59 protein-coding genes, 1 pseudogene and 2 other annotated features (1 of these 62 cut by a window edge) are annotated in these 56,452 nt (G+C 47.0%); of the genes and pseudogenes, 49 read left to right on the top strand and 11 right to left on the bottom strand.

From position 1 onward, the window contains the following. The 3 genes in view from RBB45_RS20160 to RBB45_RS20150 are tightly spaced (at most 13 nt apart) and all read left to right on the top strand, a layout consistent with a single transcriptional unit that may run on beyond the window. Positions 1-663, top strand: the 3' portion of a protein-coding gene (locus RBB45_RS20160) for a DeoR/GlpR family DNA-binding transcription regulator (protein ID WP_009795561.1). The gene continues 90 nt to the left of window position 1, outside the view; only the last 663 of its 753 coding nucleotides appear in the window; the start codon falls outside the window, past its left edge; its stop codon occupies positions 661-663. Next, positions 660-1,571 (top strand): 1-phosphofructokinase, encoded by a 912-nt coding sequence (pfkB, locus tag RBB45_RS20155; RefSeq protein WP_306010253.1) that lies wholly within the window; start codon positions 660-662, stop codon positions 1,569-1,571. The genes RBB45_RS20160 and pfkB overlap by 4 nt, the downstream gene beginning before the upstream one ends. A gap of 13 nt (positions 1,572-1,584) precedes the next feature. Beyond that, positions 1,585-3,459 carry a PTS fructose transporter subunit IIABC gene (locus RBB45_RS20150; RefSeq protein WP_306010252.1) on the top strand — a complete coding sequence of 625 codons (1,875 nt, stop codon included), beginning with the start codon at positions 1,585-1,587 and terminating at the stop codon, positions 3,457-3,459. A gap of 53 nt (positions 3,460-3,512) precedes the next feature. Here RBB45_RS20150 and RBB45_RS20145 read toward each other — a convergent pair whose 3' ends face one another. Further along, positions 3,513-4,046 carry a DJ-1/PfpI family protein gene (locus tag RBB45_RS20145; protein ID WP_094768956.1) on the bottom strand — a complete coding sequence of 178 codons (534 nt, stop codon included), beginning with the start codon at positions 4,044-4,046 and terminating at the stop codon, positions 3,513-3,515. 157 nt (positions 4,047-4,203) lie between these two features. On the opposite strand from RBB45_RS20145, the gene RBB45_RS20140 reads away from it, so the two are divergent. The 6 genes and pseudogenes from RBB45_RS20140 to RBB45_RS26435 form a co-directional block, all read left to right on the top strand. Beyond that, positions 4,204-5,001 (top strand): DUF2935 domain-containing protein, encoded by a 798-nt coding sequence (locus tag RBB45_RS20140; protein ID WP_306010251.1) that lies wholly within the window; start codon positions 4,204-4,206, stop codon positions 4,999-5,001. A gap of 91 nt (positions 5,002-5,092) precedes the next feature. Beyond that, complete coding sequence (locus RBB45_RS20135) at positions 5,093-5,443, top strand: hypothetical protein (protein ID WP_009795566.1); 351 nt, start codon at positions 5,093-5,095, stop codon at positions 5,441-5,443. A 102-nt stretch (positions 5,444-5,545) separates the two neighbouring features. Further along, positions 5,546-5,782 carry a hypothetical protein gene (locus tag RBB45_RS20130; protein WP_009795567.1) on the top strand — a complete coding sequence of 79 codons (237 nt, stop codon included), beginning with the start codon at positions 5,546-5,548 and terminating at the stop codon, positions 5,780-5,782. Positions 5,783-5,928: 146 nt separating this feature from the next. After that, positions 5,929-6,051: a hypothetical protein gene (locus tag RBB45_RS20125; RefSeq protein ID WP_009795568.1), complete on the top strand. Its 123-nt coding sequence runs from the start codon at positions 5,929-5,931 to the stop codon at positions 6,049-6,051. Between the two features lie 2 nt (positions 6,052-6,053). Continuing rightward, a complete protein-coding gene (locus RBB45_RS20120) occupies positions 6,054-6,818 on the top strand; it encodes an alpha/beta fold hydrolase (RefSeq protein ID WP_306010250.1) in 765 nt (254 codons plus the stop codon). A 1,016-nt stretch (positions 6,819-7,834) separates the two neighbouring features. After that, positions 7,835-8,389, top strand: a pseudogene (locus tag RBB45_RS26435) (methyl-accepting chemotaxis protein); the annotation flags it as partial. A gap of 75 nt (positions 8,390-8,464) precedes the next feature. On the opposite strand, the gene bcbE reads toward RBB45_RS26435, so the two are convergent. Next, complete coding sequence (gene bcbE, locus RBB45_RS20110; protein ID WP_148949231.1) at positions 8,465-9,736, bottom strand: bacillibactin exporter BcbE; 1,272 nt, start codon at positions 9,734-9,736, stop codon at positions 8,465-8,467. A gap of 168 nt (positions 9,737-9,904) precedes the next feature. Between bcbE and RBB45_RS20105 the strand changes: the two genes are divergently transcribed. The 12 genes from RBB45_RS20105 (at position 9,905) to RBB45_RS20050 (ending at position 21,638) form a co-directional block, all read left to right on the top strand. Then, the gene (locus RBB45_RS20105; RefSeq protein WP_253617323.1) at positions 9,905-10,549 is read left to right on the top strand and encodes an MOSC domain-containing protein; all 645 of its coding nucleotides are present in this window, start codon (positions 9,905-9,907) and stop codon (positions 10,547-10,549) included. Between the two features lie 61 nt (positions 10,550-10,610). Continuing rightward, positions 10,611-10,858, top strand: a binding site (T-box leader). A gap of 42 nt (positions 10,859-10,900) precedes the next feature. After that, positions 10,901-11,148, top strand: a binding site (T-box leader). A gap of 73 nt (positions 11,149-11,221) precedes the next feature. Next, complete coding sequence (gene trpE, locus RBB45_RS20100; protein WP_094768951.1) at positions 11,222-12,625, top strand: anthranilate synthase component I; 1,404 nt, start codon at positions 11,222-11,224, stop codon at positions 12,623-12,625. Further along, a complete protein-coding gene (locus RBB45_RS20095) occupies positions 12,609-13,220 on the top strand; it encodes an anthranilate synthase component II (protein ID WP_009795575.1) in 612 nt (203 codons plus the stop codon). The genes trpE and RBB45_RS20095 overlap by 17 nt, the downstream gene beginning before the upstream one ends. Continuing rightward, positions 13,192-14,217, top strand: a complete 1,026-nt coding sequence (gene trpD, locus RBB45_RS20090) for an anthranilate phosphoribosyltransferase (protein WP_253617322.1) — start codon at positions 13,192-13,194, stop codon at positions 14,215-14,217. Before RBB45_RS20095 ends, trpD begins: the two co-directional genes overlap by 29 nt. A gap of 1 nt (position 14,218) precedes the next feature. Then, positions 14,219-15,007 (top strand): indole-3-glycerol phosphate synthase TrpC, encoded by a 789-nt coding sequence (gene trpC, locus RBB45_RS20085; protein ID WP_101548354.1) that lies wholly within the window; start codon positions 14,219-14,221, stop codon positions 15,005-15,007. Further along, positions 15,004-15,633: a phosphoribosylanthranilate isomerase gene (locus RBB45_RS20080; RefSeq protein ID WP_224950787.1), complete on the top strand. Its 630-nt coding sequence runs from the start codon at positions 15,004-15,006 to the stop codon at positions 15,631-15,633. Before trpC ends, RBB45_RS20080 begins: the two co-directional genes overlap by 4 nt. After that, positions 15,630-16,838 (top strand): tryptophan synthase subunit beta, encoded by a 1,209-nt coding sequence (gene trpB / locus RBB45_RS20075; RefSeq protein WP_009795579.1) that lies wholly within the window; start codon positions 15,630-15,632, stop codon positions 16,836-16,838. Before RBB45_RS20080 ends, trpB begins: the two co-directional genes overlap by 4 nt. After that, positions 16,831-17,619 carry a tryptophan synthase subunit alpha gene (trpA, locus tag RBB45_RS20070; RefSeq protein ID WP_148949233.1) on the top strand — a complete coding sequence of 263 codons (789 nt, stop codon included), beginning with the start codon at positions 16,831-16,833 and terminating at the stop codon, positions 17,617-17,619. The genes trpB and trpA overlap by 8 nt, the downstream gene beginning before the upstream one ends. Before the next feature lie 203 nt (positions 17,620-17,822). Then, the gene (locus RBB45_RS20065) at positions 17,823-18,611 is read left to right on the top strand and encodes an ABC transporter ATP-binding protein (protein ID WP_009795581.1); all 789 of its coding nucleotides are present in this window, start codon (positions 17,823-17,825) and stop codon (positions 18,609-18,611) included. Continuing rightward, on the top strand, positions 18,595-19,356 hold the full coding sequence (locus RBB45_RS20060) for an ABC transporter permease (protein ID WP_094768947.1): 762 nt from the start codon (positions 18,595-18,597) through the stop codon (positions 19,354-19,356). The genes RBB45_RS20065 and RBB45_RS20060 overlap by 17 nt, the downstream gene beginning before the upstream one ends. Before the next feature lie 11 nt (positions 19,357-19,367). Continuing rightward, the gene (locus RBB45_RS20055) at positions 19,368-20,363 is read left to right on the top strand and encodes an aliphatic sulfonate ABC transporter substrate-binding protein (protein ID WP_009795583.1); all 996 of its coding nucleotides are present in this window, start codon (positions 19,368-19,370) and stop codon (positions 20,361-20,363) included. Between the two features lie 267 nt (positions 20,364-20,630). After that, the gene (locus RBB45_RS20050; protein WP_035403395.1) at positions 20,631-21,638 is read left to right on the top strand and encodes a YeiH family protein; all 1,008 of its coding nucleotides are present in this window, start codon (positions 20,631-20,633) and stop codon (positions 21,636-21,638) included. Positions 21,639-21,738: 100 nt separating this feature from the next. On the opposite strand, the gene RBB45_RS20045 is transcribed toward RBB45_RS20050, so the two are convergent. Continuing rightward, complete coding sequence (locus RBB45_RS20045; protein ID WP_009795585.1) at positions 21,739-22,347, bottom strand: methyltransferase domain-containing protein; 609 nt, start codon at positions 22,345-22,347, stop codon at positions 21,739-21,741. Positions 22,348-22,470: 123 nt separating this feature from the next. Here RBB45_RS20045 and RBB45_RS20040 point away from each other — a divergent pair, with 123 nt between their 5' ends. The 8 genes from RBB45_RS20040 to RBB45_RS20005 all read left to right on the top strand — a co-directional run bounded on the left by RBB45_RS20040 (position 22,471) and on the right by RBB45_RS20005 (position 30,396). Further along, positions 22,471-23,280 (top strand): MBL fold metallo-hydrolase, encoded by an 810-nt coding sequence (locus RBB45_RS20040; RefSeq protein ID WP_253617320.1) that lies wholly within the window; start codon positions 22,471-22,473, stop codon positions 23,278-23,280. Between the two features lie 18 nt (positions 23,281-23,298). Continuing rightward, the gene (cdaS, locus tag RBB45_RS20035; RefSeq protein WP_009795587.1) at positions 23,299-23,907 is read left to right on the top strand and encodes a sporulation-specific diadenylate cyclase CdaS; all 609 of its coding nucleotides are present in this window, start codon (positions 23,299-23,301) and stop codon (positions 23,905-23,907) included. A gap of 150 nt (positions 23,908-24,057) precedes the next feature. Further along, entirely contained in the window at positions 24,058-24,921 is an 864-nt protein-coding gene (locus RBB45_RS20030) for a manganese catalase (RefSeq protein ID WP_009795588.1), read from the top strand. A 457-nt stretch (positions 24,922-25,378) separates the two neighbouring features. Next, positions 25,379-26,047 carry an SOS response-associated peptidase gene (locus RBB45_RS20025; protein WP_094768970.1) on the top strand — a complete coding sequence of 223 codons (669 nt, stop codon included), beginning with the start codon at positions 25,379-25,381 and terminating at the stop codon, positions 26,045-26,047. 42 nt (positions 26,048-26,089) lie between these two features. Next, complete coding sequence (locus RBB45_RS20020) at positions 26,090-26,554, top strand: STAS domain-containing protein (protein WP_094768944.1); 465 nt, start codon at positions 26,090-26,092, stop codon at positions 26,552-26,554. Positions 26,555-26,574: 20 nt separating this feature from the next. Further along, complete coding sequence (locus tag RBB45_RS20015; protein ID WP_009795592.1) at positions 26,575-26,913, top strand: nuclear transport factor 2 family protein; 339 nt, start codon at positions 26,575-26,577, stop codon at positions 26,911-26,913. 156 nt (positions 26,914-27,069) lie between these two features. Beyond that, positions 27,070-28,593 (top strand): gluzincin family metallopeptidase, encoded by a 1,524-nt coding sequence (locus tag RBB45_RS20010; RefSeq protein ID WP_022544053.1) that lies wholly within the window; start codon positions 27,070-27,072, stop codon positions 28,591-28,593. An 87-nt stretch (positions 28,594-28,680) separates the two neighbouring features. After that, entirely contained in the window at positions 28,681-30,396 is a 1,716-nt protein-coding gene (locus RBB45_RS20005) for an ABC transporter ATP-binding protein (RefSeq protein WP_009795596.1), read from the top strand. A 59-nt stretch (positions 30,397-30,455) separates the two neighbouring features. On the opposite strand, the gene RBB45_RS20000 is transcribed toward RBB45_RS20005, so the two are convergent. Further along, positions 30,456-32,837: a putative bifunctional diguanylate cyclase/phosphodiesterase gene (locus RBB45_RS20000; protein ID WP_253617317.1), complete on the bottom strand. Its 2,382-nt coding sequence runs from the start codon at positions 32,835-32,837 to the stop codon at positions 30,456-30,458. A gap of 267 nt (positions 32,838-33,104) precedes the next feature. On the opposite strand from RBB45_RS20000, the gene RBB45_RS19995 reads away from it, so the two are divergent. The 3 genes from RBB45_RS19995 to RBB45_RS19985 are packed head-to-tail and all read left to right on the top strand — an operon-like array spanning position 33,105 to position 35,354. After that, positions 33,105-33,980 (top strand): carbon-nitrogen hydrolase family protein, encoded by an 876-nt coding sequence (locus RBB45_RS19995; protein ID WP_253617315.1) that lies wholly within the window; start codon positions 33,105-33,107, stop codon positions 33,978-33,980. A gap of 4 nt (positions 33,981-33,984) precedes the next feature. Continuing rightward, entirely contained in the window at positions 33,985-34,662 is a 678-nt protein-coding gene (locus RBB45_RS19990) for a GNAT family N-acetyltransferase (RefSeq protein WP_224950777.1), read from the top strand. A 20-nt stretch (positions 34,663-34,682) separates the two neighbouring features. After that, positions 34,683-35,354 (top strand): GNAT family N-acetyltransferase, encoded by a 672-nt coding sequence (locus RBB45_RS19985; RefSeq protein ID WP_224950775.1) that lies wholly within the window; start codon positions 34,683-34,685, stop codon positions 35,352-35,354. Positions 35,355-35,501: 147 nt separating this feature from the next. Here the strand turns inward: RBB45_RS19985 and RBB45_RS19980 are convergent, their stop codons facing one another. Together RBB45_RS19980 and RBB45_RS19975 are read right to left on the bottom strand one after the other, a co-directional pair. After that, complete coding sequence (locus RBB45_RS19980; protein WP_022544052.1) at positions 35,502-35,636, bottom strand: hypothetical protein; 135 nt, start codon at positions 35,634-35,636, stop codon at positions 35,502-35,504. 16 nt (positions 35,637-35,652) lie between these two features. Then, positions 35,653-35,814: a hypothetical protein gene (locus tag RBB45_RS19975; RefSeq protein ID WP_022544051.1), complete on the bottom strand. Its 162-nt coding sequence runs from the start codon at positions 35,812-35,814 to the stop codon at positions 35,653-35,655. 190 nt (positions 35,815-36,004) lie between these two features. Between RBB45_RS19975 and RBB45_RS19970 the strand changes: the two genes are divergently transcribed. Next, complete coding sequence (locus tag RBB45_RS19970) at positions 36,005-36,328, top strand: MerR family transcriptional regulator (protein ID WP_009795602.1); 324 nt, start codon at positions 36,005-36,007, stop codon at positions 36,326-36,328. 294 nt (positions 36,329-36,622) lie between these two features. Here RBB45_RS19970 and RBB45_RS19965 read toward each other — a convergent pair whose 3' ends face one another. Beyond that, positions 36,623-36,928 (bottom strand): antibiotic biosynthesis monooxygenase family protein, encoded by a 306-nt coding sequence (locus tag RBB45_RS19965; protein ID WP_009795603.1) that lies wholly within the window; start codon positions 36,926-36,928, stop codon positions 36,623-36,625. Positions 36,929-37,089: 161 nt separating this feature from the next. Here RBB45_RS19965 and RBB45_RS19960 point away from each other — a divergent pair, with 161 nt between their 5' ends. The 3 genes from RBB45_RS19960 (at position 37,090) to RBB45_RS19950 (ending at position 39,941) form a co-directional block, all read left to right on the top strand. Continuing rightward, positions 37,090-37,968 (top strand): MurR/RpiR family transcriptional regulator, encoded by an 879-nt coding sequence (locus tag RBB45_RS19960; protein WP_094768940.1) that lies wholly within the window; start codon positions 37,090-37,092, stop codon positions 37,966-37,968. Positions 37,969-38,093: 125 nt separating this feature from the next. Beyond that, positions 38,094-39,029: an MBL fold metallo-hydrolase gene (locus tag RBB45_RS19955; RefSeq protein ID WP_129612568.1), complete on the top strand. Its 936-nt coding sequence runs from the start codon at positions 38,094-38,096 to the stop codon at positions 39,027-39,029. 147 nt (positions 39,030-39,176) lie between these two features. Continuing rightward, positions 39,177-39,941 carry a Cof-type HAD-IIB family hydrolase gene (locus tag RBB45_RS19950; protein WP_101548343.1) on the top strand — a complete coding sequence of 255 codons (765 nt, stop codon included), beginning with the start codon at positions 39,177-39,179 and terminating at the stop codon, positions 39,939-39,941. A gap of 102 nt (positions 39,942-40,043) precedes the next feature. Here the strand turns inward: RBB45_RS19950 and RBB45_RS19945 are convergent, their stop codons facing one another. From RBB45_RS19945 to fdhD, 3 genes are read right to left on the bottom strand one after another with little or no spacing between them, the layout of a single operon-like run. Further along, a complete protein-coding gene (locus RBB45_RS19945; RefSeq protein ID WP_009795609.1) occupies positions 40,044-40,493 on the bottom strand; it encodes an OsmC family protein in 450 nt (149 codons plus the stop codon). Between the two features lie 32 nt (positions 40,494-40,525). Further along, positions 40,526-41,539: a GTP 3',8-cyclase MoaA gene (moaA, locus tag RBB45_RS19940; protein ID WP_129612569.1), complete on the bottom strand. Its 1,014-nt coding sequence runs from the start codon at positions 41,537-41,539 to the stop codon at positions 40,526-40,528. A 19-nt stretch (positions 41,540-41,558) separates the two neighbouring features. Continuing rightward, entirely contained in the window at positions 41,559-42,344 is a 786-nt protein-coding gene (gene fdhD / locus RBB45_RS19935) for a formate dehydrogenase accessory sulfurtransferase FdhD (protein WP_009795611.1), read from the bottom strand. A gap of 237 nt (positions 42,345-42,581) precedes the next feature. On the opposite strand from fdhD, the gene RBB45_RS19930 reads away from it, so the two are divergent. Then, on the top strand, positions 42,582-43,841 hold the full coding sequence (locus RBB45_RS19930) for an L-lactate MFS transporter (protein WP_101548342.1): 1,260 nt from the start codon (positions 42,582-42,584) through the stop codon (positions 43,839-43,841). Between the two features lie 341 nt (positions 43,842-44,182). On the opposite strand, the gene RBB45_RS19925 is transcribed toward RBB45_RS19930, so the two are convergent. Next, entirely contained in the window at positions 44,183-45,313 is a 1,131-nt protein-coding gene (locus RBB45_RS19925; protein ID WP_009795614.1) for an amidohydrolase, read from the bottom strand. A gap of 183 nt (positions 45,314-45,496) precedes the next feature. On the opposite strand from RBB45_RS19925, the gene RBB45_RS19920 reads away from it, so the two are divergent. The 12 genes from RBB45_RS19920 (at position 45,497) to RBB45_RS19870 (ending at position 55,887) form a co-directional block, all read left to right on the top strand. Further along, positions 45,497-45,943, top strand: coding sequence for an Lrp/AsnC family transcriptional regulator (locus tag RBB45_RS19920; RefSeq protein WP_009795615.1), 447 nt, complete (start codon positions 45,497-45,499; stop codon positions 45,941-45,943). A gap of 26 nt (positions 45,944-45,969) precedes the next feature. Next, positions 45,970-47,031 carry a M42 family metallopeptidase gene (locus tag RBB45_RS19915; protein WP_009795616.1) on the top strand — a complete coding sequence of 354 codons (1,062 nt, stop codon included), beginning with the start codon at positions 45,970-45,972 and terminating at the stop codon, positions 47,029-47,031. A gap of 86 nt (positions 47,032-47,117) precedes the next feature. Continuing rightward, positions 47,118-47,966 (top strand): M55 family metallopeptidase, encoded by an 849-nt coding sequence (locus RBB45_RS19910; RefSeq protein WP_022544047.1) that lies wholly within the window; start codon positions 47,118-47,120, stop codon positions 47,964-47,966. Positions 47,967-48,014: 48 nt separating this feature from the next. Beyond that, complete coding sequence (locus RBB45_RS19905) at positions 48,015-48,941, top strand: ABC transporter permease (RefSeq protein ID WP_022544046.1); 927 nt, start codon at positions 48,015-48,017, stop codon at positions 48,939-48,941. Positions 48,942-48,943: 2 nt separating this feature from the next. Beyond that, entirely contained in the window at positions 48,944-49,888 is a 945-nt protein-coding gene (locus RBB45_RS19900; protein WP_009795619.1) for an ABC transporter permease, read from the top strand. A 12-nt stretch (positions 49,889-49,900) separates the two neighbouring features. Beyond that, positions 49,901-50,914, top strand: a complete 1,014-nt coding sequence (locus tag RBB45_RS19895; protein WP_009795620.1) for an ABC transporter ATP-binding protein — start codon at positions 49,901-49,903, stop codon at positions 50,912-50,914. A 2-nt stretch (positions 50,915-50,916) separates the two neighbouring features. After that, on the top strand, positions 50,917-51,873 hold the full coding sequence (locus tag RBB45_RS19890) for an ABC transporter ATP-binding protein (protein WP_129612573.1): 957 nt from the start codon (positions 50,917-50,919) through the stop codon (positions 51,871-51,873). A 65-nt stretch (positions 51,874-51,938) separates the two neighbouring features. Then, the gene (locus tag RBB45_RS19885; RefSeq protein WP_148949240.1) at positions 51,939-53,558 is read left to right on the top strand and encodes a peptide ABC transporter substrate-binding protein; all 1,620 of its coding nucleotides are present in this window, start codon (positions 51,939-51,941) and stop codon (positions 53,556-53,558) included. 74 nt (positions 53,559-53,632) lie between these two features. Further along, positions 53,633-54,001, top strand: coding sequence for a DUF3899 domain-containing protein (locus tag RBB45_RS19880; RefSeq protein WP_157638556.1), 369 nt, complete (start codon positions 53,633-53,635; stop codon positions 53,999-54,001). A 99-nt stretch (positions 54,002-54,100) separates the two neighbouring features. Beyond that, positions 54,101-54,694: a sulfite exporter TauE/SafE family protein gene (locus RBB45_RS19875; RefSeq protein WP_371931633.1), complete on the top strand. Its 594-nt coding sequence runs from the start codon at positions 54,101-54,103 to the stop codon at positions 54,692-54,694. After that, the gene (locus tag RBB45_RS26390) at positions 54,642-54,857 is read left to right on the top strand and encodes a TSUP family transporter (RefSeq protein WP_371931632.1); all 216 of its coding nucleotides are present in this window, start codon (positions 54,642-54,644) and stop codon (positions 54,855-54,857) included. Before RBB45_RS19875 ends, RBB45_RS26390 begins: the two co-directional genes overlap by 53 nt. 76 nt (positions 54,858-54,933) lie before the next feature. Then, the gene (locus tag RBB45_RS19870) at positions 54,934-55,887 is read left to right on the top strand and encodes a nuclease-related domain-containing protein (RefSeq protein ID WP_306010248.1); all 954 of its coding nucleotides are present in this window, start codon (positions 54,934-54,936) and stop codon (positions 55,885-55,887) included. Positions 55,888-56,452 lie beyond the last annotated feature (565 nt).

The following is a 56,452-nucleotide window of genomic DNA, read 5'->3' as shown; positions in this document are numbered from 1 at the left end:
TCCTCAGAATCAACCATCAGACGGGATTTATCACAGCTTGAAAATGATAAATTTTTAAAAAGGGTGCACGGAGGCGCTGCCAGGCTGCAGGGAAAGCTTCAAGAGCCGAGCATGGTTGAGAAATCATCCATAAACCGTCATGAGAAGAAGGATATTGCCAAGTATGCAGCAGGCCTTGTAGAAGAAGGAGATTGCCTATATCTGGATGCAGGGTCAACCGTTCAGGAAATGATTCCCTTTCTGCCTCTGAAAGACATTGTTGTCGTGACAAATGGCCTTATGCATATTCAAAGCCTTATGGAAAGAGGGATTAAGACCTTCCTTGTGGGCGGGTATGCAAAGCCGCACACAAATGCCATCATAGGCAGGGGGGCCTTAGCGAGCCTTGGGCAATACAGGTTTGATAAATGCTTTATGGGTGTTAATGGAATTCATCCGCAGTTCGGCTATACCACACCGGACCAGGAGGAAGCAATGATCAAGCAGACAGCTATTTCACTGTCGAGGGAAGCATATGTACTTTCGGATAGTTCGAAGTTTTCTGAAATCGCTTTCGCAAAAATTGCTGAGCTCCATGAAGCCTCCATTATCACAAATGAACTTGATGCAGACAGCAGGGAACAATTTATAAGTAAAACAAAAATTAAGGTTGTGACAGCATGATTTATACATTGACACTTAATCCTTCAGTTGATTATATTGTCGAGCTTGACAATGTCGAGATAGGCAGTTTGAACAGGACAAAAAATGAATCTAAATTTCCAGGAGGAAAAGGCATCAATGTTTCCCGGGTCCTGAAAAGGATGGGAGTTGACAGCGAAGCAATCGGTTTTGCCGGCGGATTCACCGGCAGATATATCACAGACTCTCTCCAGGAAGAGAATATTAGAACCCGTTTTGTCCAGGTAAAGGATGACACGAGAATCAATATCAAATTGAAAAGCGGTCAGGAAACTGAAATCAATGCCAGGGGGCCTGAAATCAGCAAGGAAGACTTGGATGCATTGACTTTTGAAATCAGCCGGCTGGGACAGGGAGATATGCTTGTGCTTGCAGGAAGCATCCCTTCCACAATGCCGGACAACACGTATGAAGCATTCGCGAAGATGTGCCATGAAGCAGGTGCAGGATTTGCAGCAGACGCAGAGGGCGAGCTGCTTAAAAAGGTTCTTCCGTACCGTCCTTTCCTGATCAAGCCGAATCACCATGAACTTGGAGAATTATTTGGCACAGAGATCCACACGTGCGAAGAAGTGCTTCCATACGCTAAGAAGCTTATCGAAATGGGTGCGCAAAACGTCATTATTTCACTGGCAGGGGAAGGTGCTGTATTCGTGAATGAAGATATGGCCATCGCGGCGACTGTTCCAAAGGGCATCTTGAGAAGCTCGGTGGGAGCAGGCGACTCTATGGTTGCCGGATTTCTTGCCGAATTCAGCCGAAGCGGCAGCTATGAGGCAGCATTTAAATACAGTGTAGCTTCCGGCAGTGCAACAGCCTTTTCTATTGGCCTGTGCACGATTGAAAAAGTAGAAGAGCTGCTGCCTCAGGTAGCGGTCAGAACAATATAAAGGGGAGAGCTTTATGAAAATTACAGAGCTGTTGACAAAAGATACAATCCTGCTCTCTATTAATGGCAGGGATAAGCGCGGAGCGATTGACCAGCTGGCAGAGACACTGGATAGAGCTGGAAAGCTTAATGATATTTCCGCTTTCAAAGAGGCCATTCTTAAAAGAGAAGAACAGAGCACTACGGGGATCGGGGACAGCATTGCGATTCCCCATGCGAAAACCGCGGCGGTTTCCAATGCTGCAATTGCGTTCGGCAAGTCAGCTGAAGGGGTGGATTATGATTCACTGGACGGACAGCCGTCACATCTATTCTTCATGATTGCTGCCCCTGAAGGTGCGAACAATACCCACCTTGAGGCACTTTCCCGCCTTTCTTCCATCCTTATGAGAGAAGAAGTGCGCAGGGAGCTTATGGAAGCGGATTCTGCGGAAACCGTTTTGAATATCATTAATGCACATGATGAAGAAGGCGAAGAAGAAGAGCAGAGCATGGAAAACAAAAAAGATTTCATCGTCGCCGTCACAGCCTGCCCTACAGGAATTGCACATACCTACATGGCAGCAGATTCCCTGAAAGCAAAAGCGGCTGAGCTGGGCATTGATATTAAGGTAGAGACCAATGGTTCCGGCGGAGCTAAAAATGTCCTCACCCGGGAAGAAATTGAAAACGCAGCTGCTGTTATTGTGGCAGCAGACACAAAAGTGGAAATGGAACGCTTCAAAGGGAAGCATGTCATTCAGACCGCTGTAGCAGACGGCATCCGAAAGCCTAAGGAGCTTATTGACAGGGCTGTTAAAAAAGATGCGCCGGTCTATCAGGGATCAGGCAATGCTTCATCTGAAGACAGCGGAAATAAGGAGAAAAAGGGCGGCATCTACAAGCATTTGATGAACGGTGTTTCCAATATGCTTCCGTTTGTTGTCGGCGGCGGAATCCTGATTGCGATTTCCTTTATGTTCGGCTATAACTCTGCGGATCCGAACGATCCTTCTTACAATGAATTTGCAGCGGCACTTATGACAATCGGCGGCGGCAATGCCTTTGGCCTGCTGGTTCCTGTGCTTGCCGGCTTCATTGCAATGAGCATCGCGGACCGTCCGGGCTTTGCACCTGGTATGGTCGGTGGTTTCATGGCAGCGAGCGGCGGGGCTGGATTCCTTGGCGGCTTGATCGCCGGATTCCTTGCCGGTTACATTGTTGTACTGCTTAAGAAGCTCCTATCCGGGCTTCCGGCTGCTCTTGAAGGAATAAAGACGATTCTGCTTTACCCGCTTCTTGGAATATTACTGACTGGCCTTGCCATGCTGTATGCAGTGAATGAGCCAGTCGGTGCACTGAATAATGCGATTACAGACTGGCTTGCCGGTCTCGGCACCGCCAATGCTGTACTGCTGGGTATTGTACTGGGCCTTATGATGGCCTTTGATATGGGAGGCCCTGTCAACAAGTCAGCATATGTATTTGGAACAGGCCTCCTGGCAAACGGCGTCTATGAGCCGATGGCTGCCATCATGGCGGCAGGTATGGTTCCGCCGCTTGCCATCGCTCTGGCTACTACTTTCTTTAAGAATAAATTCACGAAACAGGAAAGAGATGCAGGCACTGTCAACTATATCATGGGTGTATCTTTCATCACGGAAGGTGCCATCCCATTTGCGGCAGCAGATCCAATCAGGGTCATCCCATCTATCATGGCGGGTGCTGCCACAACCGGCGCTCTGTCCATGCTCTTTAACATCGGCCTCCGGGCACCTCACGGCGGAGTGTTTGTTTCCTTCCTAGTAGAAGGAAATGCGCTGCTGTATCTTTTGGCTATCCTGATTGGCTCGGTTGTATCTGCCGTCCTGTTGGGAATCTTTAAAAAACCTGCAGCACAAGTGAAGTAAAAATGACCGGAAAGCCTCTGTGCTTTCCGGTTTTTTCTTTTCTCAATAGTATCTCACCGATACCAGCCAGGGTTAAAATCAAGCTCCAGCACCTGGCCGAATTTAATGGCAAAGTCCACAAAGGCATTGCCCTTCGCTGTCAATATTCCCCTGTCAAACACATAAGGGGCGTCTACATATCTTTCTTCATTGAAAACCCCTAAGAACTCCCTGGACTGTTTGGAAATACCCGCTGTGTAAGAACGGTCATCCAGGATGCCGGATTTCGCCATAAGATAAGGCGCACTGGAAATTGCGGCAATGACGGCATCTTGTTTATATCCGCTCCGGATAAAGCTGAACAAGTCATCTTCCGCCAGCAGGTGCTTGAAATCATCAACACCTGGAAGTATCAGACTCTGGTATTGGGAAATCTCTGCCTCATTAAGAGAAATATCGGGATTGCACGAAAGCCCTGCTTCTCCTATTACAGGTTCATCATCAAGGCCGATGAAGACCTTTGGATGATTTGCCTGCGTCAATACAGAAATGACGGCTGATAATTCGTACTCGCTGAATCCGGGATACAGAATAATGGCTGTAGTCATCTTTCATACCTCCAATTCAAGGGAATTTACAATACTATTCGCCGCTCCTGCAGTAAACCCTTTTCAGTCCGTGCTTAATCCTGCTTCTTGGGCCAGGCATATTCTCAGTCAAGTTTAATATGAATGAGAGAAGAAGTTTTAACAGGGAGGGAAACATATGGCCAAAACATTCGAAGAAGCAGCAAAGGAAGAAAACGGATTCTGGCTGCAGATCCTCGGGGATCATGCGCGGTTCATCCATGATGCCCTGGCGCCGTCTGAAAAGGAAAATATCCGGACAGCGGAATATTTTATAACGGTCTTCGATGAATTGCTCGCACAGTCAGGAAGCGCAGATCCTATACAATTAGGCATACTGGCAGAAGGAGAGGCTGAAAAGCTGCGAGGCTTTAAGCTGAAGCTGATTGAAGAGCATCTGACCGGCAAAATCAAAATACATCTTGGCCCGACCTTCATCAACCATATGGTGAACGAGCTTGAGGAATACCTGCTTGTGCTTAGTTACTTAAAAAAAGGTGAAGCTCCGCCAGTATTTCATGAGCTTCATCATCATCTGATCTGGCTGCTTGATGCTGCGGGTCATGCTGGTGCGATATCAGACAATATGGACCGGATCGAGAAGATGATTAAAGAAAAAAGCGATGATTATACAAATCATTTTGAGGGCTTTTACTTAAAGGCTGTAGAGCTTACCGGATTTTTGAGGACGAATATCCAAAGCTTTCCGGCACTGGACCGGTTTAACAAAAACGTCAAGCTCGAGATGAAGTTATTTATGAATTTCCTGGATGAAATTGAAGAGCTTGAACTCTCAAACCAGGCCCTCGGAACGTTTGCTCCCCTGATGGCCGACCATATGTTCAGGGAAGAATGCTATTATTTGTCTAAGCTAGCCGAGGCACAGTCAGAAGGGAGGCCGGACTGTGATCCAGCGAAACCCCGGCTTCAGTATTAGCAAGCATTTCCCGGGCTGATAATATTACGCATTTTAACCTTCTCTAATGTGAACATACTAAAAAAGATCACATTTTGAGGAGGAATTCTTAGTGAAAAAAAGAGCAGCATCCATTCTGGCGATATTGTCCATTGTCCTGCCTTTGTCAGCCTGCGGGACAAACAACAATCAAATGAATGAGCCGGAAGAGATGAATTATACACCAATGCGCAATAATGGCGATGGTTTTGATAACGACCAGGTCAATCAGCCTAATAATGACAGCAACAGAGTTATTCCTTCCCGCTATGTTGATCCGGCTGACATGAGGCAGCTTGATGAACAAATTGAAGAGCAAAATGAAAGCAGCGAAGACTGGAGCGACCGGGGAATGCGAAACGACGAGACGCCGAAGACTGAAGACAAACCGGATCTTGGCGGAAATTTGTCTGGTGAAAGATAAAAGGAAAAAGCACAGCCGCAGAAATGCGGCTTTTTCTGTTTATGTGATAATCCCCATGGATTAGGGTAAAGGGTAAAAAACTAATCAGATTGCAGGGATTGTATGGACATTTTAAAATGGGGCTATATGCGGAGGGGGCAAAGAAAAGCAGTCTTTGATAAGTACCCGAATACCACTGTTATTTTCCGCCGGGTCAGGGGGTATTTCCTTGTTTACAGCATCGGATGGAATGAGAAAGACGGCGTTGTGGATCGAAGTGATATAGAACAGATGGAAATCCTTCTGAATAATGAGCTGGGACTGCTGGGAAATTACAAGGAAAGAGGCGGCAGGATCTAGCCAGCCGGTAAATCAAGGCAATCCGTTTCAGGTGCATGGCAGTTCTCTAATGCGAGCCATACTATTAAGGCAGCCAGGGATATGGCTGGAGACATTACGCAGCAGTAATGGCTGTCCAATCATGCTTCAGAAGGAGACTAAATTTCATGACTAAGCGCAATAGAAAAACGAAATCCGGCCTGCAAAGCGCCAAGAGCATAAACGATATGGAGTTTTCAAAGGATATGACAGCTTCAGAAAAGAAAGCTGAGAAACAGAGGCCTCACTGACTTTGGCCAGTTTTGAATATCGGTGCGGGAGGATTTTTTATGAAGAGATGGGGAGCGGGATTCCGTTAGTCTTCATTCACCCGCCTGGTATGGGAAGCGCGGTTTTTGAATGCCAAAAGCCCCTTTCTGGATGGTTCAGGGTTATTCTTCCAGATCTCAGCGGGCACGGCAGATCACCTGTCTGTCAGACAAACATATCTATTGGCGGGTATGCTAATGAAATAGCCGCTCTGCTGGATTCCCTGAAGATTGAAAGAGCAGCAGTTCTTGGATATTCTGCCGGGGGGCTGATCGCACAGGAATTTGCCCTCACTTATCCGGAGAGGGCTGCCGCGCTCATCCTGGCAAGCGGCTACCCGGAGGTCCAGTCAGCTGCATTTAAGTATGAACATCTTGCAGGCATGTATATGATCAAGCATCATCCGGATATCCTGATCCCGCTGCTTGCGGCAAGCCATACGCGAGATCATGCTTACCGGGCCAGGCTGGCGGAGCATATGGAGCTTGCAGACAAACAGATATGGTTCCAGTTCTACGGCCAGTCACTGCATTATAGTTGCACAGACAGGCTGAAAGAGCTCAAGGCTCCGCTGCTTCTGATGTACGGTTCCCGCGATTTTGCCAATCAGCATATCAGATCATACAAAAAGCACATTGATTGTCAATCAGCTGTCATTAAAAAAGTGGCCCATCAGCTGCCTACAAAAAAATGGCAAGCTTTTAACCAGGTTATACTTGGATTCCTTTTTTCGGAGGCAAAAATTTAGAACAGCCAGAGTGCTGTTCTTTTTAGCGTAAAAAAGCTTTTCTTAGGTATTATTTCCCATTATAATAAAGTTACTGAATTTATGCTGAGTAAATTTAGGAATAGATGATCAGGAGAATATATATGACAGATTACTTGGCTGACCTGCATAAAGGGAATCTATTGCTTGTCTATCTTTTATGGGCATGCGTGATACTTGGGGTTGCAGTAGCATCGGATACACCCAAAACAGTAGTGACCATATTGGCAGCGGGAGGGCCATTCTCCCTGTTTTGCAGCTTTATGATTTGGAGGAAAAAGGCCATCCCTCTTATCATGTATTTTATATCAATAGGATTGGCAGTCGTTTCTTTCTTTTTTGTCCAATCGACTGCTGAATTCACAAATTTGCTTATTTTCTTTTTAGCGCTTGGGATCATATCCCTGTATCATAATTACCGGCCGCTTCTCTTGAATGGACTGATCGCACTGGTGATGATGAACTATTTCCTGGCTGTTAAACCGGATTATGGCGAGGTTGATAAACTGGCTGTTAATGCATTTTTCATTTTGGTGCTTTCGGCTCTTACCGCCCAAAGCGTGCTGGGGAGCGGGATGCTGAAAAAAGTTGAATCAGGCAGAAAGCAGTCAGAGCTCCAAAAGCAGAAAACGGAAGTGGTCCTGCAGGAAGTTCAAAGAACAATCGAGGTATTGGGAAAGTCAAACCGAGGATTGAATGAAAATGCAGAGGTAACGGGAAAAATTACAGGTGAGGTGGTCCTCGCTTTCCAGGAGCTTGCAGGAGGGATTGAATCTCAGGCTGCAAGTATTACAGATGTTAATTCCGCTATTCAGGATGTGTATGATGGAGTTCTGAAGGCAAATGAGGCATCAGGCATCATGGAAGCCTCTTCAACTGCTTCGGCTGAAATGACGCTGCAGGGTAAAGAAAAGATGGACAGGCTCTATGAAAAAATGAACAGGATTGGAATGATGGTTGAAACGACCAATTCTGTCATGGCGAAGGTCAATGAGGAAAACAAACAGATTGAGGGCATTGTCAAACTGATTGCCGGCATTGCAGATCAAACCAATCTATTATCACTGAACGCCGCAATTGAAGCAGCCCGGGCAGGCGAGCATGGCAAGGGGTTTGCCGTTGTGGCCGAGGAGGTCAGAAAGCTTGCCCAGCAGGCTCATGATGCTTCCGGCCGGATAACAGGGATTCTGGAAGGGATTCAAGGCACATTCAAGGAGGCAGCGGAGCTGATCGGGAACGGTATGGCAGAGGTCTCTGATGGAAGGCAGTCAGCGGAAGAGGCGGAGAACCTGTTCTCATCTATCCAGGAACAGTCTTCTGCTGTCTTGGGACAGGCGGAATATCTAAGGTCACTCAATGAGCAGCTCCAGGAGGCTGCAGCCAGCGTCCGGGAAGAAATGACTGCTGTTGCAGCCATCACCGAGCAGTCGGCAGCTTCCGTTGAAGAAGTGCTGGCAAGCGCAGAAGTGCAGGAACAGCGGGTAATGGGAATTGTTGAAAACATCCGCGAGCTGAACGAAATGACAGGAAGCCTGGAGAAAGCGATAAAATGACTTAAAGCCCGGCTATTTTGCCGGGCTTTTGGTTTGCCGATTCATTCTTTTCCGGAAGACCCGCTGTATGCTCCCCTACCCCTTTTTATCCGGCTTTATGGCAAACAGGACTGCCAGTGCAGCGAGAATGGAAACTCCGCATAATATATAAAACAAGAGCTGATCTGACTGCTTAACGATGATTGCGACAGCTGGCGGGCCTGCTGCTACGCCGATGAACCTCATCGAGCTGTACAGTGAGCTGATCGTCCCTCTTTCTTCCTTCTCAATGCCCTCAGTGATCAGGGCATCCAGGCAGGGCAGGCTGACACCGATTCCGATTCCCCCTACAGCAAACATGGCCATGAGAAACCAGAGATTGGTTGAGAATCCAAGGATTCCGACTGAGGCAGCCAGCAGGATGCTGCCGGAAAAAGTAATCCACTTCATCAGCGACTTATTCTCTTTGATCAGCTTTCCGGTAATATAGGACGATAAACATAGGGCGCCTAATGGAATGGCAAGAAACAGCCCTTTTTTCACATCTTTGATATCATACTGCTTTTCAAGGATATCAGAGAGGTGAAACAGCACTCCGAATAATACGAACATTAATATGATGCCTGCCACAAAAATGGCATAAAGCCATTTGCCATTATTTTTGAAGATTTCCTTGATTTTTTTGAAAAAAGCTTTAAAGGGAATAGGCTCTGTCCGCTTCTCAGGTGTTTTTACCAGCAAGACCATCAGAAGGATAGAGATGGCACAAAATACCGGAAAAGCAAAAAAAGGCAAAAACCATAGGAAACCTGCCAAAAAGGCGCCAAGAATCGGGCTTAATACCTTGCCAAAGGTGTTTGAAGTTTCTATCACTCCAAGAGAACTGCTGACTTCTTCCTCGTTCTTGAACATATCCCCCACCAAAGGCATGACAATAGGCGCCCCTCCAGCTGCGCCAATCCCCTGCAGTGATCTTCCAATAAGGATAAGCCAGTAGGGATCAGCCATCTTCCAGGATGCCCAGCCGGATATAAGACCGCCGACAGCAGCAATCAGGAGACTGGGAATGATAACCTTTTTCCTTCCGATATGGTCTGAAAGGTATCCGGCAAGCGGTATCAGAATAATGGCCACAATGCTGTACACCGTAATGATCATACTGGACTGGAAGGAAGAAATGCCAAGCTCCCGCTCCATGACAGGCAGAACTGGAATAAGCATGGAATTCCCCAGTGTCATAACTAGAGGGATTGAGGAAATAGAAAGGACAGCCCATTTTTGATTATGCGTGTCATTATTCTTCTGGCTTTTCTTTTCCTTTGCTTTTTTCTTGGATTTCTTTAAAACGACTTTCTCCACATGCTCCATTTGAAAACCTGCCTCCTGTGTTGATACTATTACTATTAGCAAACAGGCTGACTTCTTTCCCTGCTATTTTTTGGCAAAGAGAAGGGTTGGAACATTCCGCCAAAAGAGATAGAATAGGGAATAATGCCAGCGGGCAGACTAATTGGGTTCATGGAGGGGAAAAAAGCAATGAAAGGCCGGATTATTGAATTCAGCATAGGCAAACCAAAGCAATTTGACTGGAAAGGAAAAAAAGAAACTTCTGCAATAGGGAAAACTCCACTGGAGGAAGCCAGACTGGCGCCAGAGGGTTTTGCCGGCGACGGTGTCGCCAATCCTGATTTCCATGGCGGCCCTGACAGGGCAGTATGTTTGTATCCTTACGAGCATTACAGCATGTGGGAAAAAGAATTTGGAAAAGTATTTCAGCCCCCGGCATTCGGAGAGAATATCTGTGCAGAAAATATGAAGGAAGAAGATGTTTTCATCGGGGATATTTTCACACTGGGCGATGCGGTCATCCAAATCACCCAGGGGCGGGTGCCGTGCTCGACCATCTCTAAGTTCAATGAAGCAGATAAGCTGCTGGCAAGAATCGTGGAGACAGGATTTACAGGATATTTTTTCAGGGTGATCGAACCAGGCGTTGTCCGGAAAGATTCACCAATGATCCTTCTTGAACGGAAGCAGGAGGATATTTCGGTCTTGGAGGGAAATGAAATCTTTTTCCGGGGGCGGAAAGATGCCAAAGCAATGGAGAAGATGCTCAGTATAGAGGCGCTGGCGGATGTCTGGAAAACGAAGCTCCAAAAGGCTTTGTATAATATTACATAAATTTATATAAAAAATGATTTGACAAACGGATATATCCGATTTATCATAATAATCAATATATCGCACGGCAATGACGAAGAGTAGTAACTTTTGCAGATGCTTTAGAGAGCTGATGAATGGTGGGAATCAGTGCAGATGCAATCGTGAATGGACTTCCGAGCCTCCAAACCGAACCCTTTTGAGCAGTAGGCTTTGGCGAACAGTCTCATCGTTACAAGAGACAGATGGCAGGAATATTGTCCTGCTGTCTGTAAAGTGAGCTGATTGATCAGCTAATGAAGGTGGCACCACGGGTTTCTCGTCCTTTTTATAAGGATGAGGGACCCTTTTTGTGTTATACAAATAAGAATATAAAAATCGCTGAACAAGAGGAGTAGCAGAGCATTCGTTCGTTACAGAGAGCCGGGTGTGGTGGAAGCCGGCACGAACAGCATTGTGAATGGACTTGTGAGAGGCATCCTGAAAAAAGTAGGGATGCACGGGATTCCGCCGTTATCAGGATAGGGTCTGCAGGGCTGAAAGTCTTGCGCACCCGAAAAGAGAGAGCATTTCTTGCTCTAACCAGAGGTGGCACCGCGGTCCGGAATATCGTCCTCTATATGCACAATACCTGTGCGTATAGGGGACTTTTTTTATAGGAGCCGAGCCGAGAAAAGCATAGGAGGAAAAATAATGAGCAGAGCAGAGGCAGTACCAGGCATTCTGATTGAAGAACTGGAAGGTGATATACTGACGCCCATCAGCATTTATCAGCGGATCAGCGGGGAAAAAAAATTCCTGCTTGAAAGTTCGCTGAAGCATGAGCGCTCAGGAAGATATTCGTTTATCGGTGCAGATCCTGTATTTGAATTAAAGGGGAATGGCGGCAAAAGCATTCTGATCAAGGGAGGAGAAGAAACCGAATTGGAGGAGCCTGCCCTTGAAATGGTAAAAAAACTGCTTCCTGAAATACCCATGCATGCACCCTTTCCCCTAGCAGGAGGAGCGGTGGGCTATGTCGGGTACGACAGCATCAGGCAGTATGAGGATATCGGAAGTATCCCAAAAGATGAATTGGGAGTTCCGGATGTGCATCTGATGTTCTTTGAAATCATGGCTGTCTATGACCATGCTGAACAGAAAGTTTACCTGATCGGCACCTCTCTGACACCCGATACGACAGAAGAGAGCCTAAGGCACAGGATTGCCGGACGGAGAAAGGAAATAGAAGAAGGCTCTGCCGGTCCTTCTGACAGCGGTATAAAGATATCAAGGTACTCGGCTTCAGAAACGAAAGAGTCTTTTGTTGAAAAGGTAAAGAAAGCCAAAGAGTATATCATCCAGGGAGATATCTTCCAGGTGGTGCTTTCACAGCGTATGCAGGCAGACATTGAAGGAGATCCGTTCTCGTTCTACCGCAGGCTCCGTATTCAGAATCCTTCACCATATATGTATTTTCTGAATTTTGGTGAATATGCAGTCGCCGGTGCATCTCCGGAAAGCCTGATCAAGGCAGATTCTGACAAAGTAACCACGAACCCCATTGCCGGAACAAGGCCTAGGGGAAAGGACGAGGAAGAAGATGAAAGGCTGTCAGCCGACCTTTTGAACGATGAAAAAGAGCTTGCCGAGCACCGGATGCTCCTGGACCTTGGCAGAAATGACCTTGGCAGGGTTTGCGAATTCGGTTCAGTAAAGATAGAGAAATACATGCAAGCCGAGAAATTCAGGCATGTCATCCATTTGGTTTCTGAGGTATCCGGAAAGCTGAAGCCGGATTATTCACCCGCAGATTCACTTGCTGCCTGCCTGCCGGCAGGGACAGTATCAGGCGCACCGAAAATAAGGGCGATGGAAATTATTAATGAACTGGAGGAATACAAGCGGGGTGTTTATTCAGGGGCGATCGGCTATTTTTCTGCGGGAGGCAGTATGGACTTCGCGCTTGCGATCCGCACCATGCTGATAAAGGGGAATAAGGCCTACATCCAGGCTGGGGCAGGCATCGTACATGACTCGGTGCCCGAAAAAGAGTATGAAGAAACCATTCATAAATTAAGGGCATTTTTGGAGGATCAAGATGATTTTATTAATTGATAACTACGATTCATTTACGTATAACCTGTATCAGTATTTGGGAGAGCTTGGCGAAGAAATAAAGGTTGTCCGGAACGACAAGATCAGCCTTGATGAAATAGGCAGCATGAAACCTGAAGCCATTGTATTGTCTCCGGGTCCCGGCCGGCCGGAAAACGCAGGCATTTGCATAAATCTGATCCAGGAATTCTGCAGCAGAATCCCGATCCTCGGGATTTGCCTGGGACATCAGGCCATTGGCCAGGCATTCGGTGCCAGTATCGAGAAGGCTTCCAGAATTATGCATGGAAAAACATCAAAGCTTAAGCATACCGGCTCTTATTTGTTTCAATACATGGAGCAGCCCATCGATATCATGAGATATCACTCACTTGTCATCCAGACCGGAACGCTTCCGGCACAATTCAAGGTGCTGGCGAGATCGATGGATGATCAGGAAATCATGGCCATCAAACATGAAGACTACCCGCTCTTCGGCCTTCAGTTTCACCCGGAATCAGTCGGGACGATAAACGGAAAAAGGATGCTGGCAAACTTTTTATCGGAAATCAGGAAGGAGAATAGCTATGAGGCACATACTGGAACGCTTATCTGAACGGACGGAACTGACGGAATCAGAGATGATGGAGGCGATGGCCCACCTGCTGTCCGAAGAGGTGACAGACAGTGAAATTGCGGCTTTCCTGGTCGGGCTGAAAACAAAGGGAGAAACGGTTGCTGAAATCGCAGCGCTGGTGAAAGGCTTAAGGGGCAGAAGCCTTAGGTTTGAAAAGAAAATTCCCGGAGCCCTGGACAATTGCGGGACTGGCGGGGATGGATCAAAAAGCTTCAATATCAGCTCAACCAGTGCATTTGTCATCGCAGGAGCGGGAATCCCTGTTGCCAAGCATGGAAACAGGAGCGTGTCCAGTAAGACTGGGAGCGCTGATGTCCTGGAGCACTTGGGGATCAACCTGAACCTGGCGCCGGAGCGTCTTGAAGAAATCCTCCAGGAAATTGGCATTGCCTTTCTTTATGCACCGCATGTTCATCCTCAGATCAAAAGGATCATGAAGGTAAGGAAGGATTTAAGGATTCCGACGATTTTCAACCTGATTGGGCCTCTCACCAATCCGATGGAGCTTGATTCACAGCTTCTGGGGATCTACAGAAGGGATTTGCTTTCCATGTTTGCAGAGGTACTCAATGAACTGGGGCGTAAAAGAGCGGTTGTATTGAACGGTGCCGGATACATGGACGAAGCTTCCCTCCAGGGAGAGAACCATTTGGCTATCCTTGACAACGGGAAGATTACACAGCAAATCCTCCGGCCTGAAGAGACTGGGCTTGGCATATATAGTAATGAAGAAATACGTGGCGGAGATTCAAAGGAAAATGCGGAAATCCTGCGGAAGGTGCTCAGCGGCGAAAAAGGGGCATATCGTGATACTGTCCTGCTGAACAGCGGGATTGGCATTTTCGCCGGCGGAAAAGCGGATACCATCCAGGAGGGAATCAAGCTTGCTGCAGTAAGCATTGACAGCGGTGCTGCACTGGAGAAGCTTGAACTCCTGGTTAACGCCGGCAGCAAGTTCAAACAAGAGGTGATATAAGATGGCGACCATTTTAGATAAAATTATCGAAGAAAAAAAACGGGAAGTTGCAAGGCTGAAAGCTTTTGGGCTGCCTGAGATCCCTGAAACACCAAAACGGTCTTTCATTTCCAGACTTGAAGCAGCCGAACATTTGAGCATCATTGCCGAATTCAAGCGGGCTTCGCCTTCAAAAGGCGATATTAGCATGGATGCATCACCGGCCGAACAGGCTGCCAAATATGTTGAATATGGTGCCGATGCTATTTCCGTATTAACTGACACGTCCTTTTTTAAAGGAAGTTTTGAGGACCTGGCAGCAGTCAGAGGCGCTGTCGATGTCCCGATTCTCTGCAAGGATTTTATGATTGATAATATTCAAATTGCCAAAGCAAAAAGTGCAGGGGCCGATATCATTCTGTTGATCGCGGCAGCGCTTGGGGAAGGGCAGATGAATGAGCTGTACCAGTATGCTTCCAGTTTGGATCTTGAGGTACTGGTAGAGGTTCACAATGAGGGGGAAGCAGAAAGAGCGATAGCAGCAGGCAGCAGGCTGATAGGGGTTAACAACCGTGATTTGCGGACATTTAATGTAAATCTCTCTGTTACAGAAAGCCTCGCTCCGGCAATTAGAGAATCAGGTGCATTTCTGATCAGCGAAAGCGGCATGAAAACGGTCGAGGATGCTAAAAGAGCAGTCTCTGCAGGGGCAGGAGGCATCCTTGTCGGGGAAACCTTCATGAAAGCCTCTGATCTTGAATCATCGCTCAGCGGCATGAAGCTTCCTTTAAAGGAGGTGCGGATCCCATGAAGGTGAAAATCTGCGGCATCACTGATCTGGAGAACGGTCTTTATGCAGCCAAAAGCGGTGCCGATGCATTAGGATTTGTTTTTGCCGAAAGCAGGCGCCGCATCGCGCCTGAGGAAGCGGCCGAAATAATAGCAAAGCTTCCCGGCGGGCCCCTGAAGATTGGCGTCTTTGTTAATGAATCCAAAGAAATAATTGAAAAAACGGCGGAAATTGCCGGATTGGATATGGTCCAGCTTCATGGTGATGAGACTCCGGAATTCTGTGCAGGCATCAATCTGCCAGTCATTAAAGCCCTGAGTGTGCAAGGCGAGGAAGATCTTGCCCGGATTGCGGAATATCCTTGTGATTATATCCTCCTGGACAGCCCAAAGGGAAAATACAGGGGCGGGAACGGAATCGCCTTTGACTGGAGTATTCTTGAAGGCAGGGATTTTGGCGGTAAAAAAGTAATCCTTGCAGGCGGTTTGAATCCAGAAAATGCAAGAGAAGCAATCCGTAAGGCAGCGCCTTTTATGGCTGATGTCAGCAGCGGCGTGGAAAAGGACGGAAAAAAAGATCCCGCCCTGATTGCGGAATTTATAGCAGAAGCAAAAAATGCGCTCAAAAATGAGGAGGAAGCAAAATGACAGCAGTCTATACGATGCCAGATGAAAAAGGGCATTTCGGCATATACGGTGGAAGATATGTGCCCGAAACACTTATGCAGGCAGTTACAGAACTGGAGGAAGAATATAAAAAGGCCCTCCAGGATGAAAGCTTTACAAAGGAACTGAACAGTCTTCTGAAAGACTATGTTGGCCGGGAAACGCCGCTTTATTTTGCCGAAAACCTGACGAAGCATGCAGGAGGGGCTAAGATTTTCCTGAAAAGGGAGGATTTAAACCATACCGGCGCTCATAAAATCAATAATACGATCGGCCAGGCTTTATTGGCAGTCCGCATGGGGAAGAAGAAAATCGTTGCAGAAACTGGGGCAGGGCAGCATGGCGTAGCCACTGCAACCGTCTGTGCCCTGCTGAATCTTGAATGCGTCATTTATATGGGGGAAGAGGATATCAGAAGGCAGGCACTGAATGTATTCAGGATGGAACTACTGGGAGCGAAGGTCGTCGGTGTCAGCTCAGGCAGCAGCACATTGAAAGACGCAGTCAATGAAGCGCTGCGCTACTGGGTAGCCAATGTATCAGACACACACTATATACTCGGCTCTGTAATGGGGCCTCATCCATTCCCGATGATTGTTAGGGACTTCCAAAGCGTGATTGGGGCTGAAACGAAGCAGCAGTATCTTGAAAAAGAAGGAAAGCTCCCGGATGCGGTTGTAGCCTGCATCGGAGGGGGAAGCAATTCCATGGGGATGTTTTATCCTTTCATAAAAGACAAGAGTGTCCGCATGTATGGTGTGGAAGCAGCAGGCCTTGGGGTAGATACCGGAAACCATGCGGCATCATTGACTAAAGGAAAACCTGGTGTGCTCCACGGAGCCCTTATGTATCTGCTGCAGGATGAGGACGGCCAGATCCAGGAAGCACATTCCATCTCGGCAGGCCTCGATTATCCGGGAGTAGGACCTGAGCACAGCTATCTTAAGGATACTGGCAGGGCAGTCTATGAATCTATCACAGATGAGGAAGCTCTTGAAGCGCTTAAGCTGCTGTGCAGGCTAGAAGGAATCATTCCGGCACTCGAAAGCGCCCATGCTGTAGCTTTTGCCTTAAAGCTTGCAGGGACGATGAATAATAGTGAAGGAATTGCCGTCTGCCTGTCAGGGCGGGGGGACAAGGACGTAGAAACGGTGAAAGCCAGATTAGGAGGGAAGAAGGATGAATAGAATTGAAAAAGTGTTCCGCCTTTTGAAAGAAAGAGAGGAAAAGGCCTTTATCCCTTATATTATGGCAGGAGATGGCGGGCTTGCCACACTGGGGGACAAAATCACGTTTCTTGAAAAATGCGGTGCCACAGCTGTAGAAGTGGGCATTCCCTTTTCGGACCCGGTAGCGGACGGCCCGGTCATCGAAAAGGCGGGAATCCGCTCGCTGAAAGAAGGGACTACGCTTAAAACAGTCCTTGAAACCTTGAAAACGATCAGGCCGATCGTCCATATCCCTATCATTATCATGACTTATGTAAATCCTGTCATGGCTTATGGAATCGAACGGTTTACAATGGAAGCAAGCAAGGCTGGTGTAGACGGCCTGATCCTTCCAGATCTCCCTCCTGAAGAAGAAGATCTGATTGCACCCCATGCAGAAAGGGACGGCCTTGAAATCATCAGGCTTGCTACATTGACAAGCCCGATTGAGCGGATACAGCAAATTTCGGAAAAGGGGAATGGCTTTTTATATGCGGTCACAGTCAAAGGGACAACGGGTGCAAGGAGAGATTTTTCCGGAGAGCTTCAGGAGCATTTGCAAAAGGTAAAGAGTGTAAGCAGGCTGCCCGTGCTCGCTGGATTCGGCATCTCGACCCCCGAACATGTCAAGGCTATGAATCAAATCTGCGACGGTGTGATCGTCGGAAGCAAAATCGTCCAGCTTTTTGAAGAAAATAATCTTGAAGAAATCGAGAAGCTCATTAAAGCTTCCAAAAAGGAAAATGCCTTTCAGCCATAATGAAAAGCCTCTCCCGATTAAGGGGGAGGCTTATTTTTTTCCATTCTCCAGCTGCTGAAATACTCTGCCATGCTTGGTTTATGCCGTTAATTTATTATGGGTTTTAAATTTATTCTGAAAGCTTGACATGCCCGGTGAATACATTATAATTACATACTATATCCGAGTATTATAATAAGATTTCTTAGAATAGGTGGTTTTCTGTGTTTATTGATGTTCAATCTGTAAATAAACAGTATTTTGATAAAAACGGCATGGCCGCAGATGTGCTGAAGGATATAAACCTGAGCATTGAAAAAGGCCAGTTTATATCGATCCTCGGTCCTTCCGGCTGCGGTAAATCAACACTTCTGAATATTGTGGCAGGCCTTACCTCAGCGACGAGCGGCAGTGTCCTGATCGATCAGCAGAAGGTGACAAAGCCGGGCAGGGACAGGGGGATGGTTTTCCAGCAGGCCGCATTATTTCCATGGCTGAATGTACTGGAAAATGTGACATTCCCGTTGAAAAAGGAAATGTCAAAGAGTGCGGCTAAGGAGACAGCACTCAGATATCTGCAGATGGTTCAGCTCGGCAAATATCCCGGCCATTATCCGCATGAACTGTCCGGCGGCATGCAGCAAAGGGTCTCAATTGCGCGGGCCCTGGCCATGAATCCTGAGATCCTGCTCATGGATGAACCCTTTGGGGCCCTAGATGAACAAACAAGATCAAGGCTTCACCAGCAGCTTGAAAAGATCTGGATGGAGACAAAGAAAACGATTCTCTTTGTGACCCACAGCATCTCCGAATCTATTAAGCTCTCTGACCGCATCATAGTGATGGGCACCAAGCCGGGAACGATCCTCCAGGACATCACGGTGGATCTCCCCCGGCCAAGAGACCAATATAAAAAGGAAATGCTTGAAATAGAAGATCATATTATGAGCTATCTAAAAAAGGAAATCGATAAAGTCGTAAGCGAGGAATTAGCCAATGAAACCAGCAATTAAACGAATCATCTTCTTTGCAATCGTCATTGGCTTATGGGAGCTGGGCTCAAGGATGGGCCTGTGGCTGCCGACCATCCTTCCATCGCCGACTGATGTGTTCCAATCACTCGTGACAGGAATCAGTGATAAAACACTTCTTTATGATCTTGCGGCCAGCTTCAGGAGACTGCTTATTGGCCTTGGCATCAGTCTAGTGCTGGGCTCGGCCCTCGGGATTCTGCTTGCCAAATCAAAGACGGCCGATGAAACACTGGGCACCGTCATCCTTGCGCTCCAAAGCGTACCGAGCATCGTCTGGCTGCCGCTTGCGATCATGTGGTTCGGCTTAAATGAAGTGTCTGTCATCTTTGTTGTCATTCTTGGCGGCACTTTTGTCATGACCCTGAATATGAGGGTCGGAATCAAGAATGTTTCACCATTGTTCATTCGTGCGGCACAGACAATGGGCTCCTCAGGGATCGACTTGTTCACAAGGGTCATCTTCCCAGCCTCAATCCCATATGTCGTGACAGGGGCAAGGCTTGCATGGGCATTCGCATGGCGTGCATTGATGGCAGGGGAACTGCTCAGCACGGGTCCGGGACTCGGGTATACGCTGAGATATGCTTCTGATTTCGGGGACATGAGCCTTGTAATCGCCGTCATGATTATTATCGGGGTCATTGGTTCCATTGTGGACCAGCTGATTTTCCAGCGTATTGAAAAATCGGTACTTGAAAGATGGGGACTTGAAAATAACAAATAGGGGGAAATAAAATGAAAAAGAAAGCCTTTATCTTCATGGCGTCATTATTGACAGCTGCTGGGATCCTCTCAGGCTGCGGATCCTCAGAAAACAGCTCGGGCTCTAAAGAAAAAATCGTTATCGGCTACTTCCCGAATATCAACCATGTGCCTGCGATGGTTGCAAAGGACCAGGGCTTCTTCCAGAAGCGCCTTGGAGATGGAACAACGATCGAATATAAGACTTTTGCGGATGGTGGCCAGTTTATGACTGCGCTCAAAACAGGTGATTTGGATGCCGGTCTGGTCGGTCCCGGACCTGCGATGAATAATTATTCTACTGGAGCAGATGTTAAGCTGATTGCCGGAGCTTCTACAGGCGGCACAGTTGTTCTGGCAAGTAAAGACAGCGGCATCAAGACAGCAGCTGATTTTGCGGGGAAAACGTATATTACGCCTGCAGTCGGATGTACACATGATGTTCAATACGAAACTTACCTGGAAGAGTCCGGCATCACATCCGAAAGGATCGGCGGAACAATGAAACACCTGACTGGAAATCCGGCACAATATGCCAATATGCTGAAATCCGGCAAGATTGATGTAGCGGTTGCTCCTGAACCATGGGCTGCAGTAATTGAAGAAGAAACCGATGCTAATGTTGTCATAGGCTGGGATGAAGTTGCTTTCGGGGAAACCCTGCCGGCGTCTGTCATGGTAACATCAGGAAAAGCAATTGAAGATAATCCTGAAGTTATCCAAAAGATTGTCGAAGCCCACAAGGATGCTGTGAAATATATTACAGAGAATCCAGAGCAGGCAAAGGAAATCACAATCAAGGATATTAAAGAGGTTACTGGCCAGGAGCTGGAAAAGTCAGTTGTAGACAAAGCCTGGGAACGCATTGGCTTTACTTATGAAGTGGATGAGGATACAGTCCAGGCATTTGCAGACTCTTCTTATGCATTAAAGTTCCTGAAAGAGAAACCTGATTTCTCGAACTTTATTGATAAGGAATTTATCAACTAAGAAAAGCTGAGGGAGATTATCGAGCGCCAAGGACGCGACTTGGATATCGACGAAGTATGCTTGAAACCCGGAAAAATATTTACCGATAAAAGGAGCATCAGGCTTTCGGGCCTGATGCTTTTTTATCGGAATTTTCTTGCTATTCCTGCAGATTTTACTAAGAGTCCTTTTATGTTAAGATTATTTGTGGATTTTAACAAAATAAGAGAAGAGCAGTTTTATAGAAGCTATAAATTTGCCTTATCATCAGGGAGTAGTGAGAGAAAGATGGAACGGCTACAGCAAGCGGCCGCCAGGCTTCCGCAATGGTTGCCGGGGGTCATTTTGGCTATTGCGATTGCAGCAGCGGCAAAATTTCTGGGCGGCATTTTTCCTTTGGTCGGCGGAATATTATTTGCCATCCTGATAGGGGCTGCCCTTCGCAACACAGCAGGCATAAACCCGGTTTTTGAACAGGGGCTTACACTGACGGTTAAAAGGCTTCTCAAAGCCGCAGTCGTATTGCTCGGGGCCGGGCTGAATATTTTTGATATTTTTGAAATAGGGAGGCAATCCCTGCTCATTATTTTTGTATCTGTTTGCTCAGGCATACTTCTGACACTTTGGTTCGGGCATTTTCTGAAGCTTGGTAAGACCTTATCACTATTGATCGGGGTGGGGGCAAGCATTTGCGGAGCAACGGCCATTTCAGCTGTAAAAGGTCTCCTGGGGGCAAAGGACGATGAAACCGCATACGCCATCTCGACAATCGTTTTTTTCAACCTGATTGCCTTTTTTCTATATCCGATCATCGGTCATGTATTTCATATGAACGAGCAGGCTTTCGGAATATGGGCAGGTACGGCAGTCCATGATACCTCCTCTGCAATTGCAGTCGGATATGTTTATGGAAATGAAGCAGGGGAAGTTGCGACCACGGTCAAGCTGGGAAGGACAATATTCCTTCTGCCGCTGATACTCATCCTCCCTATCCTGATGGGAACGGCAGATAAAAGCAGCCGGGCAGGTTCTTTCAAAAAAGCCTTTCCCTGGTTCATCGTCTGGTTTCTGGCTGTCAGCATGCTCAATTCATTCGGAGCATTTCCAGCTGCAGTCCAAGATCTGCTGAGCAGCATTTCAAAGTTTGTCATTATAATGGTCATGGCGGCTGTCGGCCTGCAGACAGACCTTAAACAGTTTGCCAAACTCGGCGTAATGCCGCTACTTACAGGACTATTTGCATCGGCTGCGGTATCGCTCATCAGCTTTGGGCTGGTCTATTGGCTGATTCTGTGATTCTAAATATAAGAAATGAAAAAATGGAGCCCTTCACTGAAGGAGCTCCATTTTTAAAAGTATGCTTATTCTTGCGATCGAAGTTTGATTTCAGCCGTTTTTATTGCCTGCCTTTTTTGGCGGTCACACATACAGCCAGTACAGGCTGCACATCCTTAAAGGATGCCTGTATTTCTTCGTAGCCTGCAGAGGCCAGATCTGCTTCAATGACTTTTGCCAGATTTTTTGTAATAAGGGTGTCAGCATCTTTCTCGCGCGGCTGTACAGTTATGGCAATTTCTCCGCCGGCCTCCGTAATTTCATAAAGCATGCCCAGGGTTTCCCTTGGTTTAGTCCAAAGGGGATAATTGTTTATTGAAACAATTTTATGATAGGTGTCCAGGTCTGATGCAATGCTGTGTATATCTCCTGTAAACAGCCTGACCCTTCCTTCATCTATCCATTCATTATTCCTCTTTTCCGCAGATGCTGCCATGTCTGGTGAGAGATCAACTCCATCGATATAGACACAGCGGAATCGGTTCATAATATATTTTATGCAATAACCGGGACCGTATCCGACTTCAAGGATGCGGTCCTTGTTCTTAATATTAAGCTTCTTGGCCGTCCAGCTGTTGATGGTCCGATTTTCGCTGTACATAATTTTGCCTGCCAGCTTGCCGAGCATTCCCTTAGGGTTTTCAAATTGTCTTGCAAGTATATTGAACATGGGGTTCACCTCTAGAAAGAATATTTATATATAAACCACATCCGGCTGCCTGTTAAACCTTTCTATCGAAAAAAAACAAAAAAACGGGGATAGTAAGAATAATTCTTCAGTAGGAGGCACGAAATGGAACAGCAAAAAACATATGTCGAGAAACACAGGATTGCAGAAAATGTATACGTTTATAGAACGGCAATTGCGAATATCGTTTTTTTAACTGGGCTGGGCCCTAAAGGGAGAGATTGGATTCTTGTCGATGCAGGCGTGCCTTTATCCGGCGGTTTCATCATCAGGTTTGCAGAGAAGATGTTCGGGAGGGAATCCAGGCCTCTTGCCGTCCTGATGACACACGCTCATTTTGATCATATAGGCGGGTTGAGGGCAATACTTTCTAAATGGGATGTTCCCGTCTATGCACACAGAGCTGAGCTTCCGTATCTGACAGGAAAAGAAACCTATCCGCCGGCAGACCCTGCTGTCGGGAGAGGATTAATGGCCCTGATATCGCCTTTATATCCCAGAAGGCCGATCGATATCGGGGAGAGCGCTAAGGAACTCCCTGAGGATGCTTCCTTGCCCGGTCTCCCGGGATGGAGGTGGATACATACTCCGGGCCATACTCCCGGGCATGTATCTTTTTTCCGGGATGACGACGGTGTTCTGCTTGCAGGCGATGCCTTTATTACTGTTAAGCAGGAGTCACTGATGGCTGTAATGAGCCAGGCTAAGGAGATACATGGGCCGCCGGCATATTTTACACCTGATTGGGACACCGCAGGACAATCGATCCGCAAGCTGGCTGCTCTTAATCCGAAAGCGGCATTAACGGGGCACGGTCAGCCATTTTATGGAAAAGAACTCACGGAAGGGCTGGAAAAGCTTACAAAAGGTCATGAAACGTTTGTGGTGCCCAAGCAGGGGAAATATGTTCATTAACACACAACTGTTAAAAGGATGGATAGCGTGAAATATAGCGAAAAGCATTATAGAAGTGACCTTGCCCGCTATTTCCGCGATATAGAAGGACAGCTGGGGACGGTCGAGACTACGATGAAAGAGCTGGACTGCTGTATACTGACAGAGTTCGAAAAGCTGCAAAAGCTCGTAGCAGATGCCCAGAACCTGGCTTCAACCTATTATCTCCAGACCTTCCTCTCTCCGTTCAGCAAAGAGTATGCCGGCATTTCGCTTGCTGCCCAAAGGCTGTCAGAGAAAAGGCATGGAGCCCTTATTGTCGTGCAGCGGGAAGAATCGCTTGCAGCATTCCTCCATAATGGCGTCCCGGTTACGGCCAATGTCAGCCCGATTTTGATTGAAACGATCTTCTATCCGGGCAACCCGCTTCATGACGGCGCCATGCTGATTGAAAAGGATAAGATCATTTCAGCAGGCAATATCCTTCCTGTGGCGGATACGGAGCTTCAAGGCAAGAAGGTCGGAACGAGGCACCGTGCTGCCATGGGGCTGTCTGCACAGACAGACGCTTTGGTCATTGTTGTTTCTGAGGAAACCGGCCGGATTTCCTTCTCGGTGAAAGGAAAATTATACAGTATAAAAAACTGATTCCAATAGGGGTCAGTTTTTTTCAGCCCAATTTGATGGGTAATTACCATTGTACGTGCAATATTGGCTGATTATTCCATAAATATATAAGGGCTGATATCACGGAATGTACAATTCCAGATATATAGAGGGAATTTGAGGAGGGTATTTATGTTTTATCATATTAAAGAGCTTCAGTATCAGGCAAAGCCGGATCGGCCGGATCCCCTATTTGCTAAAAAGCTTCAGGAAGTATTGGGGGGGCAATTCGGTGAAATTTCTGTAGCACTTCAATATCTCTTTCAAGGCTGGAGTGTGAGAGGAAATGGAAAATATAAAGACTTGCTAATGGATACGGGCACAGAAGAACTAGCCCATATTGAAATGCTCGCAACGATGATTGCCCGTTTGCTTGATGGTGCTCCTGTTGGTGATCTGGAAGATGCAGCCAAGGATCCAATCATGGCGGCCATCCTTGGCGGAATGAATCCTCAGCATGCCATCGTCTCAGGCTTGGGGGCAATGCCGGCAGACAGTGTAGGCAACAGGTGGACAGCAGATTATATCATAGCGAGCGGAAATCTTCTCGCCGATTTCAGGGCCAACCTGAATGCGGAGTCGCAGGGACGTCTTCAGGCTGTAAGGCTGTATGAGACTACAAACGACAGAGGCGTAAAGGATATGCTGTCATTCCTGATTGCCAGGGATACGATGCACCAGAACCAATGGATAGCAGCTATTAAGGAATTAGAAGCTGCTGAAGGCGGAATCGTAGTTCCTGTTTCTTTCCCGAAAGAATTGGAAAAGCGCCAGGTCAGCTATACGCTGTTTAATTTCTCCCAAGGAAATCAGAGCGCTGAAGGCCGCTGGGCGCAGGGTGTCAGCATGGATTGCCAGGGAACCTTTAATTATGTGGAAAACCCGCAGCCGTTTGGCAAGGCGCCGAAGCTGAAGCCGGCACCTCCATATATACACGACACACCGCCGGCTGCGCTTAAAGCGAATCCAGCAAATATTCCACCAAGCATGTGCTGAAGGACACCGGAGAACCTTCGAATGCGATTAAAATAAGGCCCAATGCCTCAATATAAATAATTGTCCTTCTTAGTAAAGCAAGCTGCTTTACAAAGAAGGGCTTACATAACACTGGTATGATAGAAAGACTCTTTGCCGATCCGATTGCTGCTGCCAAATCTCCAAGAGGCCTGGAAGGGCTATTTTTGAATATTTGGCAGCTTTATAAACAAAATATTAGGACTAACTGCCTTATATCTGGTTAAATAGATATTAGGTACACATTAAAAATGTGCATATAAACCAGACAACCTGTCTATACGGACAAAGCATACGAGCATATGATACAGTAACCACTAACCACTAGTACCCATTAACACCTTCCTTTTCAGCGGGGGATCTTCCTCCGCTGCTTTTGCTTGCCCTTGAGCAGTTTCCTGGGCAGAAGGAAATCCAGACAGAAAGCGGGATGATCTTTTTGTGCGGCAGGTTTACTTTAACAGAAGGAATACATGAGCTTCAGTCACAATTCAATTTTTCCTTCGAAGGGGAAATATCACCAAGATACAATATTGCTCCAAGCCAAAATATCCTGGCAGTAGCTGCTGGAAAAGGCGGAAGGAAAGCTGCTGAATTGCGATGGGGGCTTATACCATTCTGGGCGAAAGATCCGAAAATCGGCTATAAAATGATCAATGCCCGTTCAGAAGGGATTGAAAGCAAACCAAGCTTCAGGGATGCATTCAAACAAAGGCGCTGCCTGATTCTGGCTGATGGATTTTACGAATGGAAGAAAACGGCGGATGGGAAGCAGCCTTACCGTTTCATTTTGAAGGAGGGCAAGCCTTTTGCCTTTGCCGGGCTGTGGGAAAGATGGGAAGGGCCGGATGCACCTGTTTTCTCCTGCACGATCATTACAACCGAACCAAACAGCGTAACAGAAGAAGTTCATGACCGGATGCCTGTCATCCTGAAAAGCAGTGATTATGATACATGGCTGAATCCCAGAGAAAAAGACCTTGGGAAACTCAAAGAGCTTCTTGTACCTTATCCTGCGGAGGAAATGGAATCTTATCCGGTATCAACGCTTGTGAATTCACCCAAGAATGAGCTGGCTGAGCTGATATCGCCGCTCAACAGCCAATAAAAGTGCAACTTTAAATAAATTGAGGATTGGTGAAGAGTAACAATGACGAAAGAATACATAAGAATGCTTGAAGAAAAGGTAAAGGAATATGAAGAAGTAATATCGCTGATGTCTGCACCGATCATTCCATCCATTATTCCCAGTACAATCCTTGTTCCGATAACAGGTTTGCTGGTTGCTGAAAGGTTTGAGAAAATCCGGGGGAAGATCATGCAGTATATCCAGAAAAATGAAGTGGAAACGGCTATTATCGATTTTACGGATATTACAATCGACCGGATCGAGCAGATGAGCCTGTCAGAGCTGGGCATTGAAATCGATCAGCTGACAAAGTCGGTGCGCCTCATGGGGGTTGAACCTTACTTTGTCGGACTTTCCCCGGTTCTTATCCGTGAGGTTGTTCTGACTGGCATCAATCTTCAGGCAGAAACTTTTTCTGATTTCCAGGCAGCTCTGAAATATCTGATGAAAAAAAAGGGACTTTCCTTCTCAGCATCTGATAACTGATAGAAAATGGGGGAGTAAGGATGGCTATAGTGGAGCAATTAGCAGAAAGGCAGCTTGAAGCCTATAATCGCCAGAATCTTGAAGAATTCCTTGAAGTGTATAGTGAAGATGTTGAAATCCGCAGCTTTCCTTCACAGGAACTGCTTTATGCAGGAAAAGAGGAAATGCGCAAAGTGTATAAGAGATTGTTTGAAAGCAATCCCCGCCAGAAGGCAGTCCTTTTATCCAGAATAATAAAAGGCAGCATCTGCATCGACCATGAGAGTGTGAAGGGAAGGGCAAGCGGAGAAGAAACAGAAGCAGTTGCCATGTACGAGGCGGAAGCTGGCAGGATCAAAAAGGTATGGTTTGTTTTATGATCACCTTGTAAAGCGGCGTGGAACCACGCCGCTTTTCCTGTGAAAGGCACAATAAAAGCTCCAAGCTGCAAAAATCCTTCTTGCTGGCAGAATATTCTTTTTATATAATAGATTCAATGTATTTCGATTATAGAAATAAAAAATGGGGGAATCAGCTTGGGACAGCATATGGAAGAGATTGAAGGAATATACAGTGAAGTGCATGATGCACAGACGCAGTACGGGCGTCTCCTTTGGACACAATATACAGCCGGATACGATTTCGGCCTAAAAGACCAGTACCAGAAAATAACCAGCCTTCTGAAGAATGAGAAAAGCTATGAATTGGTGAGGGAAGCACTGGAAACAGAGCAGGACCCACTGAACAAAAGAAAACTGCAGCTGGTTGACAATCTATTCAAACCTTACCATTTGTCACAGTCGCTGAATGAACTGGATGAGGAAATCCAGGGGAAAGTCAGTGACCTGTCCAAGTTGTTGAACCAGTTTCGATACACCTTTCAGGGCAAGGAGGTTTCCTCTGTTGAACTTGGCCAGGTAATGAGCCGGGATGAGGATAAGAACAGGAGAAGGGAGGCTTTCTTTGCCAAAAATCAGATCAACCAGCCCATGATTGATGCAGGATTCCTCGATCTTATCAGCCTGAGGAAAACGTATGCCAAAGAATATGGATCAGCCAATTACATAGCGCATCAGCTTGAGATGAATGAATTGGACGAAGACATCTTCAGCAATTGGCTCCCTGAGCTCCATCAGTCCCTGCCTGCCATGGAGAAGGCGAGGGCCGGATTTGCAGAGCAGTTCCTCCATGAAGACAGGATCCTGCCCTGGGATGAGCAGTATATCGATGCAAAGATTGCCCCTCTGCTGAATCAGGAAGTGGATATGTCCGATTATTTCGGGAATATCAATAAATTATTTTCTCTATTCGGGTTTGATATTAGCAGCTATAATATTACGTATGACATTTTTCCGAGAAAAAACAAATCGGAATGGGGCTATAACTTCCCGATTGAAACGGCAAAGGATTCACGGATACTGGCTAATGTGAAAAATAAATTTCATGAGTATGGTGTGCTTCTCCATGAAACAGGCCATGCCGTCCATTCCTTTCTGCTGGATCCGGAGGAATTGATATTGAATACAGGCGTGAGCGGGATCATCAGTGAAGGGATTGCCAACTTATTTCAGGGATTTCTTTACAGCCCGCAGTTTTCCGGGAGCTTTTTCAGCGGGTCTGATGGCGCGGCAGAGCAATTTTCCAGGCTGAAGGAATACCGGAAGACAAACTCGCTGCGAGCCATCAGCCGGATCTTTTTTGATCACAGCTTTTATCTCAATGAAGCCTCTTCACTGGATGACGTGTATCAGCTTTACTGGAAGAACCACAGGGAAGTGCTGCAGGAGGAGCCGTTTGGTGATGAGCCGCCATGGGCTTTCACGATTCATTATACTACCCATCCGATTTATCTTCACAATTATTTCATGGGCGATGTGACTTGTGAAATGCTTAAGGGGGTTTTTGAAAAGAAGCATGGAAATGGCCTGCTCGCAGACCCTGAAGCTTTCGGCAGCTTCCTTCTGAATGAAGTCATCAGGCCCTCAGGCAGTCTGAAGTTCGGGGAACTGTTCAAAAGGATAAGCGGGGAAGAATTTTCTTTGAAATTCATGAGATCATAATAGATTGCGCAATGCTGCGGCGCTGGCAGATCCTGCTCCGCAGCATGCTGTATTTGAAGATGCACCACGAAAAGGAGAAAAAGAAAGATGCTAAAACGCTTTTTTTCATATTATATACCTCATAAAAAACTATTTACGCTCGATTTCAGTTCGGCCGTCATAGTCGCCCTTCTGGAGCTTGCCTTCCCCCTTGCTGTACAATGGTTTATCGATAAGCTCCTGCCAAGCGGCAACTGGTCGATGATAGTTTCAGTCAGTGCAGGTCTGCTGGCTTTATATATAGCGAGCACTTTCCTGCAGTATATCGTCAATTACTGGGGCCATAAGCTGGGCATCAACATTGAAACAGATATGCGCCATCAGCTGTTCACACATGTCCAAAGGCAGTCTTTCCGATTTTTTGACAACACCAAAACAGGGCATATTATGAGCCGGATAACGAATGACCTTTTCGATATCGGCGAGCTTGCCCATCATGGGCCGGAGGATCTGTTCATTGCCATCATGACCTTTGTCGGGGCCTTCTGGATCATGCTGACCATCAATGTGAAGCTTGCTCTCGTAACGATCCTGATCGTGCCATTCCTCGTATGGCTGATCACTTTCTGCAATATCAGGATGAACAAAGCCTGGAAGCAGATGTACAGCGACATAGCTGATGTCAATGCCAGGGTAGAGGACAGTGTCTCCGGAGTCCGCGTTGTCCAGTCATTCACCAACGAAGACTTTGAAATCTCCCGCTTCTCTGTCAATAACCGGAAATTCCGTAAAGCAAAGCTTGCCGCATATAAAATCATGTCCTACAGCTCATCAGGCATTTATATGATGACAAGGATGATGGTGCTTATCGTCCTTGTTCTCGGGGCATGGCTTAGCTACCAAAACCAGCTGTCCTATGGCGAGCTCGTCGGATTTGTTCTGTATGTGAATGTCCTTTTCAAGCCGATTGATAAAATCAGTGCCCTGATGGAGCTTTATCCGAAAGGGATGGCAGGATTCAAGCGGTTCATGGAACTCCTGGATACAGAACCGGAAATAAAGGATGCTCCCGACGCTATTGAAGTGGCTTCCCTTAAGGGGAATATCGCTTTGGACAATGTTTCGTTCAGCTATGATGACAGCAAACAGGTGCTGAAAGACATCGACCTTACCATTAGGGCAGGGGAAACGGTGGCTTTTGTCGGGCCTTCAGGGGCGGGGAAAACAACCATTTGCTCGCTGATCCCGAGATTTTATGATGTGAATGGAGGAAGCATCACCATTGACGGCATGGATATCCGGGATATGACCCAATCATCCTTGCGGAAGCAGATCGGGATCGTCCAGCAGGATGTATTTCTCTTCACCGGAACTTTAAAGGAGAATATCGCTTATGGCATGCTGGATGCATCTGAGGAGCAGATCCGGTCAGCCGCCAAGCGTGCCCATCTGGAAGGATTTATCCATTCCCTGCCTGACGGGTATGAAACTCAGATCGGCGAACGGGGACTCAAATTATCCGGCGGGCAAAAGCAAAGGATTGCGATAGCAAGGATGTTCCTGAAGAATCCGCCAATCCTGATTTTGGACGAAGCCACATCGGCCCTTGATACTGAAACGGAAATGATCATTCAGAAGGCCCTTTCAGAGCTTGCACAAAATCGGACGACGCTCGTAATCGCACACCGTTTGGCAACCATCCGCAATGCAGACCGGATCGTTGTTGTGACAGAAGACGGGATTGCGGAGCAGGGAGGGCATGATGAACTGCTCGCGAAAGGCGGCATTTTCGCCGGCCTTCATCAGGTTCAGTACCAGCAGTAATCAGATCTTCATAAAAAAGAAGCAGCCAAGCGCATAGCCGGCTGCTTCTTTTTCGTTTTCTATATTATCCGCGCTTTCTTTCCTCCAAACTCTCTTTCGATTTCTGCGGCAGGCTTCGGCGGGCTGAAATAATAGCCCTGGATTTCATGGCAATCCATCCTGGACAGCATATCGGCCTGCTCTTTCGTTTCTACACCCTCAGCAATAAGATGCAGCTTTAAAAAGGAAGACATGGAAATGATGGCAGACACCATCGAATGCCCGTTTCCATTATCGCCAAGCCTGTCTATGAAAGACTTATCGATTTTAATGGTATCGATGGGAAGTTTATCAATATAGCTTAAAGAGCTGTAGCCGGTCCCAAAATCATCGAGGCTGATTTTCATTCCGTATTTTTTCAGGAACTGAAGCTTTTCTATTGTTTCCTTCTCGTTGAACATGGCAAGACTCTCAGTGATCTCGATTTCGAGAAGGGAAGGGTCGATGCCTGCCTGTTCAGTGCAGCGGGTAATGCTTTTAACCAATCCGGGATTCGAAAAAGATTTTTGTGATAGATTAATTGAAACCGGGAGCCCCATGAGTTCTGTGCTGTGCCATCGCTTCAGCTGAAAGCATGCTTCTCTCAGCACCCAAAGCTCAAGCGCGGCAATCAGTCCTGACTGTTCGGCAACCGGTATGAAAACACCCGGAGGGAGAATGCCCTTTTGTGGATGCTTCCACCTTACAAGCGCTTCAAACCCGGTTAGGCATTCTTTTAAAACATTATATTTCGGCTGGTAGTAAAGCATCAGCTCGTCACTTTCAATGGCTTTTTTCAGTTCATTCTCAATAACGATCTTTTCCAGGCTGTGCTGGTTCTGTTTTCTTTCATAGAGCGCAAAAAAAGCATGATCATTTTTGCTTACCGTCCTCTTGGCGTTTTCGGCATTCCGCAGCAATTCGGACGCTTCTTTGCCATGATCCGGAAAAATGGCAGCGCCAATCGAACACTCAAGGAAGATTTCATGATCATCCACCGTGAAGGGTTCGGCAAAGGCTCTTTCAATTAGCCCTGCTGCTTTCTCGAGGTCCAGATTTTCCCTGATCAGGAGAGCGAACTCATCGCCATTCAGCCTGCCGAACAGGGCGCTCTCGCCAAAGGCATTCTTCAGCCTTGAAGATGCCTCTCTTAGGAGCCCGTCGCCCTCCTTTATCCCAAAAACCTCCCTGATACTCCTGATGCGGCCGATTTCAATGCTGAGGATTGAGACAGGACTCCCTTCTGCAATGACCTTGTCTGCTTCATAAATGAACTTTCTGGAATTATAGTGGTCCGTCAATTCATCATGATTGACAAGATACCGGATCCTTTCCTGGCTTTGAATGATTTCCGTTATATCCTTAGCAATTCCATATACGCCAATGACTTCTTTTTGCAGAACGATAGGAACAGCAATAATCCTTACAATAGCGGAGATTCCATCTTTCCGCTGCATAGTGACCTCAAACTCAGAAGGAATTCCCTCCTTCGCTTGCAAAAAGTAATCCAGCGTCCTGGAGATATCCTTTTCAAAGATCAATGGAATGAAAGTCATTTGAAGCAGCTCCGCTTCTGTATAGCCGGTCAGTTTTTCCGCCATTTTATTAACCGAAATAAAGCGGCCCTCCAGATTGATGGAGAATACTGAATCGGGATTGGAATCAAACAGCGAGCTGAAATGCTGCTCGCTTTTCTCAAGCCTCGTTTCGTTGACGGTGTTCCTGTATTCGCCGAACAGGTCCGGTACTATGGCGAGCGTAGTCATTGCCAGGATCTCCACTGCATATGGGAATAAGAACAGCTCATTAAAATAACCGCTCTGGATGCCAACAGCCGAAATAGCAGTCAGATACGGGATGCCGGACAGTGCCAGGCCAGCTGCCAGGCTTCCGATCAGCTCCCACCGCCTGCTACTGCTGTTTTCAGGCTCCTTGCTCAGCTGCAGGAGGAAGCGGAGGGATGAAAAGGATATCCCTAGAGTGATTAGGCCGGTCATTAAAACGAGCGGCAGATTCAAATGTAAATCATGGTGAAACAGAATAAAAACGGCAGAATAATCAGCGAGCAGTATGATACTGGTAATCATAAAGCCGGCAAGCAGATACAAACCCGTTCCCAGCTGTTTCTTGATGCCCATCTTAATGGCCAGGAAACTGCCTCCGATACAGCTGAAAAGGAAATATAGAAAATAAAAAAAGAAATCGACTGCATCGACTTTGGCATTCAAAGCAAGAACAACAAACAAGTTTGTCAGGAAAAAGGTAATGCCAATGATTGAGGCATCTCTCAGAAGATGATCTGATGTATTGCCCTTCGAATGCGAGGATTTCCTGACTGAGCGGAGTAAAAGAGAACAATTAATGATGGAAAAAATAATTCCGAGCAGAGCATAAAAATATTGCAGGTTATTAAGCGAGACCAAGATGCCCCTCCTCCAGATATAGTTACTACATTTAGGTATATTTTATTATATCAGGTAAAAGAGCGCCGGGACGATTGGCACAGGACTTTTATTGAAAATAATAGAGATGTATTCTGCAGAGCCTTCAACAGGTGGAGAAGAAGGATAGTTACAGAGAAGTAACCAACTTACTTCAAAGTGAGTACTTGTTAAAAATCAAAAAATATTCCATAATCAAAAAGATAGTGCAGCGTGCACTAGCCCATCAATTTTTAGGGGGTTTTTTTTATGAAATTAAGAGTTTCTGCAATTCAATACCACCTGCATACTATTCGTTCATTCCAGGACTTTGCTGACCAGTGTGAACATTATATAAAAACAGCACAGGAATATGGATCAGAGTTCGTCCTGTTTCCAGAGTTTTTCACAACGCAGCTTCTGTCAATCGGGAGTGAGCAGGGAACAAGGCTGACCATCAATGAACTCCCAGGGTTTACGGATCAATACAGGGAGCTGTTTTCCCGTTTCGCAATTGAAACAGGGATGCATATCATCGGAGGCACCCATGTTGTCAGCCGAAATGGAAAATTATACAATGTGGCCCACCTGTTCTATCCGGACGGCAGGATAGGGGAGCAGGCAAAGCTCCATATTACACCGACAGAGGTACATGAATGGAATATGTCCCAGGGAGACGGCCTCAGTGTCTTTGATACAGATAAGGGGCGCATTGCGGTCCTCACTTGCTATGATATTGAGTTTCCTGAAATCGTCAGGATGGCGAAAGCGAAAGGGGCGGATGTGATTTTCTGTCCTTCCTGCACAGATGACCGCCATGGCTTCCACCGTGTCCGCTATACCAGCCATGCAAGGGCGATTGAAAACCAGGTATATGTAGTTGTGACTGGCACTGTCGGATCTCTTCCTACAGTTGACTTCATGCGCGCCAACTTCGGGCAGGCCGCAGTGCTGACGCCTAATGATATTCCGTTTCCGCCTAAGGGTATCATGGCTGAAGGCGAGCTTAATAATGACATGATCGTAACTGCTGACCTTGATTTGAGCCTGCTTTACGAAGTGAGGGAAAGAGGTTCAGTGACAACCTGGCGCGACAGGCGCAGTGACCTGTATACAGACTGGGAAAATACCGGGATAGAAGGCTGAGAGTATGGGATACGAAAGCCGTTTCTATGTTCGAGATGGTGAAAAGATGCTGCAGGCGGCAGTCAGGAACTATCAAAGAAAAGATTTTCCTGAGCTGATCAGCATCCAGGCGGAATGCTTTCCGCCTCCTTTTCCAGAAGAACTGTGGTGGAACAGGGAACAGCTGGAAAACCATGTTTCTCTCTTTCCGGAAGGTGCGCTCTGCATAGAGGTTGATGGCGAGCTTGCCGGCTCAATGACAGGGCTTCTCGTGCAGTTCGACCCTTCTTCACCTTCCCACACATGGGAAGAAGTGACAGACGGAGGGTATATCCGCAATCATAACCCGAATGGAAATACTTTATATATCGTGGATATCAGCATCCGGCCAAAATACCGTAAGCTCGGCCTGGGCAAGATTCTGATGCAGGCTATGTATCATACGGTCATTGGCCTTGGGCTGGAGCGGCTGCTTGGGGGAGGGCGCATGCCGGGCTATATTAAGCATGCAGCGCTCATGAGCCCTGAAGAATATGTCCGGAAGGTTACAGCAGGAGAACTGAAGGACCCGGTCCTTTCATTTCTCCTGGGATGCGGGCGGGTCCCGATTGCTCTGGTGTCCGGTTACCTGGAGGACGGGGAGTCCTTGAATTATGCCTGCCTGATGGAATGGAGAAATCCTTTTTTACAGGAGAATAAATAACTATTTTTGGAGTGTGTCAGATGGAGTATATCCGCATTACAAGTATTGAAGATCCATTATTTGTCAAGATGCATAATTTAATGAAGGACGTTTTCCCTCCGGAAGAGGTGCTGGAATATGAATTGTGGAAAGAACCGCTCGAGGATCCCGGCATCAGGGTGTTTATTGCCCTTGAAGACGGCGAAGCCGTAGGCGCAACAGAATACCGCTATTATCCTGACTGGAATATCGCCATGACCGATTTTACCATCATCGGCAAGCCGGGCCTGAGCATCGGGCGCTTTCTTGCAGTTAACAGGCAGAAAGACCTTGAAGGGCTTGCAAGGGAAAATGGCAAAGAGCTTTTTGGGATGTTTGCAGAAATTTATGACCCTTATCAGGCCGGCAGCCATGAGTTTGGCGGAGTGAAGGCGATGAATCCGTTTGTCCGCCGGGAAGTGCTCTCACATCTGGGCTACAGACGTCTGAGTTTTGAATATGTACACCCATCATGGAAGAATGACGGTGAAGCGGTGAAAGGTCTTGATCTATGCTTCATGCCGGCAAATGAAGAAACGCAGGGAATACCTGCAGCCCTTGCTGCAGATTTTCTTGAAACTTATTACAGCGTCCTTTCCAACAAGCCTGCCGAATGGCTCGCAATGGTTGAAGGATTGAAGAATAAAGAAACAATCGAACTGCTGCCATTGTAAAAGCAGCACTAAAAAATAGAGAAAGCCCGCGGCAGCGGGCTTTTTTTTCAATTGCGGGTGACAGGCACCAATACCACTCCTATACCACTTCCAAGAAGATTTCTGCACTTACCTTAACATCCATTTTCAATCAGATATTAGGTTTCCTCAGCTGTTCTGAGCCATTCGGAGCAATTCATGGGCACGTTCACCTGCAAGTTCGGCGAGCACTTCCCAGATCTCATCACGGAGCAGATCCAGTTCTATGATTTTCTTCGCAAGTTCGGCTGCTTCTCTTTCCATCCATTTCCCCTCCGGTTCAACTTTTGTCCAGACCCTTTTCTCTTTGCAGTTTCTTATATTCTCCCTCAAGTTCTGTCAGCGTCAATGATTTTACATAAGAATCGAGCAAACCGCCTTTAACGAGCAACTGAATGAAATACTTCTTCTTTTTCTCAACTGCCTCGCGAAGAAATGGCACCGGCCCTCATCCTTTCTTTCGTTTTTTATAGTGTAGAAAAAAACATGAGAAATTTCATTTGCTTTGTAAGAAAATCTTCCTGTTTTTTCATAAAAGGGTTAATTAATGTCAGATTTTCTTACATAACTCTGTGAAAATCTGTTTCTGCATATATATAATGGAACAAAGATAAAGCCATCGGGGTGAGTGTATGAAAGAAGAACCTTCGTACAAGAACAGAAAAGTCATTTCCATTGGGGTGGTAAGCGAGCTGACAGGATTGAGTGAAAGGCAGATTAGATATTATGAAGAAAGAAGCCTCATTTTTCCCGAAAGAACTGAAAAGGGGAGCAGGAAATATTCCTTCTCAGATGTTGAACAGCTCATTGATATTGCCAACAAAAGAGAAGAAGGGGTCAGAACAGACGAAATCAGGAGCGATTATCTGAAAAAAAATAATACCAAAGATGAGAAACTCCGCGAGCAGATGCTAAAAGGGCAGATTAATGCCCGCTTTGGGATCCGGAGGAAATAATAGTTATTCACTGAATTTTATAAATTTTTCCGCCTTTGAAAGATATACTGGCCTAAGAGAATACAACATGATTTCATCCAAATGGCGTCCCATCCACACATCCTGCCTATGCTTCAAAGTGTTACCGTGAGAAAGACCATTGGGCTTGTGAAAAATAATGATTAGAGTTCTCCTCTATGGAGGGCTTTTTTGATCCTGTATCAATTAAAGGGCCAAATATGCCATGCAAAAAGGACCCCCGCTCAAAACTGGAGCGGGGGTCCCGGGCATTTAGTAGTTTGATAAAATGATATGCTAGTCTCCAACAACCTCGAATTGAGTTACCTTTGGAATGACAGAGGCGAGCTCCTGGTCTGGGTATTTCTTTTCAAGATCATGGATTTCCTTGAATTGGGCGCTTTTTACCCAATTTAAATAGCTTTCCTTCGTATCCCATTCCATATGGACGGTAATGTCCCCTGGTCGTTTGCTGTTCTGGAGCAGAAGGAATTTTTTGAAGCCTTCGGACTGATCTACTTTCCGTGAGCGGTTATGGTAGATTTCTATTACCTCTGCAGCCTTTTCAGCCGGCACGGTAAAGGTAGAATGGACAATATACATATTAAGCACTCCAACACTTTTTTTGTCTATCATAACATGGAGGAGTCCTGCTTACAATGAAGCAGCAAAGCATCTTTCACCTTCTGCACTGCTCAAAAATGATAGAACAGGGAAAAGGCGTTATAATATAAATAATAAATATATCGCAAGTGAGGTATTCCATGTCTTTTATTAATGGCGGGCTTGTCATGCTTTCCGAAATGCTGGGAAAGCTGCCTCCTTCAGAGAAAAAAATAGCATCCTTCATCCTGGAAAATCCAAAGGAAGCGATCGCATTGACAGCCAGTGAACTGGGCAAGCGGAGCTCCACAAGCAGTGCGGCCGTAATCAGGCTCTGCAAATCACTTGGGCTGAAAGGCTACCAGGAATTGAAGCTTAGGATTGCCGGTGATCTGCAAAAAACTGACCACCCCGGATTCCGTGATATTGAACCGAATGAATCACAGCATTCCATCATTGAGAAAATGTCGAGCAACAGCATCCAGACAATCAGGGAAACTGCCGATCTGCTGAGCACAGAAGAGCTTTCCAAAGCTGTCGAAGCCATCCAGAAGGCGGAAACAGTGCATTTCTTTGGGGTAGGCGCCTCCAGCATCATCGCCCAGGACGCCCAGCAGAAATTCCTCCGCATCAATAAGCATGCTACAGCCTTTGCTGATATCCATATGACTGCTACACTGGTCGCGAATGTTAAGCCGGATGATGTGGTTTTCGGGATATCTTTTTCAGGCAAGACATTTGAGGTCGCCAAGATACTTGAGCTTGCCAATAAGCGGGGCGCTGTAACAATCTCTCTTACAAAGTACGGAAGCTCCCTCGTTTCAGATCAAGCGGATATCAGGCTGTTCACATCTTCCACAAAAGAGCCAACATTCAGGAGCGGTGCAACTTCCTCGAGGATCGCACAGCTTCATGTTATTGATATTCTTTTCATGTGCGCCGCTTCCAGACAGTATGATGAAAGCGTTGCCTATCTTGATGAAACGAGGAGTGCCATTGATTTTCTGCGCGAGAATGTTAAGTCGAAGCATTTGAAGTAGTTTGGACCGGGTGATCTGCCCGGTCCTTTTACTTTGGAGAAAAGTGCAATCTTTTGCCGCTTCCCAGCCGCCCTAGTAAAATATAAGAATCAAAGCCATATATGGCGGTTAAGGAAGGTAATGGTATGAAAGGCTCCAGATATGAAAATTATGATGGTGTGAAAAACGAACATGGGTTCATGGATATGCTGCGCTGGTCGAGGGAGAGGCGGAGGAATAAGAAAGATCTTAATGTGCAGATAGCTCAGGCTGAAGAGAAGGAAGCAGAGAAGCTTAAGAAAAACCGGGAGTCCATGTCAGTGACTTGGATAGGGCATTCGACCTTTCTTATACAGATGGGCGGATTGAATATGATCACTGACCCTGTGTGGGCTTTAAGAATGGGGGTTCAAAAGAGACTGACGGAGCCTGGACTGCCAATCACTTCCCTTCCTCCCATTGATTTGGTCCTGATTTCGCATGGCCATTATGATCATCTTGACTTTCCTTCAATCAAAAAGCTTGGGGGAGATCCGGCTTTCTATGTGCCGGCAGGCTTGAAGGGAGTTTTTACAAAGAGGGGCTATAAGAATATCCACGAGGCAGACTGGTGGGACAGTTTTGAAGCGGGCACCCTTAAGCTTACCTTTGTCCCTGCCCAGCATTGGACAAGGCGGGGCCTGAATGACACCAATACTTCCCATTGGGGAGGCTGGATCATAGAGAATCCTGAAGATGAACAATCAGTTTATTTTGCAGGGGATACGGGCTATTTCAGGGGATTCAAGGAGATAGCGGAAAAGCACAAGCTTGATATTGTCCTGATGCCGATTGGAGCGTATGAACCCGAATGGTTTATGTCTGTTTCCCATATCAATCCCGAGGATGCAATAAAAGCCTTTCTGGAGCTTAAAGGAGAGCGGTTCATTCCCATGCATTATGGTGCATACCGCCTTGCAGATGATACAGGGCCTGAAGCCTTGGAGAGGCTGGAAAAAGAATGGGACAGGCTTGCATTGCCCAAGGAACAGCTAAAGGTCCTGAAGCTCGGCGGGACATTCTGGCCTGGAGGACAATTGTAAAGTTTATGCTAAGATTGGCTGTCAGAGCTTCTTCCCGGTGCAGAATATATATAGGATAAAAAAGAGCGGGGAAGTCTATCATTGGATAGACATGCCATTTTTTTATTATAATAAAATAGACATAATTCGAGAGAGGACTGAGCCGCGTTGCAAAACAGAGAAGAAAGTCCAGAAATTAAACTGATTGCATTGGACATGGACGGAACATTATTGAATGAAAAAGGCGAAGTATCGGATGGGAACCGTAAAGCTGTAAAGGAAGCCATTGAAGCAGGCATCAAAGTGGTGTTAAGCACTGGCAGGACAAGGCTTACCTGCAGGGATCACGCAGATTCCCTGGAGCTTGACTCCTATCTTGTGACAATCAACGGAGGGGAGATATGGGGACCGGACGGGAGCCTTGTGGAAAGGAATCCGGTTTCTGCAGAGCTGATCAGCTGGATGTGGGATTTGTCAAAAGAGCATAAAGCCGGCTTCTGGGCAGTTAACAGCGAGAAGGTGTTCCGAGATGAGATGCCGGAAGATCTGCTGTCAAACGAATGGCTGAAGTTCGGTTTTAACATCGAGGACGATGCCGCAAGGGAAACGGTTCTGCAGACATTGGCAGAACGGGGAGAGCTGGAAATAACGAACAGCGCCCTGACCAATATCGAAGTCAATGCACTGGGAGTCAATAAGGCTAATGGCATTAAGAGGGTCTGCGAACTTCTTGGCTTAACGATGGATCAGGTGATGGCTGTCGGGGACAGCCTGAATGATATTTCAATGATCAGGGAATGCGGCTGGGGTGTAGCGATGGGAAATGCCCAGGAGACAGTAAAGGAAGCAGCCGACGCAGTGACCGCTGCCAACACTGAAGATGGAGTAGCAGCAGCTATCAGAAAGTTTGCCCTCAAAAAGCAGCTAAGCTAGTTGAATTGAAGAATAAGGCACTCTTTTATGTTCAAAAAATGCCCGGGATATCTGAGGCGGCCACATTATGTGGTATCGTTCAGTTTCCCGGGCATTTTTTTGTTATTCAGCTTTTTTTATATCCGTATAAAGTGAAATTTCCACATTTCCTTTTACAGCCCTTGAAATCATACAGGATCCCTCCGCTTTTTGGGCAAGCCGTTCGGCAAGCTGGAGGTCGCGGTCTGACGCGTCCGATTTCAAAATAATCTGAGGGCGGTGGATAATTTCTTTATAGGTTATGACACCGTTAGTAACATCGACTATCCCTGTCGATTCTATCGTTAAGTCCTCTTTTTCGAGCCTGCTTCTCTCCATCATGGCAGCCAGTGTAATGATATAGCATGTCGCGGCTGCACCGAGGAGCATTTCATCCGGATTAGTGCCGACGCCAGGCCCGTCCATTTCCGGCGGGATGGATATTTTCGTAGAGAGACCTTTTGTTTCCAGTGTTCCAGAATCATTGCGCAATCCTGGCCAGTGGGCTTTTAGTTCAAATCGGTGTTCCGCCATTATGCATCCTCCTGACAATAAAAGAGACCAGATCAGCCTCCAATATGGGACATTTCAACTTTTTTCCGGGAAGCGCCGCTGCTTTTCAGCTCATCCCTCGTCTCTGAATACCGGTCATCCCTGGCATTCCAGATACCAGTGATGATGCTTTCAAGTTCATCATCGGTTTTTCCTGCACGGAGCGGCTCTTTGAGGTTATGCCCGGCAGAAGAAAACAGGCATGTATACAGTTTGCCTTCAGCAGAAAGCCTTGCTCTGTTGCATGATGAGCAAAAAGCATCAGTGACGGAAGAAATAATCCCAAATTCAGATTCTGAGCCTTCATATACATATCTTTTTGCAACTTCCCCCGGATAATTCGGCGGGGCAGGCTGGAAGGGCAGGACTTCCGCTATATCGCGGAGGATATCTTTCTTTGTATAAACGGTATCCATATTCCACTGGTTTGTGTTCCCGACATCCATGAATTCAATGAATCTAAGAGCATGGCCTTTCTCTTTGAAAAATTTGGCCATTGGGATAACATGATGATCATTTACGCCTTTCTGGACAACCATGTTAATTTTTACTTTCAAGCCGGCTTCAGCTGCTGCGTCAATTCCTTTCAGCACTTGATCAACTTTGATTCCGCGGCCGTTTATTTTTCCGAACAGCTCATCATCCAGTGAATCGAGGCTGATGGAAACCCTGCGCAATCCTGCAGATTTCAGTTCTTTTGCATAGCGGGGCAGCAGTATTCCATTAGTGGTCATGGCTATATCATCAACCCCGGGGATGCTGGACAATTTCTCAACAAGCTGGGGGAGATCTTTGCGCATTAAAGGCTCACCCCCGGTGAGCCTGAATTTTTGGATTCCAAATGCCTTCGCAAAAACGGACGCAAGCTTCTCTATTTCCTCAAACGAAAGGAGCTGGTCCTTCGGCAGGAAGGCATATCCGGGGCCAAAAATTTCCGCCGGCATGCAGTAGGTGCAGCGCAGATTGCATTTATCGGTAACGGAGATGCGCAGATCCCGCAGATTTCTGTCTAGTTTATCTATGAGCATGGGATGGCCTCCTTTAAATTTAAATTTCTGTTATCCGTTCCGGGCAGGAGTATACATTAAAGGAATTTCCCCTGATAAATCCTGCTGCAGTAATGTTCAAATCTTCCGCAAGATCAATCGCAAGGCCGGTCGGGGCAGACTTGGACAATAAGATGCCGACCCCGATTTTGGCGGCCTTCAGAAGCACTTCAGAGGAAATCCTTCCGCTGAACGCAATCGCTTTATCCCGTACAGGTATCTTATTTATTATACAGTATCCCAGAATTTTATCTAAAGCATTATGCCTGCCAATATCTGTACGGCTGATGATCATCCTGTCGCCATGGAATAAAGCTGCATTGTGGACACCGCCGGTCTGCCGGAAATCAACACTGGCTTCCTGCAGCTGCTTCATCGCTGATAGGCATTCTTGGGCTGTTAATGAAGCTGTTGAAGTGGAGGTCTTTGCTGTCTTCACATCACTGAGGAGATAAAACTGCCGGCTTTTGCCGCAGCAGGAGCCGATGAATCTTTTGGAATGGGCCGGTTTTAAGGCTGGGGTGTAACTGCTTACCTCGGCATAAGCGAAGCCCTTGCTGCTGTCTACCTGGAGGCTTGTCAGCTCTCTGCTGCTGCGGATGACTCCTTCAGAAGCAAGGAATCCGACCGCAAGCTCTTCCAGTCCGTCCGGGGAACAAACCATTGTAGCGAATTCCTCGCCATTTATAAAGATGGTGAGAGGGAATTCCTCTGCTATCAGGTCTGCACCCTCTTTAAGCTTTCCATCCTGAAATTGGACTATTTTTCTTTCTTTGCTTATATTCATTCTTTTCACCCGTTCTCTTGAATTACCACAAATATTAGCACATATATGAGAGAAAGCAAGAATTTAAGCCGTGGTATATTGCTGCTGTTTATCCAGCGCCGAATACAGGGCATCGCCTTGCCATTCTCTAAAAAACATCTAAATATTATGACTATTCTGTTTGGAGTGAAGCTTTTAAGGGAATATAGCAATGCTTGTTATGAAAGGGTTTTCTAATTAGAGGAGGGAGATGGAGTGATGGAAAAAACCAAAAACAGGTGGCTGATCGCGGCCTCGGCAGTGGGAATCCATATATCGATCGGGTCTGTATATGCCTGGAGTGTCTTCACCAAGCCGATTGTCAGCGAGTTTGGCTGGGATTTGACAGAGGTCAGCTTTACTTTCAGCCTGGCAATTTTATTCCTGGGCCTATCAGCTGCATTCCTGGGCCACTTTGTAGAAAGATATGGTCCGCGCAAAGCGGGGATATTGGCTGCCGTTTTTTTCGGCGCAGGAATAACCGGATCAGGGCTTGCGATCCAAATGGAATCTTTAATGCTATTATACATCTCTTATGGAGTACTTGGAGGCATTGGTCTGGGTGTGGGCTATATTGCTCCTGTTTCAACTCTCGTAAAGTGGTTCCCTGACCGCCGCGGACTTGCGACGGGGCTTGCTATCATGGGATTCGGTTTTGCTGCCCTTATCAGCAGCCCGATCATGCAGAGCCTCATCAATTCCGTGGGGATTGCAAGCACCTTCTATATCCTTGGGATCTCCTACTTTATTATTATGATCGCTGCCTCTCTCTATTTGGCTCCGCCAAAAGAAGGCTGGGTGCCGAAAGGGTTTGAAGGAAAAGGGGATGGCAAGGGTGGGGGAAGGGAAGATTTATCGCAGCTCACAGCCAATGAGGCAGTGAAAACGAAAAGATTCTACTTTCTCTGGATCATGCTTTTCATCAATGTCACCTGCGGCATAGCCATTATTTCTGCTGCTTCTCCTCTCGCACAGGAAAGCATCGGACTTACAGCAGCAGCGGCAGCAGCCCTTGTCGGTGTTCTGGGCGCTTTTAATGGATTAGGAAGGATCGGGTGGGCTTCGATCTCCGATTATATCGGCAGGCCCAATACCTATACGCTCTTTTTCCTGATCCAGATCATTGCTTTTCCGCTTGTCACCATGGTTGATAATCCGCTGCTGTTTCAGATCATCCTTGCCATCATATACACATGCTATGGCGGAGGCTTTGCCTCCATCCCGGCATACATCGGGGATTTGTTTGGGACAAAACAGCTGGGCGCCATCCACGGATATATTTTAACAGCGTGGGCTGCGGCCGGCCTGGCCGGACCGATGTTCGCTTCTTGGGTAAGGGAAACGACAGGGAGCTATTCTCAAAGCCTCTATGTTTTCACAGGGCTCTTTGCCGTTGCACTTACTGTTTCATTATTGATCCGCCTTGATATTAAAAGGCTCAGAGAGAAGAAAGCAGATAAAAAGTCAGTAGCCGTCTAGTTATAAAAAGGGCGTTTTACGGAAGACAGGCTGGCCGCCAAAACAGTTGATCGCTGTGTATGGCGGCTATTTGACGTTTGCTGAAACAAAAACAGCATGCTTTTCAAAAGGGGAAATAATCTTGTGGCCGGCATAACCTTTGGCAAAGAACCGATTGTGAACCAGCAAAAAAGCCGATGTTTTCTATTCATCGGCTTAATAAATGCTGTTAGTGGGGGGCCTTTGGCAGCGCCGCCCAATTTGCCTGTGAGATTCCTGGATACGAAGATACCATTTCTGGACAGTCAGCCTGCCAATCACCCTACAGCAGAATTGCCGGCAAAAAAGACTAACCGCCTGGTTCAGACTCTCTCCCCGTTGATATAAGTTTCCTCAACGGAGGAACGCAAGTCAAATGGATCCCCGCTCCAGATGACAAAGTCGGCGTCCTTGCCAGGTTCGAGCGATCCGACACGATCCTCGACTCCGAGATGCCTTGCCGCATTAATCGTAATCGCTTCTAGTGCCTGCTCTTCACTCAGGCCGTTTTTGACAGCCAGAATGGCGCTGGTCATCAGGTGCTCGATTCCTACGACAGGGTGGTCAGTGGTAAGGGAAAATGCTATTCCCTCTTCTGCAAGGGCAGGAAGTGTATGCCAGCCTTTATCCGCAAGCTCAACTTTGGATCGGGAGGACATGGTCGGGCCAACGGAAACCCGGACATCATGTTTGGCAATGAATGGGGCAATCAGGTGGCCTTCTGTGCAATGCTCGATGGTCAGGTCAAAGCCGAATTCCCTTTTAAGCCTTAAGATGGTAATAATGTCATCGGCCCGGTGCGCATGGACGCGAAGCGGGATTTCTTTATTAAGCACCTTAGCAATGTTCTCAAGTTCTAGTTTCCTGTCTGCTTTTCCGGCTTTGCGGTTTTCGATGTAGCTTTGTGCCTCAATGAATTTTTCGCGCAGAATCGCGGCCACTCCCATCCTGGTAGTCGGCATGATGCCTTTTCCGCCATGGAATCTTTTCGGGTTTTCTCCGGTTGCCGCTTTCAGGCCGGAAGGGTTTCTGATAACCATATCATCAATGATTTGCCCGGCAGTTTTCAGGACGATCATCTCTCCGCCAATGACATTGGCGCTGCCCGGCATTACCTGAACCGTAGTGATCCCAAAGCGCCTTGCATCCTCAAAGCCTTTCTCCATCGGGTTGATCCCATCGATGGCTCTTACCTGGGCAGTGGCAGCAGCACTTGTTTCATTGAAATCCTGCCCCTCTTTACCCACACCTTCTTCATGCACCCCCAGATGAGTATGTACGTCAATCAAACCTGGAGTGACAATTTTGCCTGCTGCATCAATGACTGTATATTCTTCCCCGATTTCAAGATCTTCTCCTAATCTTTGAATTTTCCCGTCCTGAATAAGAAGATTGGCATTTTCATATTTTTTCCCTGTTCCATCAAAAATTTTTGCGTTTGTAATCGCTAACATGATTTTTTCGCTCCTTTTTTAATAAAAAATGTTGATTTCTGAAAATTCTTTTTCTATAATTACCCTTAATTCCTTTTTTCGATAATAAAATATTTTTTAAATATTGTAAATGGTACATATATTGAATTTGCATTTCCGTTTTTCTTACTTATATTAAAATCTCATACCGAAAGGAGGTAATTTATGAAATACGAAATTGATGAGCTGGACAGGGGTATTATCAAGCTGCTCTCCAAAGACGGAAGAATGTCATTTACAGAGATCGCCGGCAAAATGAATGTGACCGAAAAAACAGTCAGGCTGCGCTATAAGAATCTGATTGACAATCACATCCTTGAAGTGGTCGGGGTAGTGAACCCAATCGCCCTTGGATTAAAGGCAGGCGCGATCATTCAGCTGAAAGTTAGGCCGCAGAGCATACATAAAGTGATTGACGAACTGAAAACCTTCCGGGAAATCAGGTATGTTACCTTGACATCCGGACAATATTCGCTTCTAGTCCAGATTGCGGTGCCGAGCCAGGATGAGATAACAGATCTGCTGCTCAGGCTGAATGGCCTGGAGGATATCACAGAAGTGAACAGCATTGTCCAGCTTGAAGTGTTTAAAAATACCTTTGAATTCATTTGAAAGCCAAATAGATTAGGAGAGATATTATGCTGGAGATTTTAAAAAAGTTGACGTCACTATCCGGTCCATGCGGGTACGAGCATTCTGTGTCCTATTTTTTAAAAGAATACCTTGAAGATAAAACGGATTCCGTCACCATTGATCCGATCGGCAATGTGATTGCCAGGAAAAAAGGGGACAAACCGGGTCCAACAATTGTTTTGACAGCCCATATCGATGAAGTGGGATTTATCGTCAAAAAAATTGAACAAAACGGCCTTCTCCGCTTCGAGAAGCTTGGCGGCAATGATGACCGCATCATGCTTGCCCAGCCTGTCAGGGTGATGGGAAGCAAAGGGGAAGTGAGCGGTGTGATAGGCACGATTTCTGCTCACTATGCAAAATTTGACGACCCTGGGAAGGTAAGGAAGCATACGCAGATGTACATTGACATTGGCGCTTCTACACCTGAGGAAGCAGCAGAAATGGGAGTCGGGATCGGCACACCGGTAACCTGGGGAACAGAATTCCAGGTGTTTGGGCCGGAAAAAAAGCAGCGGGTGCGCTCCAAGGCACTGGATGACAGGGCAGGCTGCGCTGTATTGCTTGAATCTCTGGAAGAGGTCAAGGATGGTTCCTTTGCCGGTGAGCTTATTTTCCTTTTTGCTGTCCAGGAGGAAGTCGGGCTCAGGGGGGCAAAAACAGCTTCTGAGCATCTGCAGGCTGACGCGGCTATAGCAGTTGATACTACCGCAGTCAGTGATACGCCGGAAGAAACAATGGATGGAAGCCTCGGACTTGGAAGAGGCACTGGCATCAAGGTCATGGATTTCAGCCTGATTGTACATAAGACGGTGAAAGACCTGTTAGTAAGACTGGCTGAAGAAAACAAGATTCCGTACCAGCTTGAAGTATTTCCGGGCATAGGAACAGATGGAGGAGCGGTCAATTATGCCAATAAGGGAATCCCGACTGGCGTCCTTTCCATTCCATCCCGCTATGCACACTCACCTGTTGAGGTTGCAGATATCGGCGACCTGATTGCAACTAAAGATCTTGTCACAGCATTTATCAGGAATCTGACTGAAGATCAGACCTTCCCTTTTTAAGAGGGAAGGCTGACTTGCCTAAAACCCAGTTTAAAAAGACTGAAAAATTAAAATAATGAATGATTATTCATTTAGGAGGATATTTAATGAAGATATTTATTTCGGCAGACATGGAAGGCATCTCAGGAGTAGCGACAAACCAGCAGCTAAAAACAAACTCAGAATACCAGCGGTTCAGGAAGCTTATGACAGCCGATGTGAACGCAGCAATTGAAGGAGCTTTCAATGGAGGGGCAGAGGAAGTGGTCGTGGCAGACGGCCATGGCAATATGTCTAATATCATTATTGAAGAAATGGATCCGCGTGCCCGCCTTGTTTCAGGGAACAACCGGGTCATGTGCCAGCTGGAAGGCCTGGATGGGACGTTCAGCGGAATCATGTTCGTCGGCCACCATGGCAGGGAAGGCGGTTCTGATCTGACAGTCATTTCTCATACACTTGCAGGCATTTGTGTGAACGAAATGAAAATCAACGGAAAAATTGTCGGTGAAACAGAAATGAACACAATGGTGGCAGGAGCATTCGGCGTCCCGGCAATCTTTGTTTCCGGTGATGACGCTTATGTAAAAGAAGTGCAGGAAACACTTCCACATGTAGAAGGGGCCGTGACGAAGAGGGCTGTTGACAGGTTCGCGGCCGAACTGATCCATCCTGAGAAAGCAAGAGAAGAAATCAGGGCCAAGGCTGAGGCAGCCGTTAAAAAGGCAAAGGACCAGCAGGCCGTCGAGACGGAAGGGCCGGTAACATTTGAAATCGAAATGAAGGGGCCGCAGCAGGCAAAAATGACAACAACCCTCCCGACAGTTGAATTGATAGGGCCAAAGAGAATCAAGTTTACTTGCGATGATATGGTCACTGCCTATAAGCATATGTGGGGCTGCGTCATCATAGCAATGACTGCTACCAATGGAGTCCTGGGCCAGGTAAATGCGTAAAAAGAAAAAGGAGCTCTACTGCTCCTTCAATGCTGTGGAGGTGAGCAAATGTACATAGTCAAACGATTCCTCATCATGCTCTTAACGATTTGGGTAATCGCTACACTGACATTCGTCATAATGAAATTCATACCCGGGGATCCATTTGCTTCAGACGGCGATGTGCTGCCTGAGGAAGTTCTCCAGAATATCAGGGCCAAATACAATTTGGATGAACCGCTGCCTGTACAATATGCTCTGTTTATGAAAAATCTTGCGATAGGTGACCTTGGACCGTCCATCCAGTCGGAAACGAGGAGCGTCAATTCAATCATCGCAGAAGGAGCGCCGGCTTCAGCACTCCTGGGTATTCAGTCCATCACAATCGCTTTGATATTCGGGCTGTCGCTTGGGATCATAGCGGCACTGAATCATAATAGGTTCATTGATTATGCGAGCATGATGGTTGCCATCATCGGCATCTCTGTCCCAAGCTTCATCCTGGCGCCGCTCCTGATTAAATATTTTGCGGTGGATTGGAGGCTGCTGCCTGTTGCTTCATGGGGAACATGGCAGCATACAATCCTCCCGTCACTCGCACTGGCTGCGACCCCGCTTGCAGTCATCGCAAGATTCATGCGTTCGAGCATGCTTGAGGTCATGAACCAGAACTATATAAAGACCGCCAATGCAAAGGGGCTTTCCACGTTCCAGCTTGTACTTAAGCACGGTATCCGGAATGCCATCATGCCGGTCGTTTCCTTTATCGGCCCACTATTTGTTGCGCTGATCACCGGTACCTTTGTTATTGAAAAAATCTTTGCCATACCTGGAATCGGCCGCTATTTCGTTGACAGTATCTTCAACAGGGATTATCCCGTTATCCTGGGGACAACGATTTTCTTCAGCGCCATTCTTGTCATCACCCTGTTTTTAATTGATATTTCCTACAGGCTGATCGACCCACGAATAAAACTATCGAGCGGAGGGGAATAAACATGCAGCCGAAACAATCAGAAGAGCTCCTGTTCAGGCCTGTATCGCCCGATAAAAAGAGCCATGATGAAATCCAGAGGCCGTCCTTGAGCGTCTGGAAGGAAACGGCACTGAATATTGTAAGAAATAAATTGGCATTGCTTGGCTTCAGCCTCCTTTTGGTTATCATCCTCCTTGCGGCTTTCGGACCATCATTTGTCCCGTACAGCCCTTCTGACCAGGATCTGACTAAAGGCAATCTTGCCCCATCTTCAGAGCATTGGTTCGGGACAGATGATCTGGGGAGGGATATGTGGACGCGTACCTGGTACGGAGCAAGGGTGTCCTTGACTATCGGTTTTGCCGCAGCCATCATCGACCTGATCCTCGGTGTAGCGGTAGGCGGGATCAGCGGCTATATGGCCGGGAGAGGGAAGTTCGGAGACCGGGTGGACAGCCTGCTTATGAGGCTTGTTGAGATTCTTTACGGCATCCCTTATCTGCTCGTCGTCATCCTGCTTATGGTCATCATGGAACCTGGCGTCACAACCATTATCATTGCCCTGTCTGTCACAGGCTGGGTCGGGATGGCCAGGATCATCAGGGGTCAGATCCTTCAGCTGAAGTCACAGGAATATGTCATGGCAGCAGAAAAATTGGGGACCTCCCACGGGAAAATCATCATGCGCCATCTGCTGCCAAATACGATGGGCATCATAATCGTCAATCTGACATTTACAATCCCGCAGGCCATCTTTGCCGAATCTTTTCTCAGCTTCCTTGGATTGGGTGTTCAAGCCCCATTTGCAAGCTGGGGGACGATGGCCAATGATGCATTGGGTGTCATCCTGAGCGGACAATGGTGGAGGCTGTTTTTCCCGGGGCTGATGATTTCCCTGACAATGTTTGCATTCAATGCATTCGGTGACGGACTTCAGGACGCGCTGGATCCAAGAGTACGGAAATAGGAGGCATGACAGATGAGCCATTTACTGGAAGTGAAAAACCTCGAAGTTAATTTCAAGACATACGGAGGAGAGGTAAAGGCAGTCCGGGACGTTTCCTTTCATATCGATAAAGGCGAGGTACTGGCAATCGTAGGAGAAAGCGGAAGCGGAAAAAGCGTGACTGTCCAGACAATCATGGGGCTGATACCCACTCCTCCCGGAAAAGTAAAGAATGGGCAAGTACTTTTTCAGGATAAGGATTTGCTGAAAATCTCCAAAAGGGAAATGCAAAAAATCAAAGGCTCGAAGATCAGCATGGTCTTCCAGGATCCAATGACTTCCTTAAATCCGACAATGAAAATAGGCAAGCAGATAGAAGAAGGCCTTCTCATCCATCAAAAGCTGGGAAAAACAGAAGCAAAAGAAAAGGCAATCGAGATGATCAAACTCGTCGGCATCCCAAATCCTGAAGAGCGGTACAGCCAGTATCCGCACGAATTCAGCGGGGGGATGAGGCAGCGTGCCATGATAGCCATTGCCCTTGCCTGCAATCCGGAGCTTCTGATCGCAGATGAGCCTACCACTGCACTTGATGTAACGATCCAGGCCCAGGTCCTGGATCTGATGAAGGATCTGCAGAAAAAAACAAATACTTCTATTATATTAATCACGCATGATTTGGGAGTGGTCGCTGAAACGGCCCAGCGTGTGATTGTCATGTATGCAGGGATGATGATCGAGAGCGGGACTGTCGCTGAAATTTTCGAGAATCCTAAGCATCCCTACACCTGGGGACTTCTTGAGTCGATTCCGGACACAGACTCTCCTGATAAGAAAAGGCTCGTGCCGATTGAAGGCTCCCCGCCGGATTTATTTTCGCCTCCAAAGGGATGTCCTTTTGCACCAAGATGCAAATATGCAATGGAAATCTGCCTGCAGCAAATGCCGCCAGCATTTGGAGAGGAAAATGGGCATCAGGCCAAATGCTGGCTGAATGACCCAAGGGCCCCTAAGGCCGAAGACTTCGTTGCAGCAGGGAGGGAATGAAAATGGCTGATACACTTTTAGAAATAGAAGCTATGAAAAAATATTTCAAAATTAAAAAAGACCAGACGGTAAAGTCAGTCGATGATATTACGATTTCCATAAAAAAAGGCGAAACCTTCGGCCTTGTCGGTGAAAGCGGAAGCGGAAAATCAACGCTCGGCAAAACCATCGTCGGACTTCAGAAGCCAACAGAGGGGAAAATCATTTATAACGGCAGGGACGTAGAGTCGCTTGATAAAAAGGCGATGCAGGCGGTCAACAGGGAAATGCAGATCATTTTCCAGGATCCCCATGCTTCCCTTAATCCGCGTATGAGAGTCGGCGATATTATCGCCGAAGGCATGGATGCCCACAAACTGGCCAAGGGAAAAGAGCGCCAGGAAAGGATTTATGACCTTCTTGAAAGGGTAGGCCTGCGCCCGGAACATGCCAAACGTTATCCCCATGAGTTCAGCGGCGGGCAGCGCCAGCGCATCGGCATTGCCAGGGCGCTTGCTGTCGACCCGAAATTCATTGTTGCCGATGAGCCGATCTCGGCGCTTGATGTCAGTATCCAGGCACAGGTTATCAATCTTCTGGAGGACCTGAAAAAGGAGCAGGGGCTGACATACTTATTCATCGCCCATGACCTGGGGATGGTCAAGCATATCAGCGACCGGATCGGTGTCATGTATCTAGGGAAGATGATGGAGCTGGCCGAGAGCCGCGAGCTTTTTGCCGAACCGCTCCATCCATACACACAGGCTCTTCTTTCGGCAATCCCGGTGGCAAACCCTGCCGCTGCAAAGAGGGAGCGCATCACACTTCAGGGTGATCCTCCAAGTCCTGTTAATCCGCCGAGCGGCTGCCGTTTCCGGACGCGCTGTCCGCACGCAATGGACATCTGTGCCCAGAAAGTGCCGGAATGGAAGGAAGTAAAGCCTGGCCACTGGACAGCCTGCCACTTGTACAACATTTGATCTTCACCTCTTTGCAGGATTGAGAGAGGATAAGATAAATAAATTAGATGAGAGGGGAATGGAATATGAAGAAATGGCTATCAGGCATTGCCGCAGCCCTTTTTGTCTCTTCAGCTTTAGCGGGCTGCAGCGGCGGTGAAGGAGCTTCCGGCAGCGGAAGCGGGGAAGATGTTAAACAGGAGATTGTGCTGAATGCAATGAGCGAGCCGCCAGATTTGGATCCGGCTCTTGCAACAGATACAACATCAGGCTGGATTCTGGATCATATTTTTGAAGGCCTCTATACAAAGGACAAGGATGGCAAGCCGGTACTTGGCACAGCGAAGGACGCCCAAGTATCTGATGATGGAAAAACATACACTTTCACCCTGCGTGATGATGCGAAATGGTCAGACGGGACACCAGTAACAGCCGGTGATTTCGAATACGCATGGAAACGCGTTCTGAATCCTGACACAGGCAGTTCCTTTGCATTTTATCTTTATTATCTTAAAGGTGCAGAGGACTATAACAAAGGAAATGGAAGCGCAGAAGAAGTCGGCGTCACAGCTAAGGATGACAAAACACTTGTTGTAGAGCTGAATGCGCCGCTGGGATATTTCGATGAGCTCCTGACAATGTGGACTTTCTATCCGGTTAAGCAAGAGCTTGCTGAAGGAAACAAAAATTGGGCTGCCGATGCTGAAGGATATGTGAGCAACGGACCGTTCAAATTTACTTCATGGAAGCATGACAGCGAAGCCGTCGCAGAAAAGAACGAGAACTATTGGGATAACAAGACGGTAAGTCTTGAGAAGGTTACCTGGAAAATGGTCAATGATGCAACCACATACTATCAGATGTATAAAACTGGTGAACTTGATCTGATCCAGACACTTCCGACAGATGCACTTGCCCAGGAAAAAGAAAACGAGGAATATCAGGAAGTCCCTTATTTCGGAACATATATGTATATGTTCAATGTAGAAAAAGAGCCATTCACCAATGCTAAAGTCCGCCGTGCGTTTGCCATGGCCATAAACCGTGAAGCTATCTCGGAGAATATCACAAAAGCAGGCGAGACTCCAGCCTTTGCTTTCGTGCCGCCTGGTGTTGAAACACCTGACGGAGATTTCCGTGAAGCCGGCGGAGAATATTTCGACGAAAATGCAGATGAAGCGAAAAAGCTTCTTGAAGAAGGAATGAAAGAAGAAGGCTGGACAACCCTTCCTGAAGTCACTCTTCTTTACAACACAGCCGAAAACCATAAGAAAATCGGTGAAGCTGTTCAGGAAATGGTCAAAAAGAATCTCGGCGTTAACATCAAGCTGGCCAACCAGGAATGGAAGACATACCTTGATACAACAAAGCAGCATAATTTCCAAATGGCCCGCATGGGCTGGATCGGTGTCCTTCTTGATCCTGTTGTCATCCTCGACTATTACCTGGGAGACAGCCCTAACAACCGTACACAATGGGTCAACGAAGAATACGATTCACTGATTGCCCAGGCAAAAGTGGAGCAGGATGAAGCCAAGCGCTATCAGCTACTGCATGATGCTGAAAAAATCCTGATGGAAGAAATGCCATTCATGCCGGTATATCATTACACAAATACGTACCTGACATCACCTAAATTTGAAGGAGTCGTATATCCCTTCAACCGTTATCCGGCTCTCAAGTGGACAAAGAAAGTTTCAGAATAAAGAGGGAAGGCGAAAGCTGCCAGCTTCTGCAAGTTCCTGCTATAATGATAGAAAAACAGTCTGGGGGACATCTTATGAAATGGAAGATAACAGGTTTTCTGCTGATAGCCTGCATTTGGATCAGTATTCGGGTGACGGGAATCCTGCCCCTGCTTGACTGGATCAATCTATCATTCATCGCAGGTATAGCGGGGCTTTCTGCAGCCGTCATCATCATCATCTTTAAAACTGGATTTCTATCACTGTTCTTCAGCGGATTCCGCGCAATCGGGACAAGCCTATTTCCCCGTTCCAACGCCATGGAACGAACTGACAGCATGGTAAGCAGTGACTATAAATGGCAGGAATTTAAGGCTGGCGCTTCAACAGTACTGCTTTATGCCTTTTTGGTTGCTGGATTGAGTTCGATGGCCGTATCGCTTGTGGGATTGTTCTTTTATTAGGAAAAGATTAGAAGGAGGCTCCTGGCCGGGGCCTTCTTTTCTTATTTTTTCAAAGAGATATATGTATAATAAAGGATGGAAAAAGGAAGGAAGAGTATTATGGCCATAACTTTAACGATGCTGCTGATGGGCATGCTGCTGGGATTTATCGGGGCCGGCGGGGCCGGCTTTATCATCGCTATCCTGACGCTGGTGTTTGATGTGCCGATCCATATAGCTTTAGGAACATCACTAACGGCAATGATTTTCACAAGTTTGTCAGGAGCCTACAGCCATTACAGAGAAGGGAATATGGCGGTCAAAGCAGGGCTTGTGACAGGGATCGCCGGTGCTTTTGGTGCATACGGGGGCTCACAGCTCGCTGCAGGAATACCTGTGGAATCACTCCATTGGCTGACGGCAGGCATGCTGTTCCTGTCCTCCATATTGCTCATGGTCAGATTGTACATAACCAAGAATCTCACTGACCACGAAGCAGGAAGGGACAAGCTGTCTGTTCAGCTGGCTGTAAAAGCGGTCATCCTGGGGCTTATAACCGGCGTATTATCGGGGACCTTCGGGATCGGTTCAACACCCTTCATCCAGCTTGGCCTGCTGATCATGCTCGGCCTTACAATCAGGCAGTCGATTAGGTACAACGATGCTTGTTATACTGCCTATTGCGGCAGGAGGAGGACTCGGGTATCAGTCTGAAGGCTATCTCGACTACCTGTTGCTTCTGCAAGTGCTTCTCGGCACCATGACAGGCGCTTATATCGGTGCAAAATTCACAGGCTATGCCCCAAAAAACGTACTGAAGGCATCAATGATATTGACGCCAGCTGCTGCCGGGCTGCTGCTGCTCTTTCCGCAGTAGCGGCCAGGTGTGTTTTTTATGGCTTTTTTTTGAAATGGTGCTGTAATAAAATGGAATGGAAAGGAGGAGGAGATGTTTGAGAAAAGAGCGTGTGGAGTCAACTAAATTGAAGATTTTGAAGTCCCTTGGTGCCCGGGTTCAACTTGATGTCCCGGACGCAAAGCAGCTCGATATACTGCTGAAGGGCTGGAAGGGGGAAGAGGAGTTTGACCGGTGGGTTAATACCATTGATGAGGAGTGGCATATTTTAAATGATCTCTTGCTGAACCATCAAGGAACAATTTTTCAAGTCGACTCTTTAATTTTCTCCGGAACAACGCTTTACCTGTTTGAAATTAAAAACTACCAGGGTGACTACTATATTCAAGGCGATGCCTGGTACACTTTTTCCGGCAATGAAATCAAGAATCCGATTCTTCAGCTGAAGCGCACAGAAAATCTTATGAGGCAGCTTTTGAAGGAACATGCTTTTGACGTAAGAATTGAAGCAAATTTAATTTTTGTAAATCCGGAATTCTGCCTCTTTCAAGCCCCCAGAAATCTCCCCATCATCCTGCCCGGCCAAATGCCGCGTTTTCGGGAAAAAATGCTGAATCAAACCTCCCCTATAAAACATTCACACTCTAATTTAGCCAAGAAGCTTGTATCCCTTCATATGAAGGAAGACCCTTTTCCGAGAAACTATTATTACCCCTATGAACAATTAGAAAAAGGTTTGGTTTGCCCGCAATGCAAGGAGTTTTATCATACTGTTAAACATTCCTTAGTGGTCTGTGAACTTTGCGGGGGAAGGGAAACTCTTGAAGATGCAGTGGTAGGGGCTGTGGAGGAAATTACGATGCTTTTTCCTCGGAGGACGATCACCACTCCTTTGCTTATTGATTGGTGCAGGATTATTAAGGATAAAAGAACGATTCAGCGGGTGCTCAAGAAACATTATGATTTCAAAGGGAGAGGGAAGTATGCGAGATATACGAATCGCGGCAATACTCAGAGTCCCGGCGGGCAGCCAACCCCTTTGAAAGTCTAGCAGATCAGGCTGGAATTTGGCCTGATTTGTATCTGAAGGGGAGTGCGGGATACATGAGTGAGGATGAATAGGAGGAGTCATGTATCCGAGGGGGAGTGCGGGATACATGAGTGAGATGAAAAAGGAGCAGTCATGTATCCCGGGAGGAGTGCGGGATACATGATTGGATCAAAAAAGGAGCAGTCATGTATCCCGGGAGGAGTGCAGGATACATGATTGGATCAAAAAAGGAGCAGTCATGTATCCCGGGAGGAGTGCGGGATACATGATTGGGATGGAAAAGGAGCAGTCATGTGTCCCGGGAGGAGTGCGGGATACATGAGTGAGAAGAAAAAGGAGCAGTCATGTATCCCGGGGGGAGTGCGGGATACATGAGTGAGAAGAAAAAGGAGCAGTCATGTATCCCGGGAGGAGTGCGGGATACATGAGTGAGATGGAAAAGGAGCAGTCATGTATCCCGGGAGGAGTGCGGGATACATGAGTGAGATGAAAAAGGAGCAGTCATGTATCCCGGGAGGAGTGCAGGATACATGAGTGAGATGAAAAAGGAGCAGTCATGTATCCC

It is taken from the genome of Bacillus sp. MMSF_3328 (genome assembly GCF_030733525.1).
Taxonomy (GTDB): domain Bacteria; phylum Bacillota; class Bacilli; order Bacillales; family Cytobacillaceae; genus Bacillus_AB; species Bacillus_AB infantis.
Note: the sequence above shows the minus strand (reverse complement) of the source record. Positions and strands in the feature narration are given on the sequence as shown.

What these genes read in the sequence shown, in the direction of transcription:
- trpA (WP_148949233.1), top strand. Translation starts at nt 16,831, where the DNA reads ATGAATAGAATTGAAAAAGTGTTCCGCCTTTTGAAAGAAAGAGAGGAA.
- RBB45_RS19875 (WP_371931633.1), top strand. Translation starts at nt 54,101, where the DNA reads ATGGCCATAACTTTAACGATGCTGCTGATGGGCATGCTGCTGGGATTT.
- RBB45_RS20105 (WP_253617323.1), top strand. Translation starts at nt 9,905, where the DNA reads ATGAAAGGCCGGATTATTGAATTCAGCATAGGCAAACCAAAGCAATTT.
- RBB45_RS19995 (WP_253617315.1), top strand. Translation starts at nt 33,105, where the DNA reads ATGAAATTAAGAGTTTCTGCAATTCAATACCACCTGCATACTATTCGT.
- fdhD (WP_009795611.1), bottom strand. Translation starts at nt 42,344, where the DNA reads ATGAATATAAGCAAAGAAAGAAAAATAGTCCAATTTCAGGATGGAAAG.
- trpB (WP_009795579.1), top strand. Translation starts at nt 15,630, where the DNA reads ATGACAGCAGTCTATACGATGCCAGATGAAAAAGGGCATTTCGGCATA.
- RBB45_RS20020 (WP_094768944.1), top strand. Translation starts at nt 26,090, where the DNA reads ATGACGAAAGAATACATAAGAATGCTTGAAGAAAAGGTAAAGGAATAT.
- RBB45_RS20145 (WP_094768956.1), bottom strand. Translation starts at nt 4,046, where the DNA reads ATGACTACAGCCATTATTCTGTATCCCGGATTCAGCGAGTACGAATTA.
- RBB45_RS19980 (WP_022544052.1), bottom strand. Translation starts at nt 35,636, where the DNA reads ATGGAAAGAGAAGCAGCCGAACTTGCGAAGAAAATCATAGAACTGGAT.
- RBB45_RS20030 (WP_009795588.1), top strand. Translation starts at nt 24,058, where the DNA reads ATGTTTTATCATATTAAAGAGCTTCAGTATCAGGCAAAGCCGGATCGG.
- RBB45_RS20080 (WP_224950787.1), top strand. Translation starts at nt 15,004, where the DNA reads ATGAAGGTGAAAATCTGCGGCATCACTGATCTGGAGAACGGTCTTTAT.
- RBB45_RS19920 (WP_009795615.1), top strand. Translation starts at nt 45,497, where the DNA reads ATGAAATACGAAATTGATGAGCTGGACAGGGGTATTATCAAGCTGCTC.
- RBB45_RS20055 (WP_009795583.1), top strand. Translation starts at nt 19,368, where the DNA reads ATGAAAAAGAAAGCCTTTATCTTCATGGCGTCATTATTGACAGCTGCT.
- trpC (WP_101548354.1), top strand. Translation starts at nt 14,219, where the DNA reads ATGGCGACCATTTTAGATAAAATTATCGAAGAAAAAAAACGGGAAGTT.
- RBB45_RS20125 (WP_009795568.1), top strand. Translation starts at nt 5,929, where the DNA reads ATGACTAAGCGCAATAGAAAAACGAAATCCGGCCTGCAAAGCGCCAAG.
- RBB45_RS19880 (WP_157638556.1), top strand. Translation starts at nt 53,633, where the DNA reads ATGAAATGGAAGATAACAGGTTTTCTGCTGATAGCCTGCATTTGGATC.
- cdaS (WP_009795587.1), top strand. Translation starts at nt 23,299, where the DNA reads ATGGATAGCGTGAAATATAGCGAAAAGCATTATAGAAGTGACCTTGCC.
- RBB45_RS19970 (WP_009795602.1), top strand. Translation starts at nt 36,005, where the DNA reads ATGAAAGAAGAACCTTCGTACAAGAACAGAAAAGTCATTTCCATTGGG.
- RBB45_RS20050 (WP_035403395.1), top strand. Translation starts at nt 20,631, where the DNA reads ATGGAACGGCTACAGCAAGCGGCCGCCAGGCTTCCGCAATGGTTGCCG.
- RBB45_RS19915 (WP_009795616.1), top strand. Translation starts at nt 45,970, where the DNA reads ATGCTGGAGATTTTAAAAAAGTTGACGTCACTATCCGGTCCATGCGGG.
- RBB45_RS20015 (WP_009795592.1), top strand. Translation starts at nt 26,575, where the DNA reads ATGGCTATAGTGGAGCAATTAGCAGAAAGGCAGCTTGAAGCCTATAAT.
- RBB45_RS19945 (WP_009795609.1), bottom strand. Translation starts at nt 40,493, where the DNA reads ATGGCGGAACACCGATTTGAACTAAAAGCCCACTGGCCAGGATTGCGC.
- RBB45_RS19885 (WP_148949240.1), top strand. Translation starts at nt 51,939, where the DNA reads ATGAAGAAATGGCTATCAGGCATTGCCGCAGCCCTTTTTGTCTCTTCA.
- RBB45_RS19900 (WP_009795619.1), top strand. Translation starts at nt 48,944, where the DNA reads ATGCAGCCGAAACAATCAGAAGAGCTCCTGTTCAGGCCTGTATCGCCC.
- trpD (WP_253617322.1), top strand. Translation starts at nt 13,192, where the DNA reads ATGAGGCACATACTGGAACGCTTATCTGAACGGACGGAACTGACGGAA.
- RBB45_RS20005 (WP_009795596.1), top strand. Translation starts at nt 28,681, where the DNA reads ATGCTAAAACGCTTTTTTTCATATTATATACCTCATAAAAAACTATTT.
- RBB45_RS19890 (WP_129612573.1), top strand. Translation starts at nt 50,917, where the DNA reads ATGGCTGATACACTTTTAGAAATAGAAGCTATGAAAAAATATTTCAAA.
- moaA (WP_129612569.1), bottom strand. Translation starts at nt 41,539, where the DNA reads ATGCTCATAGATAAACTAGACAGAAATCTGCGGGATCTGCGCATCTCC.
- bcbE (WP_148949231.1), bottom strand. Translation starts at nt 9,736, where the DNA reads ATGGAGCATGTGGAGAAAGTCGTTTTAAAGAAATCCAAGAAAAAAGCA.
- RBB45_RS19905 (WP_022544046.1), top strand. Translation starts at nt 48,015, where the DNA reads ATGTACATAGTCAAACGATTCCTCATCATGCTCTTAACGATTTGGGTA.
- RBB45_RS20040 (WP_253617320.1), top strand. Translation starts at nt 22,471, where the DNA reads ATGGAACAGCAAAAAACATATGTCGAGAAACACAGGATTGCAGAAAAT.
- RBB45_RS19925 (WP_009795614.1), bottom strand. Translation starts at nt 45,313, where the DNA reads ATGTTAGCGATTACAAACGCAAAAATTTTTGATGGAACAGGGAAAAAA.
- RBB45_RS19910 (WP_022544047.1), top strand. Translation starts at nt 47,118, where the DNA reads ATGAAGATATTTATTTCGGCAGACATGGAAGGCATCTCAGGAGTAGCG.
- RBB45_RS19965 (WP_009795603.1), bottom strand. Translation starts at nt 36,928, where the DNA reads ATGTATATTGTCCATTCTACCTTTACCGTGCCGGCTGAAAAGGCTGCA.
- RBB45_RS20095 (WP_009795575.1), top strand. Translation starts at nt 12,609, where the DNA reads ATGATTTTATTAATTGATAACTACGATTCATTTACGTATAACCTGTAT.
- RBB45_RS19930 (WP_101548342.1), top strand. Translation starts at nt 42,582, where the DNA reads ATGGAAAAAACCAAAAACAGGTGGCTGATCGCGGCCTCGGCAGTGGGA.
- RBB45_RS20130 (WP_009795567.1), top strand. Translation starts at nt 5,546, where the DNA reads ATGGACATTTTAAAATGGGGCTATATGCGGAGGGGGCAAAGAAAAGCA.
- RBB45_RS20150 (WP_306010252.1), top strand. Translation starts at nt 1,585, where the DNA reads ATGAAAATTACAGAGCTGTTGACAAAAGATACAATCCTGCTCTCTATT.
- trpE (WP_094768951.1), top strand. Translation starts at nt 11,222, where the DNA reads ATGAGCAGAGCAGAGGCAGTACCAGGCATTCTGATTGAAGAACTGGAA.
- pfkB (WP_306010253.1), top strand. Translation starts at nt 660, where the DNA reads ATGATTTATACATTGACACTTAATCCTTCAGTTGATTATATTGTCGAG.
- RBB45_RS19990 (WP_224950777.1), top strand. Translation starts at nt 33,985, where the DNA reads ATGGGATACGAAAGCCGTTTCTATGTTCGAGATGGTGAAAAGATGCTG.
- RBB45_RS19895 (WP_009795620.1), top strand. Translation starts at nt 49,901, where the DNA reads ATGAGCCATTTACTGGAAGTGAAAAACCTCGAAGTTAATTTCAAGACA.
- RBB45_RS20060 (WP_094768947.1), top strand. Translation starts at nt 18,595, where the DNA reads ATGAAACCAGCAATTAAACGAATCATCTTCTTTGCAATCGTCATTGGC.
- RBB45_RS26390 (WP_371931632.1), top strand. Translation starts at nt 54,642, where the DNA reads ATGCTTGTTATACTGCCTATTGCGGCAGGAGGAGGACTCGGGTATCAG.
- RBB45_RS19955 (WP_129612568.1), top strand. Translation starts at nt 38,094, where the DNA reads ATGAAAGGCTCCAGATATGAAAATTATGATGGTGTGAAAAACGAACAT.
- RBB45_RS20045 (WP_009795585.1), bottom strand. Translation starts at nt 22,347, where the DNA reads ATGTTCAATATACTTGCAAGACAATTTGAAAACCCTAAGGGAATGCTC.
- RBB45_RS19985 (WP_224950775.1), top strand. Translation starts at nt 34,683, where the DNA reads ATGGAGTATATCCGCATTACAAGTATTGAAGATCCATTATTTGTCAAG.
- RBB45_RS19960 (WP_094768940.1), top strand. Translation starts at nt 37,090, where the DNA reads ATGTCTTTTATTAATGGCGGGCTTGTCATGCTTTCCGAAATGCTGGGA.
- RBB45_RS20140 (WP_306010251.1), top strand. Translation starts at nt 4,204, where the DNA reads ATGGCCAAAACATTCGAAGAAGCAGCAAAGGAAGAAAACGGATTCTGG.